We start from the raw sequence: 56,101 nt of genomic DNA on the forward strand, positions 1-56,101 counted from the left end.
GCATCGCCAAGTCGCGCACCGGTCGCGGCGATCACCGCCACGTGATGGGTCTCGGCGTGAGTGTCGACACCGGCGATGACATCGACTCGTTCACTGGTCATGATGGTGTTGCCTTCCTCCAGGGGACAGGCACACCGGCCAGGTGGGCAGACAAGACGTTGATGGGACTTTTGGTCGAGCTCCTATTAGGTCATGTCCACCTGGCCGGCATGCGTTACAGGCCCCGGCGAAGGCCGACGGATCATGTCGAAGACAACCCCCACAAAGAGGCGTCAGTCAGTGGCTGGGTCAGACCCCCGCTGAGGCCGTTACATCATCAACGTCAGAGGCGGGCACTAACCTGGACCGCGATCGACGATACCCGGGAGGACGGACGTGGCGGACACGCTCACCGCGCTCGGACCCGCGGACGTGCGCCGCTGGTTCGAGCAGGGGCTGAGGTCCCTCCTCGCCGTCCGCCGGCAGGTCGACGTCCTCAACGTCTTCCCCGTCCCGGACGGGGACACCGGGACCAACCTCGTCCTCACCCTCGCCGCGGCCGCGCGCGCCGCCGGCCGCCTCGGTCCGGACGCCGGCCTCACCACGCTCACCGCCGCCGCGGCTCGCGGCGCCCTCGTCGGCGCCCGCGGCAACTCCGGGATCATCCTCAGCCAGGCGATGCGCGGCCTCGCCCGCTCGGTCGCCGGGCGGGACGCCCTCGACGGCCCGGCCGCGGCAGCCGCGCTCACCGCCGCCGCCCAGGACGCCCGGCAGGCCGTGGCGCGCCCCGTCGAGGGCACGGTCCTCACGGTGGCCACCGCCGCCGCGCGCGCCGCGGAGGAGGCGACCGACCGGAGCCTCAGCGGGGTCGTCACCGCCGCCGTGCAGGGTGCCGCCCGCGCGCTCACCGACACCCGCAGCCAGCTCCCCGTCCTCGCCGAGCGCGGCGTCGTCGACGCCGGCGCGGCGGGCTACACCATCCTGCTCGAGGCGCTCGCGGCCGTGGTCGACGGCGGGGCCCCGGCCACCGCCCGCGCCCGGGAGGCGCTCGCGAGCCTCCCCGCGCCCCGCCCGGCCGCCGGGCAGGCGGCCTGCGCGCTCGGCGCGGGCGTCGTCGGCGCCGAGGGCAGCGGCGTCGGGGACCTCGAGGTCATGTACGTGCTGCACACGACGGCGCGGGAGGCGGCCGCCCTGCGCGCCCGCCTCGACGCCGCGGGGGAGTCGGTCGCCGTGGTCGGCGGCAGCGAGGGGGCCGAAGAACGCGGGCTGTGGCAGGTCCACGTCCACACCGCCGACCCCACCGCCGTCCTGGCCGACGGCGCCGAGCAGGTGTGCGTCCGCTCGCTCACCGCCCCGGCCTCCGGCGTCGTCGCCTGCACCCGCCTGCCGGGGCTCGTCGCGCCGCTCGCCGCCACCGGCGCCGTCGTCGTCCTCCACCCCGACCCCGCGGGTCTGGAGCGCGGCGTGGTCGACGCCGGCGCGCGGGAGGTCCTGCTCCTGCCCTGCGACGAGGAGTCGGCCGCCCTCGCCGCCCGCGTCCTCGGTGACGGGCCGCTGCTCCCGCAGCGGGTGGCCGTCGCCGCCACCCGCTCCGAGCCCGGCGTCCTCGCCGTGGCCGCCGAGCAGCACCCCGGGCCGCCGGCCACCGAGCGGCTCGCCGCGGCCGACGACGTCGCGGGCCGGGTCCGCACGGCCACCTGCGCCGTCGCCGGTCTCGAGGAGACGGTCGCCCGGCTCGTGCGGCCGGCGGACGAGCTCGTCACCGCCGTCGTCGGCACCGGCACCACGGACGTCGCCGACCGGCTGCGCACCGCCGTCCTCGCCGTCGCGCCGGACGCCGAGGTCCTCGTCCTCGGCGCCGGCGTCCACGAGCCCGAGCTGCTCCTGGGGGTCCAGTGACCGCCCTGACCACCCCGCTGCCCCGCCTCGTCGGGGACCGCACCGCCAAGGCGCTGGCCAAGCTCGGCATCGAGACGGCCTGGGACCTGCTGCGGCACTACCCGCGCCGCTACGGGGAGCCGGGCAGGCTCACCGACTTCACCGACCTGCCCGTGGGGGACCACGTCACGGTCAACGCCATGGTCGTGCGCACCTCGATGCGCTCCACCCGCAACCCCCGCACGGCGATGCTCGACGTCACGGTCAGTGACGAGCGCCGCGAGCTGCTGCTGCGCTTCTTCGGGGGGCGCGGCCTGCTCGCCAGCCGGGAGAAGCAGCTGCGCGGCGGCCGGGTGGGGCTGTTCACCGGCACCGTCGAGGAGTTCGGCGGGCGGCGGATGCTCAAGAACCCCGACTTCCGCTTCGTCGACGACGAGGAGGACACCGAGGCGGCGGCGCTGGAGCAGTCGCGGCCCATCCCCTTCTACCCGGCGAGCGCGGCGCTGCCCACGTGGCGGATCCGCGGCGCGGTCCAGACCGTGCTCGAGCCGCTCCACGAGGCCGACGTCCCGGACCCGGTCCCGTTCAGCATCCTGCAGCGCGAGAAGCTGCCCACGCTCCTGGAGGCGCTGCGCCTGGTCCACGCCCCCGGCTCGGAGGAGGACTGGCGCCGCGGCCGCGAGCGGCTGCGCTACGAGGAGGCCTTCGTGCTCCAGACCGCGCTCGCGGTGCGGCGCGCCGAGGCCGAGGCCACCGCCGCCACCGCCCGCCCCGCGCGGGCGGGCGGCATCCGCGAGGCCTTCGAGGCGCGGCTGCCCTTCACCCTCACCCAGGGCCAGCAGGAGGTCGTCGCCGAGCTGTCCACCGAGCTCGCCCGGCCCTGGCCGATGCAGCGGCTGCTCCAGGGCGAGGTGGGCTCGGGCAAGACCGTCGTCGCGCTCCTCGCCATGCTCCAGGTCGTCGACGCCGGGGGACAGGCCGCTCTGCTCGCCCCCACCGAGGTGCTCGCCGCCCAGCACGCCCGCTCGATCACCGGCCTGCTCGGCCCGCTCGCCGAGGCCGGGATGCTCGGCGGCGCGGAGGACGGCACCCGCGTCACGCTGCTCACCGGCGCCATGCCGGCCGCCGCACGCAAGGCGGCGCTCCTCGCGGCCGCCTCCGGGGAGGCCGGGATCGTCATCGGCACCCACGCCCTGCTCTCGGAGAACGTCCAGTTCGCCGAGCTCGGCCTCGTCGTCGTCGACGAGCAGCACCGCTTCGGCGTCGAGCAGCGCGACGCCCTGCGCGCGAAGGCCGCCACCGCCCCGCACCTGCTCGTCATGACGGCCACCCCCATCCCGCGCACCGTCGCGATGACCGTCTTCGGGGACCTCGAGACCTCCACGCTCCGGGAGATCCCGGCCGGCCGCTCACCCATCCGCACCTTCCTCGCCCCGGCCACGAACGCGCGGTGGACCGAGCGCACGTGGCAGCTGGCCCGCGAGGAGATCGACGACGGCGGACGCGTGTACGTCGTGTGCCCCCGGATCACCTCCCAGGACGACGACGTCGAGGCGGACCTCCTCGCCGATACCCCCGACCCCGCCGACAGCGCACTTACCGCCGACAGCGCACGTACCGCCGACAGTGCACGTACCGCTGACAGCGCACGTACCGCCGACAGCGCACGTGCCGCCGGCGGAGGGCGCGGTGGCGCCACGCCCGCCCGGCCGCTCGCCGCCGTCGACGAGGTCGCCGCGCTGCTGCGCGAGCATCCCGTCCTCGACGGCGTCGCCGTGGGGGAGCTGCACGGGCGGATGTCGCCGGAGGACAAGGAGGCCACCATGGCCGCCTTCGCCTCGGGGCAGGTGCCGCTTCTCGTGACGACCACCGTCGTCGAGGTCGGTGTCGACGTCCCCGAGGCCTCGGTCATGGTCATCATGGACGCCGACCGCTTCGGCATCTCCCAGCTCCACCAGCTGCGGGGCCGGATCGGCCGTGGCGCCCGCCCGGGCACCTGCCTCGCGTGGACCACGGCTCAGGAGGGCACGCCGGCGATGACCCGCCTGCGGGCCTTCGAGGGCACGACCGACGGCTTCGAGCTCGCCCAGGTGGACCTCGAGCAGCGCCGCGAGGGCGACATCCTCGGCGCCGCCCAGTCCGGCCGCGGCAGCTCGCTGCGGCTGCTGCGGGTGCTCACCGACACGACGACCATCGAGAAGGCCCGCTGGGACGCGCGCGCGCTCGTCGACCGCGACCGCATGCTCCTGGACCACCCGGCGCTGCTGGCGGCGATCACCGAGCAGCTCGACCCCGAGCGCGCCGAGTTCCTCGACCGGGCGTGAGGCGGGCCGTGGACGCGACCTCCCGCGAGCGGGACCTGCTCGAGCGTGCCGGCCTCGTCGTGACGGCGCACCGGGCCGACGTCCGGTTCACGTGCACGGTCGACCGGTGGCCGGGCGTCGAGCTCACCGCCGCGGTCGACCCTCGCCACGTCGACGCCTTCGTCGCCGGCGCGGCCACCGACGTCGCCGACCTGTGGCCCTCGCGGGACACCGGGGACGGCGCCATCTCGCTGCTCGCCACCCACCTCGAGGCCGAGCTGGCGAAGGCGGACGTCCCGCCCGGTCACGTGGCCCTGTCGAGCCGAGGGACATGGCTGCTCGGGCCACGGGACGCCGACGGCGGCGGACCGCCCGGCCGTTAGGCTCGCCCCCATGCCCGACGAGCCGTTCCTTCGCGCCCGGTCCCTGAGCGTCGGCTACGGCGAGGACCCGGTCTGCGCGCCCGTCGACCTCGAGGTCCGCCCCGGCGACGGGATCGCCGTCATCGGCGCCAACGGCACCGGGAAGTCGACCTTCCTCCGCACCGCCCTCGGGCTGCAGGAGCCGCTCGGCGGTGAGGTGACACTGCTCGGCAGCGCTCCCGACCCGCGTACCGGCGAGGTCCGCGCCGCGGTGGCTAGCGTGCTCGGTGACGACGCCTTCTTCCCCGCGCTCACCGTGACCGAGCACCTGCTCCTCACGGCCGTCGGGCACCGCGTGCCCGAGGCCCGCGAGGTCGTGGCCGACCTCCTCGAGGAGTTCGGGCTCACCGACCGCGCCGACGCGCTGCCCTCGGCCCTGTCCTCCGGCCAGCGCCGCCGGGTGCTGCTCGCCGCGGCCTTCGCCCGCCCGCGCTCCCTGCTCGTCCTCGACGAGCCGGAGCAGCGCCTGGACGCCGGCATGCGCAACCGGCTGGCGGAGATGCTCGTCCAGGAGCGCGAGGACGGCGGCGCCGTCCTCGTCGCCTCCCACGACCCCGTGCTCGTCGAGCGGGCGGCCACACGCGTCGTCCTCCTCCACGACGACGGCGTCCGCGTCCTCGACCCGGCCGCGGGCGCCGCGGCGATCGCCGCCCTGTGAACACGTCGGGCGCCGAGGGCTACCCGAGCGGTGGCGCCATGCGCCGCTGGACCCGGCTCGTGCTGCGCGCCCGCAGCAGCACGAGCGTGGGGGAGCTGCTCTCCGACGTCTACACGATCCTCCTCACGCTGGCCGTCACGGTCGCGATGGTCGCCGCGCTCGCCCGCAGCCAGGGCCTGCTGCGTGCGGGCGCCCCGCCGTCCACCGCGCTCGACACCGCCTGGATCACCGTCCTCCTCGCCGTCGCCGTCCTCGGGGTGACCACCGGCCTGCTCGCGCGTACCGGCCCCGTGTCGCTGGGCGGTGCGCAGACGGCGTGGTGGCTGCCGCTGCCGGGGGAGCGCGGCTCCCTCCTGCGGCCCTCCCTGGTCGCGCCGACCGTCGCCTCGGCGACCACGGGCGCCGTCACCGGCCTCCTCCTCGTCCTCGCGCTCGACCCCGCCGTCACCGCCGGGCACGCCGCCGCCGCGGCCCTCGCCGGGCTCGGGCTGGGCGCGGCCCTCGCCCTCGCGCTCGTGCCCCTCGAGGCGGCCGGCCGACGGCGGGTGGCCGGCACCGCCGGCGACCTCCTGCTCGCGCTCGTGCCCGTCGCCGCCCTCGTGCTCGCGCTCGCCCCGCCGGGCCCGCTCACCGTGAGTGGCGCGTGGTGGCCGGCCGCCGCGGCCGCCGGGCTGGCCGTGCTCGCCGGCGTCGCCGCCCTGCGCTCGCTGCCGCGGGTCCACGACACCGAGCTGCGCGAGCGGGGCGCCGCCACGGTGGAGCTGCGCGGCGCCTCGCTGACGATGGACACCCGCGCGCTGGGCCGCGCCCTGGACACCGACCCCCGGCGGGGCCGGCGCCGCCGCTCGGCGCGGCTGCGGGCCGTGCCGGTCCTTGTCCGCGCCCTCGGGCCGGGTGTCGTCCTGGCCGTGGCCGACGCGCGCCTGCTCCTGCGCGCGCCGCGGCGGCTGGTCCAGCTCGGCTGCGGCGCGGCCCTCGCGCTCCTCGCCCCGTTCGTGCCGTCCCTGCCGGCGCTCCTCACCGCCCTGCTCGTCGTCGCCGGGGCGTGGGTCGCCGCGCTCACCACCGCCCAGGGCGCCCGGGACGCGGAGGCGGTGCCCGCCGTCGACGCCCTCCTGCCCGTCTCCCAGCGCACGGTGCGCCTGTGGCGGCTCGCCGTCCCGGCGGCGGCCATGCTCGGGTGGACCGTCCCCGTCTTCGCGGTCCTCGGCCGGAACTACGACGACGTCGCCGGCTGGCTCGCGCTCGGCCTGCTCGCCGCGCCGGTGTGGGCCGGGGGAGCGGTCCGCTCGGCCTACCGGCCGCAGGCCGACTTCTCCGGCCCGCTCATCGTCACGCCCATGGGCGTCTTCCCGCCCGGGATGGCGACGATCGCCAACACCGGCCCCGACGTCGTCGTGCTCGGGTCGATCCCGCTGCTCGTCGCCGTCCTCGTCGGAGCGGTGACGCCGGTGCTCCTCGGACTGCAGGTCGCGCTCACGGCGCTCGCCGTCGTCCTCGCCGTCCGGCCGGCTCGCCGCCGGGAGCGGTCGTGAAGCCCGGTCTGCCGCGCTGGGTGGCGTGGGCGGTGGCCGTCGTCGTCGCCGCCATGGTCGTCGTCGCGGTGCTGCTCGTCGCCGCCGTCGTCAGCCTGGCGGGCGACGTCGGCGTCGCGGCGTAGGGTCGGTGCCGTGACGAGGATCGTGTCCGGGGCAGCGGGCGGGCGCACGCTCACCGTCCCCAAGGGGCCCACGCGCCCGACGAGCGAGCGGGTGCGCGAGGCGCTGTTCTCGCGGCTGGAGCACCAGGGCGTCGTCGACGGCGCCCGCGTGCTGGACCTGTACGCCGGCTCCGGCGCGCTGGGGCTGGAGGCCGCCAGCCGGGGCGCCGTGAGCGTCACGCTCGTGGACTCCGCCAAGCCCGCCGCCGCCGCGTGCCGGCGCAACGTCGCGGTGCTCGGGCTGCAGGACAGCGTGGTCGTCGTCGGCGGCACCGCCCGCGGCCACCTCATGGGCGCGCCGAGCACCGCCTACGACCTCGTCCTCGTCGACCCGCCCTACGACGTCACCGAGACCGACCTGGGGGACGTGCTCGCCGCCCTCACGGCGTGGCTGGCGCCCGACGCCGTCGTCGTCGTCGAGCGCTCGCGCCGCAGCCCCGAGCCCACGTGGCCGCCGGAGCTCGAGCGCACCGACGAGCGCCGCTACGGCGACACGACACTGTGGTTCGCCTCCACCGTGCCCGGCGAGGAGGCGGTTACCGTGACCGACATGGGCGAGCGGGCGGGGGAGCAGCGATGAGCCTGGCCGTCTGCCCCGGCTCCTTCGACCCCGTCACCCTCGGGCACCTGGACGTCGTGCGCCGTGCCCGGGGGATGTTCGACGAGGTCGTCCTCGCCGTCGCGCACAACTCCCGCAAGAGCTACCTCTTCGCGCTCGAGCAGCGCGTCGCGCTCGCCCGCGAGGCCGTCGAGGGCATGGACGTGCGCGTCGACGTCGTCGACGGTCTGCTCGCCGACTACTGCCGCCGCGTGGGTGCCGCCGCCGTCGTCAAGGGCCTGCGCGGCGGGGCCGACTTCGACGCCGAGCAGCCCATGGCCCTGATGAACCGGCACCTGTCCGGGATCGAGACGGTCTTCCTCGTCGGTGACGGCGCGCTCGCGCACGTCGCGTCCTCCCTCGTCAAGGACGTCGCCCGCCACGGCGGGGACGTCTCCGACCTCGTCCCACCCGCCGTCGCGCACGCGCTGCGCGAGGCCTTCCCCCACCCTGGAGGACCGCAATGACCGCCCCCGCCGAGGACCACGACGGCGCCTCGCTCATCGCCATCCTCGACGAGCTCGCCTCGCTCGTCACCGAGGCCCGGCAGATGCCGATGTCCGCGTCCGTGCTGGTCAACCGCGCCGAGGCGCTCGACCTCATCGCCGCGGCCAAGGCCGTGGTCCCGGGCGAGATCCAGGCCGCGGACGACGTCCTCACGGGCGCGGAGGACGTCCTCGCCGACGCCCGCGAGCGAGCGGCGCGCATCCTCCAGGAGGCGGAGGAGCAGGCCGAGCGACTCGTGGGGCAGGAGAGCGTCGTCGAGATGGCCCGCCAGCGCGCCGAGCAGGTCATCACCGCGGCCGAGGAGCGGGCCGCCCAGCTGGCCCGCGACGCCAACGACTACTGCGACCGCCAGCTCGCCCAGTTCGAGATCGACCTCGGCGCCATCACCAAGCAGGTCCGCGCCGGCCGCGACCGCCTCGCGACCCAGGACCCCACCCCGGAACCCTGACCCGCCCCGCCCGCCCCTTGCCCCGTCCCGCAACGTCGCAGCTGGTGGGTCCGACGACGCCGGCAAGCGCTTGCCGTGTCGGGCAGGTCACCAGTTGCGATGATGAGGGGTGGGGTAACGTGGAGCGGCCGCGGGCTGGCCGGTTGCCCGCAGGCCCGCCGTCTCACCAGGAGTGACCATGGACCCCCGATCACCGTTCGTGATCAGCACCCACGACCTCGCGCGCCAGCCCGGGACGCTGCGGACGGTGGAGCGCGCGGTCCCCGCCCCCAAGGACTTCGGCACCGCCGTCATGTGGGTCGTGCCCGGCTCGGACATCCGCCTGGACCTGCGGCTCGAGGCCGTCATGGAGGGCGTGCTCGTCTCCGGTGACGCCGGCGTCGAGCTCCAGGGCGAGTGCTCCCGCTGCCTGCGCGAGATCACCGAGTCGCGCGCCGTCGACGTCAACGAGCTCTTCTTCTACCCCGGCGCCCGGAAGGCCGCCCTCGCCGACGGCGACGAGGAGGCCGAGGACATGCTCGAGCTCGAGGGTGAGCTGCTCGACCTCGAGCCCGTCGTGCGCGACGCCGTCGTCACCGCGATGCCCTTCCGCCCGCTGTGCGAGGAGGGCTGCCGCGGCCTGTGCGCCGGTTGCGGCGAGCGGCTCGACGACCTGCCCGCCGACCACGAGCACGTGGACGTCGACCCCCGCTGGGCGGCGCTCGCGGGCCTGGCAGCGGGCGGGGACGACGACGCCGCGGACGGGACCGACGGCGAGGACCGCTGATGGGCCGGAAGGTGAGCGCCGGCCCGGCCCGTGACGACGTCGACGTGCTCCTCGAGCGCCTCGGCATCCACATCGATCCCGAGCTCCTCGTCCTCGCGCTCACCCACCGCTCCTTCGCCCACGAGGCCGGCGGCATCCCCACCAACGAGCGCCTGGAGTTCCTCGGGGACACGGTGCTCGGCCTCGTCGTCACCGAGCGGCTCTACCGCGTCAACGCCGAGACCGCCGAGGGCGACCTCGCCCGCATGCGGGCCGCGACCGTGAGCCAGCGGGCGCTGGCCGGGGTGGCGCGCGAGCTCGGGCTGGGTGACTTCATCCTCCTCGGGCGCGGTGAGCTCGTCACCGGCGGGCGGGAGAAGGACTCGATCCTCTCCGACACCGTGGAGGCCCTCATCGGGGCGGCCTACCTGTGCAACGGGCTCGAGCCCACCCGCGCGATGATCGAGCGGCTGGTCGCCGGCCTCCTCGCGCAGGCCGCCACGCTCGGCGCGGGGCTGGACTGGAAGACGAGCCTCCAGGAGCTGGTCGCCTCCCGCGGGCTGCCCGCCCCGACCTACGAGGTCGTGGGGACCGGGCCCGACCACGCGCGCAGCTTCACCGCGACCGTCATCGTCGCCGGGGAGGCCTGGGGCACCGGCGCCGGGACGGCGAAGAAGGTGGCCGAGCAGCAGGCCGCGGAGGACGCCTACACCCGGCTCCTCGCGCAGGGTGCCTGAGAGCGCCGATGCCTGAGCTGCCCGAGGTCGAGACCGTCCGCGACGGGCTGGCCCGGCACGTGCTCGGCCGGCGGGTGGAGGACGTCGTCGTCCACCATCCCCGTGCGGTGCGCCGGCACGCGGGTGGGGCGCTCGACCTGCCCGGCCGGCTCGCCGGGCGCACGCTGTCCGCCGCGGTGCGCCGCGGCAAGTACCTGTGGCTCGTCCTCGACGACGACGCCGAGGAGGCGCTCCTCGTCCACCTCGGCATGAGCGGTCAGCTCCTCGTGCGCCGCGAGGACACCGCTCTCACCCTGCCCCCGCCCGAGCACCTCGTCCACCCCCCAACCCCGCCCCCGCTCCCGCTCCCCGCCGCCGCCCCAGGAGCATCCGCCGACAGCGCACTTACCGCCGACAGCGCACTTACCGCCGAGAGCGCACTTACCGCCGAGGGCGCACTTACCGCCGAGGGCGCACTTACCGCCGAGAGCGCACCTACCGCCGAGAGCGCGCTTACCGCCGCGCCCGGCGTCCCCTCGGACCCCGAGCGGCACCTGCGCGTCGCCCTGCGGCTCGACGACGGCGCCCGGCTGTGGTTCGTCGACCAGCGCACCTTCGGCCACCTGCTCGTCGCCGACCTCGTCCCGACGGCCGACGGCCGGCCCGGCGGGCAGGGCTCACCGGTCCCCGCGCTGCCCGAGCCCGCGGCCCACATCGCCCGCGACCCGCTCGACCCGGACCTCGACCGCGCGGCCTGGGCCCGCCGGCTTCGGCAGCGCCGCACCGAGGTCAAGCGTGCCCTGCTCGACCAGTCCCTGGTCTCGGGCATCGGCAACATCTACGCCGACGAGGCGCTGTGGCGCGCCCGCCTCCACCCGCGCCGCGCGACCGACCGCCTCACCCAGCGCGCGGCGCTCGAGCTGCTCGACGCGTCCGAGGCCGTCATGCGCGAGGCCCTGGCCGCCGGCGGCACGTCCTTCGACGCGCTCTACGTCGACGTCGAGGGCGCCAGCGGCTACTTCGCGCGCTCGCTGGACGCCTACGGCCGGGCCGGTGAACCGTGCCGGCGCTGCGGCACGCCGATGCGCCGCGAGTCCTTCATGGGCCGGTCCTCGACCTTCTGCCCGCGCTGCCAGCGCCCCTCCCGCGGCTGACCCGACCTCAGAGCAGCCGCCGCGCCAGCGCTCGTCGCACGGCGGTGAAGGGCGGTCGGATCGCGCCGAGCGTGTCGGGCAGCAGCGGCTTGCGCACCACCGGCTTCGTGTGGCTGAAGGCCCGCACCGAGGCCTCACCGTGGTACGCGCCCGTCCCCGAGGCGCCGACGCCACCGAAGGGCAGGGACGGCATCGAGGCCTGGACGAGTGGCACGTCGAGACCCACCGCGCCCGACGACGTCTCCCGCAGCAGACGGGCCTGCACGTCCGCGTCGGCGGTGAACGCGTACAGCGCCAGCGGCTTGTCCCCGCTGCGGATGTGCGCGATCGCGGCGTCGAGGTCGGGCACCGCCACGATCGGCAGGACCGGCCCGAAGATCTCCTCGGCCATGACGGGGGAGTCGGGGGTGACGTCGGCGAGCACGGTCGGGGGGACGTACCTGCGGGCGACGTCCGCCTTCCCGCCGACGACGACGCGCGCGCCGGCCGCGACCGACTCGCTCACCATCTGGTCCAGCCGTGCGGCGTGCTCGGTGGTGACGATCCGCCCGTAGTCCGGGCTGGCGGCCGGGTCGGCGCCGTACATGGCGCGGATCTCCCGCGCGAGCAGCGGCTCCAGGGCCCGGGCCACGTCGGGCGGCGCGAGGAGGTAGTCCGGCGCGACGCAGGTCTGGCCGGCGTTGACGAGCTTCCCCCAGGCGATGCGCCGGGCCGCCGCGGGAAGGTCGGTGGTGGCGTCGACCCACGCGGGGGACTTCCCCCCGAGCTCGAGGGTGACGGGCGTGAGGTGCCGGGCCGCCGCCGTCATGACGATCCGTGCCACCCGGCCCCCGCCGGTGAAGACGATGTGGTCGAAGCGCTCCTCGAGCAGCTCGGTGGTCCGCTCCGGGCCGCCGGTGACGACCGCGACGCCGTCGAGGTAGCGGGGGACGAGCCGCTCGAGCACCTCGGCGGTGCGCGGCGCGAGCTCCGAGGGCTTGAGGACGGCGGTGTTGCCCGCCGCCAGCACCCCGACGAGCGGGCCGAGGAGGAGGAAGACCGGGTAGTTCCACGGCGCGATGACGAGCACGGCCCCGAGCGGTTCGAGCACGAGCGAGGCGCGCGCCGGCTGGTACTGCCACGGCACGCTCACCCGCTGCGGCGCGAGCCACCGGCGCAGGTGCCTGCGGGTGTGGCGGATCTCCTCGAGGAGCACACCGATCTCGGTGAGGTGCGTCTCGGTGGGGGACTTGTGCAGGTCCGCGCGCAGGGCGCGCTCGATCTCACCGGCGTTCTCGGTGAGCAGCGCGGCCAGCCGGTCCAGCTGCTCCAGGCGCCACGCCAGCGGCCGGGTCACTCCCGTGTCGAAGCGCTCGCGCACGCGCTGGACGACGACGGCGGTGGCGGAGGTCTGCGTGGGGGCGCTGGTCACCTCGCGAGGGTACGCGGGCAGCGCCGCCGCGCTCACGTCGTCCACCCGGCCCGCCCGGCGCACCAGGAAGCTGGTCCGGCCACCGCCCGCCGACCATGCGCCCGGTGGTGCGCCGTGCTCCCCGTCGACGGGGCGCACGGTGGTACCGGGGGTCGCAGGGTCGTGTCGCCAGGGCCGAGGACGGGCGCGGCGAAACGGGCGACACTGTCGAGCCACGCCCGTCCGCGCGGCCGGGCGCGCTAGGGTCGAGGCGTGAGCGAGCAGACCCTCTCCGGACAGCGCGACATCCGCGTGATGATCATCGACGACCACGAGGTGGTGCGACGCGGCATCGCCGAGATCGTCGACAGATCCGAGGGGCTGACCGTCGTCGCGGAGGGTGGCTCGGTCGCCGAGACGCTGCGCCGCGCACCGCTCGTGCGGCCCGAGATCCTCCTCGTCGACCTCCAGCTGCCCGACGGCACCGGCATCGACATCATCCGTGCCCTGGGTGAGACGGTTCCCGAGGCCCGCGCCGTCGTCCTCACGTCCTTCGACGACGACGACGCCCTTGCCGAGGCCCTCGAGGCCGGCGCCCGCGCCTACCTCCTCAAGACGGTGCGCGGCGCGGAGATCGCCGACGTCATCAAGGCCGTCGCCGCCGGGCGCACGCTCCTGGACGACCGCACCGTCACCCGCCGCCGCGCCGACCACGACGACCCGACGGCGGACCTCACCCCCTCCGAGCGCAAGGTCCTCGACCTCATCGGCGACGGTCTGTCCAACCGTGAGATCGGGGAGAAGCTCGGCGTCGCGGAGAAGACGGTGAAGAACCACATCACCTCGCTGCTGGCGAAGATGGGCCTCCAGCGCCGCACCCAGGTGGCCGCCTGGGTCGCCGGCCAGCGCGCCAAGGGCTGGCGCGCCTAGAGCGCCGCGCAGCGGCAGGCGCCTCCCTTCGCCGAGTACGCACACACGGTCACCAGCCCGCGCCTACGCGGCGCTCGGGGTGACCGTAGGTGCGTACTCGCGGGGAGGGTGGGGGCGTCTTTTCGCGGCTCGGCGGGTTCCGCTCAGGTGAGCGGGACCTGCCAGGACAGCAGCGTGCCGTCGCCGGAGTCGCTGCGGCCCAGGGAGAAGGTGCCGCCGTGGCGGCGGGCCCGCACGGCGAGGTTGTCCAGCCCCGAGCGGCGGGTGGAGGCGCGGTCCACGCCCACGCCGTCGTCCTCGACCTCGACCGCGACCCGCCCGTGGACGCCGGAGCCGCGGACGGTGACGCGCACCTGCACCGAGGACGCGCGCGCGTGGCGGGCCGCGTTGGCCAGCCCCTCGCGCACGACGGCGACGACGTCGTCGGCGATGTCGTCGTCCACGCGGGCGTCGAGCAGCTCGGCGGGGGAGGCGGCGAGGTCGAGGTCGTCGTCGCCGTCCCGCACGAGCCGTCCGTCGACGGCGATGAGGAGGGAGGGCGCGAAGCCGAGCCCGGTGCGCGCGAGGGAGGTCTCGCGCCGCAGCCGCTCGACCAGCCCGACGGCCTCGTCCGGCTCACGCAGGGAGTGGACGATGGACCGGATCTGGCGCACGCTCTCGTCGACGCTCGTGAGCGCGTCCTCCAGGCTCTCGGCGATCCACGCCGTGTCCGGGTTGCCGACGGCGGCCACCCGCACGGTCTCGAGCTGCATGCCGGTGGCGAAGAGCTGCTGGACGGCGAGGTCGTGGAGGTCGCGGGAGATGCGCTGGCGCTCCTCGAGGAGCGAGGAGACGTCCTCGGCGTGCCGGGCGGCCGCCAGCTCGAGCGCGACGGCGGCCTGCGTGGCGACGACCTCGGCGACCTCGAGCTCGGCGGGCGTGAACTCCGTCCCGCCCTGCAGCCGCAGGAGGATGAGCACGCCGCGGCCCACACCCTGGGACATCATCGGGGCGTAGAGCGCGGGGCCGTAGCGCGCGAGCTGCGGCACCCGCAGGGAGCGGGCGCGGGACATCGAGTCGACGATCATCCCCACGCCGTTGGCCAGCACCGTGCGGGCACGCCCCTCCGGGGGGAAGACGGCTCCGATGGCGTCATGGGCGCCCTCGCCGTCGGCGATCTCGCACATCCACGTGTCGCCCACGGAGGGCAGCACGATGAGGGCGGCGTCCGCGCGGGCCACCTCGCGGACCTTGGCGGCGATGAGCTCGAGCGCCTCCTCCTCCTCGGTGCCGGACAGGAGCCGGCTGGTGATCTCCTGGCTGACGGCCACCCAGCGCTCGCGGTCGCGGGCATCGGCGTAGCGCTGGGCGTTGACGACGGCGACGGCGGCCGCGGAGGCGAGCTGTTCCATGGCGCGGGCGTCGTCCTCGGTGAAGCCGCCGGGCTTGTCGGCGAGGTAGAGCCGCCCGAAGACCTGCTCGCGGATGCGCACCGGCACGCCGAGGAAGCCGTCCATGTGGGGGTGGGCGGCGGGCCAGCCACCGAAGGCGGGGTGGTCGGTGATCGAGTCGAGCAGGAGGTGGCCGTGGGTGGGGATCTCGGCGAAGATGCCGTGGCCGTGGGGGGCGTGGCCCAGGCGCCGCTCGGTCTCCTCGTCGACGCCGTGCTGGACGAAGGTGGCCGTGTCGCCGCGGTTGTCGAGGACGGCGAGGGCCGCGTAGCGCGCGCCGGTCAGGGTGCTCGCGCCGTCGACGAATCCCTTGAGGACGGTGTCGAGGTCGAGGCTCGAGGTGAGCCCGATGGCGGCGTCCAGCAGCCTCGCGCGTGCCTCCCGGTCCGGCATGACGATCCTCGCTCCCTGCGTGGGCGTGCTCACCGCGCCTCCTGCTCCACGGCCCACCGGTAGCGGGGCAGCGTCTGGAGGAGGTGCTCGTGAGTTCCTCTCGCGAGCACGGTAGCCGGTCCCTGCGACGCGCCGAGCACGACGACCTCGTCCGCGGCCGCCAGCGGCGCCAGGCGGTGGGTGACGAGGAGGACGCCGCGGCCCTGGTCGCGGGTGGCGAGGAGGTCACCGACGAGGCGGTCGGCGGTGGCCGGGTCCAGGTGCTCGCCCGGCTCGTCGAGGAGGAGCAGCGGGGCGCGGCTGGCGAGGGCACGGGCCAGGAGGAGGCGGCGGCGCTCACCGCCGGACAGGGAGGTCGCGTCGCTGTCGAGGAGGGTGTGGACGCCGTCGTGCAGGGCGGTGAGCCACTCGGCGAGCCCCGCGCGGCCCAGCAGCTCCACGGCCTCCGCCGGGCTCACGTCGCCGCGCGCGACCCGCAGGTTCTCGAGCACCGTCGTGCCGAACACGTGCGCGTCCTCGGCGGTGAGGACGACGGCGCCGCTCACGGTGCGCCGGTCCAGCTCGGCGACGGGGCCGGCGCCGATGCGGACCTCGCCGCGCCGCGGGGGGACCAGGCCGGCGAGGGTGAGCAGGAGGGTGGTCTTGCCGATCCCGCTGGGGCCGACGACGGCGACGCTGCGCCCCGGCCGCACCTCGAGGTCCAGGCCCTCGGCCACGATCCCGGTCCGCGGCCAGCCGACGGCGAGGTCCCGGGCCCGCAGCACGGGCGCGCCGCCGGCGGCGGGCGAGGCCTCGCCCGCCCCCGCGCGGGTCGCGCCTGCGCCGGTCGCGGCCCACGGCGCACCGGCGTCCGCGGCACCCGCGGCCTCCTCGACCCGACCGGCGGGGCCGCTCCCGGCGCTCGGCCCCGCCCCGGCGCCGTCGAGCAGCTCGGTGACCCGCACGGCCGCCTCGGCGGAGCGGACGAGCTGGACGGCGGCCGGCCCGAGCAGGGCGGTGCCCTCGAAGGCGGCGAGCGGCGTGAGCACGACGACCGCCAGCTCCACCGCCTCCATCGTCCCCGCCACCGTCGCGTGCACGCCGAGCACGAGGGCGGCGAGCACGGCGAGGCCCATGGCGAGGTGGTCGGTGCCGGCGGCCAGCGCGGCGGGCCGGGCCGCGGCGTCCTTCGTGCGGGCGAGGCGCTGCTCGGTCCCCGCGAGCGCGGCCCGGGCGCGGGGCAGCCCACCGGACACCGTGAGCTCGGCGGCGCCCTCGACCATCGCCATCGCCCCCGCGGTGAGCTCGGTGCGCGCCCGCGCCCGGGCGAGCTCGTCCAGGCGGGCCGCGCGCATGGTGAGCAGCGGCGCGGCCACGCCGGCGAGCAGCAGGCACGCGGCGAGCACCGCGCCGATCCCGAGGTGCAGCCAGGCGACGAGGATGACGGTGCCGGTCCCGACGACGGCGGCCACGGCGGCGGGCAGCAGGGCGCGCACGACGACGTCCCCGACGGCGTCGACGTCGGCGCCCGTGCGGGCGAGGACGTCGCCGCGCCGGAGCCCGGACACGACGTCGGTGGGGGCGTCGGCGAGGGTCGTGTAGACCCGCTCGCGGAGCGTCGCCATCCCGCGCAGGGCGACCTCGTGGGAGACCAGCCGCTCGACGTAGCGCATGAGGCCGCGCGCGATGCCGAAGGTCCGCACCGCCACGGAGGCGACACCGAGCTCGAGGACGGGCGGCATCTGGGAGGCGCGGGCGATGAGCCAGGCGGCCGTCGCGGACAGCCCGACGGCGCTGCCCAGCCCGGCCGTGCCGGCGAGCACGGCGAGGAGGAAGCGCCACCGGTCGAGGTCGAGGAGGTCGACGGCGCGGCGCAGCGCGCGCCGCTCGGCGGGGGACAGGGGCAGCAGGCTCATGCCGCACCTCCGGCGGCCGCCACAGCGGGCTCGCGCACCGAGCTGTGCACCTCGACGACGTCGTCGGCGATCGCCACGAGCCGCGGCCGGTGGGCGATGACGAGGACGGCGCGGCCCTGCTCGCGCAGCGCGGCGACGACGTCGAGCACGCGCTGCTCGGAGGCGGCGTCGAGGTGGGCGGAGGGCTCGTCCAGGACGACGAGCGGGGCCGGGTCGAGCAGCGCACGGGTGAGGGCCACGCGCTGCCGCTGGCCGAGGGACAGGCCCGTGCCGCCCTGGCCGAGGGGGGTGGCCCAGCCCTGCGGGAGCGCGGCGAGGACCTCGTCGAGGCCGCTGGCCCTCGCCGCGGCCTCCGCGCGCCCGTCCACCTCCCCGGACTCCCCGACGACGGCGTCGGCCACGGTCCCCGGCACGAGGACCGGCCGCTGGGGCACCCAGGTGACCTGCGCGTGCCAGGACTCCGGGTCGAGCCCCGCCAGGTCGACCGGCTCGCGCCCGCCGCCCGGCACGACGAGGACGCGGCCGCTGTCGGGGCGCAGCAGCCCCAGGACGAGCATCGCCGTCGTCGTCTTCCCGCCGCCGGACGGGCCGACGAGCGCGGTGACCCGCCCCGGCGCGACGTGCGCGGACAACCCGGCCGGAGCGACGACGTCGCGTCCGGGGGCGAGCACCCCGACGTCGTCGAGCACGAGCCCCCCGAAGGCGGGGGCGGGGCGGGTGCCGGCCGGCGGCAGCGGCTGCTCGAGCACGGCGAAGGCCTGCTCGGCGGCGGCAAGGCCGTCGGCGGAGGCGTGGAACTGGGCGCCGACCTCGCGGACCGGGCGGTAGGCCTCGGGGGCGAGCATGAGGACCGCCAGGGCCGTCGTGAGGTCGAGGTCCCCGTAGACGAGCCGCATGCCCACGGTCACCGCGACGAGGGCGACGGCGATCGAGGCGAGGAACTCGAGGACCGCGCCGGAGAGGAAGGCGACCTTGAGGGTGCTCATCGTCGTGCGGGTGTAGGCGCGGCCCAGCGCCCGGACCCGGGTGCCGGGACCGTGCTCGCGGCCGAGCGCCTTGAGGGTGGAGAGGCCCGCGAGGAGGTCGAGGAGCTGGGCGCCCAGCCGCTGCATCGCGACGAGCCGGTCCGCCGCGAAGCGCTGGGTGAGGACGCCGATGAGCCACATGAACACCGGGATGAGCGGGATCGTGCCGGCGATGATGGCCGCCGAGCCCAGGTCCAGGCCGGCGACGACGACGAGCGTGGCCGGGGTCAGCGTCGCCGCGAGGAGCAGCTGGGGCAGGTAGCGGACGAAGTAGGGCTCGAGGTCGTCCAGGCCGCGTGTCACGAGCGTGACGACCTCGCTCGGCTCGCGCGGCCCCCGCGGGCCGAGCGCGACGGAGCGGGCGAGCACGGTCGCGCGCAGCTCGGCGACGACGTCGGCCGCCGCCCGGTGGGCGAGCGACTCCTGCACCACCGTGACGAGCACCCGGGCGAGGGCGACGACGGCGAACCAGCCGACGAGGGGAGCGACCTGCGCCCAGCCCGCGTCCCCGTCGACGACCGGCGCGACCGCGTGAGCGACGAGGAGCGCCTGGGCGACGACGAGCCCGGCGGAGGCGAGGCCGAGGACCGTGGTGAGCGCGATGTAGCGGCGCGCCGCCCGCGCGTGGCGCAGCAGCCGCGGGTCGAGCGGCTTCACCTAGCGCCGACCCGTGCCCGGCCCGGCAGCCGTCCCGACACTGCGCTCCTCGGTGGGGTGCAGCCCCTCGTCACCGACGATGTCGCTCACCCACACCCGCTTGCGGAACACCCAGTACGTCCACCCCTGGTAACCGAGGACGACCGGCACGAAGACGAGCGCGACGATGCTCATGACGGTGAGCGTGGGCCCGGTGGCGGCGGCCTCGGTGATGGACAGCGAGAAGGCCGGGTCGATCGAGGAGGGCATGACGTTCGGGAACATCGTCGTGAAGATGAAGGCGACGGCGCCGACGATCCCGGCGGTGTGCAGGGCGAAGGCCCAGCCCTCACGGCCCCGGCGGGTGGCGGCGATGACGCCGATGAGACTGAGGGCGGCGACGGCGGCCGGGAGGAGCGTGAGGACGGTCGTCGAGTGCAGGACCTGCGCCCACAGCACCCACACGAGGGCGACGATCCCCGAGCCGATGGACAGGCGGTGGGCCAGGCGCGCGGCGCGCACGTGGATGGGCCCGGCGGTCTTGAGCGCGACGAAGATCGCGCCGTGGGTGAGGAACAGGCCCAGGGTGACGAGCCCGCCGAGCAGCGTGAAGGGCGTGAGGAGGGAGAAGAAGCCGCCGGTGAGCTGGTGGGTGCCGTCGACGAGCTCGATCTCCATGCCCTGGACGAGGTTGGCGAAGGCCACGCCCCACAGGATCGAGGGCAGCCACGAGCCGAAGGTCAGTGCCCAGTCCCAGCGGTCGCGCCACACCTGGTCGTTGATCTTCGCGCGCCACTCCAGCGCGCACACCCGGACGATGAGGGCGAGGAGGATGAGGAGCAGCGGCAGGTAGAAGCCGGAGAACATCGTCGCGTACCACTCGGGGAAGGCCGCGAAGGTCGCGCCGCCGGCGGTGAGCAGCCACACCTCGTTGCCGTCCCACACCGGCCCGATGGTGCGCAGCAGGACGCGACGCTCCCTCTCGTCCCGGGCGAAGGTGCGCAGGAGCATCCCGACGCCGAAGTCGAAGCCCTCGAGGGCGAGGTAGCCGGTCCACAGGACGGCGATGAGCACGAACCACAGCAGGGGCAGGTCCACGGTGGGGCTCCTCAGTACGCGAAGGACAGGGTCGGCTCGGGCTGCTCGTCCCGGTCGGGACCGGCCGGCTCGACGGGGGCGATGCCCTCCCGGACGTAGCGCCGGATGAGCCGGAACCACACGACACCGAGCGCCGCGTACAGCAGCGTGAACACGACGAGGGAGGTGAGGACGGTGCCGGGCGGCACGACGGTGGACACGCCGTCGGTGGTGAGCAGCATGACCTGGTCCACAGGGTTGGCCGGGTTGGGGTGGACCACCCAGGGCTGGCGGCCCATCTCGGTGAAGATCCACCCGAAGCTCGAGGCGAGGAAGGGCATGGGCAGGGCCACGAGGCACAGCCGCGAGAACCACACCGAGTCGGTGATCCGCCCCTTGCGCAGCAGCCAGAAGCCGGCCACGGCGAGGGCGGCGGAGCCTGCGGCCAGGCCGATCATGAGCCGGAAGCTCCAGAAGGAGATGAAGAGGTTGGGGTAGAGCTCGGTGTCCTCGTCCACGCTGTCGAGGTGGCCGTAGAGCTCCATCTGCTGGGCCTGGACGTCGGCGACCCCGGGCAGGTAGCTGTCGGGGCCGGTGAAGGCGCCGGTGCCGAGGAAGGAGGTGAGGAAGGGGATCTCCAGGACGTGGTGGATGTCCTCGCAGTCGTTGCTGCCGGGGATGCCGATCGACAGGAGCGAGAAGCCCACGCCCTCACCGCCCTGGCAGACCGCCTCGGCGGCGGCCATCTTCCCGGGCTGCTGCTCGTACATGAGCTTGCCCTGCACGTCACCGCTCGCGATGACGCCGAGGCCGGCGACGAGCGTCGCCACGAGGCCGAGGTAGGCGCCGGGACGCCACACCTGGCGGGCCTCGTCGGTGTCGCCCGACCGGGCGGCGCGCACCATCCACCAGCCGCAGATGCCGGCGACGAAGGTGCCCGCGACGAGGAAGGAGGCGGTGATGGTGTGGGCGTAGGCGGCGACGAGCGTGTTGTTCGTCATCACCTCGAGGAAGCCGCCGACGCCGTCGAGCTCGGCGCGGCCGGTGTCGGGGTTGTAGACCGCGCCGACGGGGTGCTGCATCCACGAGTTGGCCGCGAGGATCCAGTAGGCCGACAGCGAGGTGCCGACGGCGACCGCCCAGATGCACGCGTTGTGCAGCCACCTCGGCAGCTTGCCCTCACCGAAGATCCACAGCCCGAGGAAGGTCGACTCGAGGAAGAAGGCGGCCAGCGCCTCGATCGCGAGCGGCGCGCCGAAGATGTCCCCGACGAAGCGGGAGTACTCCGACCAGTTCATCCCGAACTGGAACTCCTGGACGATGCCGGTGGCCACGCCGAGGGCGAAGTTGATGAGGAGCACCTTGCCGAAGAACTTCGTCAGGCGGTGCCAGTGCGCCTTGCCGGTCCTCAGCCACGCCGTGTGCATGATCGCGACGAGGGGGGAGAGCCCGATCGTCAGCGGGACGAGGACGAAGTGGTAGACGGTCGTGATCCCGAACTGCCAGCGGGCCAGGTCCAGCGCTTCCACTGCGGCTCTCCTCGGTCGTGAAGGTGCCCCGACCGGGCACCTCCTTACCGTAGGAATCAGGAGAATTTCTCGACGGGACCAAGGTCCCGGGCCCCATGCCGGGTGTCCTCCGCGCTGCTCCGGGCGCCCTGTGCGATACTGCTCGTGGTCGAGGGACAGGTCCACACCCCGTTCAGCGGCCCGACGACGACGTAGGTACTCGCCTCGACTTCGCGCCGCCTCACCATCCGGGTGAGTGCGCTGCTTGCTGAAGCGGCGGGAGGCCTCGCCGGACGTCCTCCGGGACGGACGAGCGGCGCCTGCGAAGCCGTCGCCGTCCGAACGCGCCACCCGGCGTGGTGAGGGCGTGAACACATGACTTCCGTCATCGGCCCCCGCTGGTGACGACGACTAGGCCGCGGCGCTGGTGGTGTGGACGGCGACCGCGGCGAGGGAACAGTTCCATGACGACCACACCAGACGCCGGTTCCGCACAGCCCGCCGAGCAGCCCAAGCGACGCCGCGCCACCCGCGCCACCACGGCTCCCGCCCCCGAGCAGGCGCCCGCCGAGGCCCAGCCCGCCGCCGAGCCGCAGGCCGCGGCACCGCCGCGCAAGCGCGCTCCCCGCAAAACGGCAGCCAAGACGGCAGCCACGGACGCGGGTGCCGCGTCCGCCGACGCGAGCGCCTCCGCCGACGCAGGCCCCTCCACCGACGCGGCCGAGAGTGCCCCCGCCGCGCCGCGCAAGCGCGCCCCCCGGGCCCGCAAGGCGCCCGTTGCCGCCGACGACGCCGCGACCGGCACCGAGGACGCCGCGACCGCGACCAGCGACGACGCCGCTCCGGCGCCGGCCAAGCGCGCGCCCCGGGCCCGCAAGACGACGCCCAAGGCCGCCGCGGAGCCGGCAGACGCCACCGCGCCCGCCGGTGAGGCCGAGCCCGCGGCCGAGGCCGCGGCGCCCACCGCCGAGACCGCCGCCCCGGCCAAGCGCGCCCCGCGCCGCCGGACCGCCAAGACCGCCGAGCCGAAGGCCGTCGAGGCGCAGCCCGCGGCCGACGAGGCCGCGGCGCAGGCACCCGCCCCCGAGCCGACCGTCGGCGACGCGGACACCGCCGCGCCCGCCAAGGCGCCCCGCAAGGCCCGCGGCACGTCGTCCAGGTCCAAGACCGCCAAGGCGACCGACGCCGCTGCCGCGACGGAGACGACCACCGACGCCGCTGCCGCGACGGAGACCACCACCGACGCCGCTGCCGCGACGGAGACCACGACCGACGCCCCGACCGCCGCCGACGCGACCGACGCCCCCGCCGAGAAGAAGCCCGCCAGGGGCCGCGGCCGCCGCGCCGGCGCCGCCGCCGGCGCTCCCGCCGCCAGCGCACCCGCCGCCGAGTCCGGCTCGACCGAGGCGCCCGCGCGCAGCTCCCGCAAGGCCCGTCCGGCCAAGGACGTGGCCGCAGCCGAGCAGCCCGCCGAGGAGGCGGCGCAGCCCGCCGCCGACGAGGCCGCTGCCGAGCAGACCCCACCCGCACGGTCGCGCTCGCGCCGTCCCGCCCGCGACGCCGGCCAGAAGCTCGACGTCCTCGCCTCCTTCAGCGCCGCCGAGCAGGCAGCCGACGAGGAGACCGAGGAGGAGGAGTCGGAGGACGTCCGCCTGCCCGCGACGGCCCTGCTCTTCCAGGCTCCGGACCCGAGCCGCGCGCGCCGTCGTTCCCGCGCGGAGGGTGGCGCCCCGCGCCGCCGCACGGACACCGCCGAGGAGCCCGCGGCCACGCCCGAGGAGCCGGCGGCCGAGGCCGCTCCCGAGCAGCCCGCCGACACCGCCGCCGCGACCACCGAGGCCGCCGCGGAGACCACCGACGAGGCCACCGAGACCACGACCGAGTCCACCGACGCCGGCACCGGCGAGGGCAACGGCGAGGGGGGCAACGCGCGCCGTCGTCGTCGTCGCGGGGGCCGCGGCCGCCGCAACCGTGGTGGCAACGGCCGCGACGAGTCGACCGACGAGTCCGAGGACTCCGAGTCCACCGAGGACACCGAGGACCAGGCCGCCGCGGCGGCCGACACCGCGACCGTCGACGCGCAGGAGTCGGACGCCCAGGACGACTCGGACGACAGCGACGACCAGGCCGACGACGACGGCGAGGGCGCCAGCCGCCGTCGCCGCCGGCGCCGCCGCAGCCGCGGTGACGACGGCTCGGCGACCTCCCGCGAGGGCCGCGCGGCTCGTGACGAGATCACGGCCCTCAAGGGCTCCACCCGCCTGGAGGCCAAGCGTCAGCGCCGCCGCGACGGGCGTGACGCCGGTCGCCGCCGGACGACGATCACCGAGGCCGAGTTCCTCGCCCGCCGCGAGGCGGTCGACCGCGACATGGTCGTGCGCGAGCGCGACGGTCGCACCCAGATCGCGGTCCTCGAGGACGGCGTGCTCGTCGAGCACTACGTCGCCCAGCAGACGCAGACCTCGATGGTCGGCAACGTCTACCTGGGTCGGGTGCAGAACGTCCTGCCGAGCATGGAGGCCGCCTTCGTCGACCTCGGCAAGGGCCGCAACGCCGTGCTGTACGCCGGTGAGGTCAACTGGGACGCCATGGGCAAGGAGGGGCAGCCCCGCCGCATCGAGGCGGCGCTGTCCTCGGGGGACCCCGTCCTCGTCCAGGTCACCAAGGACCCGATCGGGCACAAGGGCGCCCGTCTCACCTCGCAGGTGACCCTCGCCGGTCGCTACCTCGTGCTCGTGCCCTCGGGCGCGATGACCGGGATCTCCCGCAAGCTGCCGGAGAACGAGCGGGCCCGCCTCAAGAAGCTCCTCAAGCAGATCGTCCCCGAGGGTGCGGGCGTCATCGTGCGCACCGCCGCGGAGGGCGCGAGCGAGGAGCAGCTTCGTGCCGACGTCGAGCGCCTCACCGCGCAGTGGGCGGAGATCGAGGCCGCCGCCTCCTCGGCGAAGTCCGCGCCGGTGCTCCTCAAGGGGGAGCCGGAGCTCGCCGTGCGCGTCGTCCGCGACGTCTTCAACGAGGACTTCCGCTCGCTCACCGTCTCGGGTGGGGGCGCGTGGGAGACCATCTCCACCTACGTCCGTCAGCTGTCCCCGGACCTCGCCGACCGGATGCACCACTGGACCGACTCGCGTGACGTCTTCGCCGAGCACCGCATCGATGAGCAGCTGGCCAAGGGCATGGACCGCAAGGTCTACCTGCCCTCCGGCGGCTCGCTCGTCATCGACCGCACCGAGGCGATGACGGTCGTCGACGTCAACACCGGCAAGTTCACCGGCTCGGGCGGCACGCTCGAGGAGACGGTGACGAAGAACAACCTCGAGGCCGCCGAGGAGATCGTCCGCCAGCTCCGGCTGCGCGACATCGGCGGCATCATCGTCATCGACTTCATCGACATGGTGCTCGAGTCCAACCGGGACCTCGTGCTGCGCCGGCTCGTGGAGTGCCTGGGCCGGGACCGCACCCGCCACCAGGTGGCGGAGGTGACCTCCCTCGGGCTGGTCCAGATGACCCGTAAGCGTGTGGGTCAGGGACTGGTCGAGGCCTTCAGCGAGCCCTGCGAGCACTGCGGCGGGCGTGGCTTCATCGTGCACGACCACCCCGTGGAGAAGGGCGCGACGCCCGTCGCCGCCGAGGGTGGCAACCGTCGTGGCAAGAAGCGTGGCGCCGCCCCCACCGGCGGTCGTCCCGCCGAGGTGGCCCCCGCCCCTGCCCCCGCGCCCGTCGCGGACGACCCCGAGGCCGTCGCGGCCCGCGAGGCCGTCAAGGCCACGCTGGCGACCATCGCCGCCGCGGCCGCCCAGGCGCACGCCGAGGAGGAGGACGGGACGGCGAGCGACGCCGCACCGGACGCCGCGCCCGTGCAGGAGAAGGCACCCGCGCAGGAGAAGGCGCCGCGCCGCGAGCGCGCCGCCGAGCCGGGCACGGTGCCGCTGCCCGCGGCCCGCTCCGCCGAGCCCGAGACCGACGCGCCCCGGTCCGCGGACGAGGTGCGCGCCTCGCTCGAGGCGCTCGCCGCCGCGCTTCCCGCCGGGCGCGAGGACGCCGGCGATCACGGGGAGGCGCAGGACGGCGCACCGGCCGAGGCCGTGACCGACCCGGCTGCCCGCCAGGCCGACGCGCCCGCCAAGGCACCCCGGGCCAGGGGCGGGCGGCGCCGGACCGCGTCCGCCACGGCCGCTGCTCCTGCGGAGGCCGCCTCCTCACCCGAGAAGGGTGCCGAGCCCGCGAAGGCGAGCGCATCCACGACGGACCCCGCGCCGGCGCCGGACGCCGGACCTGCGCCGGACGCCGGACCTGCGACGGGCGCGGCACCTGCCGCGGACGCGCCGGCAGCGGCGGCGGACGCCCCCGAGCAGTCCGGCACCCGCAAGCGCCGGTCGCGCCGGGTGACCTCCGGCGGTCCCGTCACCGCCTGACGTCAGCTCCCGCTCACCCGCCCCGTGCCCTCACGGGGCGGGTGAGCCGTTGAGGCCGGCCTGGGCACGGCGTACCGCCTCGTCCACCCGGGGGAGCAGGTGCATCGCGGCCTGGGCCGAGAGCTGCCCGTGCTCGCCGGCCCACTCCCGCAGCCCGGCCACCAGCCGCAGCTGCGCGCGGGCGTCGAGCGTGGCGGGCAGTAGCCACGCCGGGTGGCAGAAGCCCGGCAGCGCAGCGAGGACGACCTCGACGCCCGTCACCCGCACGACGGCGTCCTGCGGCTCGAGCTGGCGTTCGGCACCCACGAGGACGAGCTCGTCCGGGGTCAGCCACACCTCCGCCTCGGTGTCGAGGTAGGTGAGCAGGTGGGCGCGCACGCGCGGCACCCGGGCCCGCACGGACGGGTGCGTCGCGGTGGGCGCGGAGGCGAAGAAGGACGCGAGGAGCTGCGCCCCGGACAGGGGAACCCGTGCGTCGTCGTCCATGTGGTCAGCGTCCCACCGACCACCGACATCGCCAGGTTGTCCAGACGCCCGCCCGGTGCGAAGGTACGCAGATGGGGAGCGTGCTTGAACAAACAGCAGTCAGCGCGGAGGACGCTTCCGCGCGAACCACACTGAGCGGCTGGAGGGTGGTGCGGCACTTCCTGCGCACCACGTTGCGCACGGGGGCGATGCCCGTCGGCGCCAGGATCGTCGACCGGATCGTCGCCGTCGCCGAGGAGATGGACCACCACCCGGACCTCGACCTGCGGTACGCGTCGCTGCACGTCTTGGTCACCACGCACTCGCGGGGGACCCTGACAGAGGCGGACATCGTGCTCGCGGAGCGCATCACGGAGATCGCCGAGGAGCTCGGCGTCCCGCTCGACCCGCGTCGCGTCAACGACCTCGAGATCGGCATCACCGTGGCCAGCCCCGAGCGGGTCCGCGCCTTCTGGGCGGCGGTCCTGGGCTACGAGGAGGACGACGGCGAGCTGTCCGACCCCCACGGGCGCCTCCCGCACGTGTGGTTCCGGCGCGCCTCCGGCGAGGCGCCACGGGGGGAGCTCGACCTCGACGTCCACGTCCCGCACGACGTCGCCGAGTCACGCGTGCAGGCCGCGGTGGACGCCGGTGGGCGGCTCGTGTCCGACGCCGAGGCGCCGACACGCTGGGTGCTGGCGGATCCCGAGGGGGTCGAGGTCCGCGTGTGCACCTGGCGCGAGGGGCACTGAGCCCCCTCCCCGGACGGACGGGCGGCGTCGGGTCTGGCGTCGGTCGGCGTCGAGGTGTTCTACTTAGGTAATGCTTACCTCACCACAGGGCGCGACCACGGTCGCCGCGCACGACGTCCCCCGTGACGAGCGTCCCGCGTACCGGCCCTTCGCCGTCGAGGTCTCCGGCGTGCGGGTCCTCGGCCCGAGCTTCCGCCGGGTCACCCTCACCGGCCCCGACCTGCGGTGGTTCGGCACCCACGGCCACGACCAGCGGGTCAAGCTCCTGCTGCCGCTCGCGGACGGCCACCTCACCGACGTCGGCCAGGAGGACGAGGAGACCATCCTCGCCGGCACCTGGTACGAGCGCTGGCGCCAGACGCCGGAGGACCGGCGCGGCCCCTTCCGCACCTACACCGTGCGCGCCGTGCGGCCCGCCGACCGCGAGGTCGACATCGACATGGTCCTCCACGGCGACGTCGGCCCCGCCTCGCGCTGGCTCACCCGCGCCCAGGCGGGGGACCGTCTCGTCCTCGTCGGTCCTGACACCCGCTCCCGCGACCACACGATCGGCGCCGACTGGGCTCCCGGGACCGCCACCGAGCTCCTTCTCGCCGGTGACGAGACCGCCGCCCCGGCGATCTGCTCCATCCTCGAGAGCCTGCCGCCCGGCCGGCGCGCCACCGCCTTCGTCGAGGTCCCCGCGGCCGGGGACGTCCTCGACGTCGCCCTGCCGCCCGGCGCGGAGCTCACCTGGCTCGTCCGCGGCGACCGCGCCCACGGCGAGGAGCTCCTCCCGGCGGTCCGCACCTGGGTCGCCGGCCATGCCGCCGTCGTCGACGACGCCCGCGCCGTCGTCCGCCAGGCGCTGGAGGACGTCGACGTCGACACCCAGCTGCTCTGGGACTCCCCGGTCCTGCAGATCCAGCCGATCGACAGCTGTGGCCGCGGCGAGCGGTGCGGGTCGGACTTCTACGCCTGGTTCGCCGGTGAGGCCGCCGTCATCAAGGCGCTGCGCCGCCTGCTCGTCAGCGAGGCGGGGGTCTGCCGGCGCCGCGTCGCGTTCATGGGCTACTGGCGCCAGGGCCGCGCCGAGGCGCAGTGACCGGCCGCACCACCCGTCGATGACCCAGACCCTCACCCCGAGGCCCGAGCGACGACAACCGGACCTCACCCGGCGCCGGCTGCTCGCGCTCGCCGCAGCGACCGTCGTGCTCCTCGTCGTCCTCGCCGCCAGCCTGGCCCTCGGGGCCCGGGACATCCCCCTCGGCACCGTCGTGGAGGCGCTGACGGACCGGGTACCGAGCGACAACGACCACAACGTCGTCCTCGACCAGCGCCTGCCGCGCACCGTCACCGGGCTCCTCGTCGGTGCCGCGCTGGGACTGGCCGGCACCGTCATGCAGGGGGTCACGCGCAACCCGCTCGCCGACCCCGGGCTCCTCGGCATCAACGCGGGCGCCTCCCTCGCCGTCGTCCTGGCGATCACCGGCCTGGGGATCACCAGCCCCTCGGGCTACGTGTGGTTCGCCTTCGCGGGCGCCGCGGCCGCGATGGTCGTCGTCTACGGCATCGGGTCGACGGGCCGCTCCGGCACCACGCCGGTGAAGCTCGCCCTCGTCGGCACCGCGCTCACCGCGGGCATCACCTCGGTGCTCACCCTGCTGCTCCTCGGGAGCACGTCGGCGACCAACACCTACCGGTTCTGGGCCGTGGGCTCACTGGCCGGTCGGGGGAGCGGGACCGGCGCCGACGTCGTCCTCACCCTCCTGCCGTTCCTCGCGGTCGGCGCCGCCCTCGCCCTGCTGTCCGGCCGGGCGCTCAACCTGCTGTCCATGGGCGAGGACCTCGCCCGCGGTCTCGGTCTGCACATCCGCCGCTCCCGGCTGCTCGCCGTGCTCGCCGCCGTGCTCCTCGCCGGCGCGGCGACCGCCCTCGCCGGGCCCGTCGTCTTCATCGGGCTCGTCGTGCCGCACATCGTCCGCCCCCTCACCGGCCCGGACTACCGCTGGGTCCTCGCCTTCGCCGTCGTCGTCGGACCCGCGCTCCTCCTCATCGCCGACGTCATCGGGCGCCTGGTCGCCCGGCCCGGGGAGCTCGAGGTCGGTCTCGTCGTCGCCCTCGTCGGCGCGCCCGTCATGATCGCCATCGTCCGTCGCTCCCGGCTGGCCGGACTGTGACGACGACCCTCGCCCCCGTACCCGCGCACGAGGTCCTGCGCACCGTCCGCCACGCCCGACGACGACGCACCCTCACCGTCACGCTCCTCCTCACCACCGCGGTGCTCGGGCTCGCCTGGCTCAGCCTCGTGTGGGGCGGCCACACCGCCGAGACGCTCGACTACCTCGCCGGGCTGTTCGGCGGGGGAGAGGGGGGCGGTGAGTTCACCATCGGGCGACTGCGCCTGCCGCGCGTCGTGCTCGGCGTGCTCGTCGGGGTCGCCCTCGGGATCGCCGGCGGGATCTTCCAGTCGGTCCTCGGCAACCCGCTCGCCAGCCCCGACATCCTCGGCGTCAGCGGCGGGGCGAGCCTCGCCGCGGCGTTCGCGATCCTCGCCCTCGGGCTCAGCGGTGCCGTCGTCGGCCTGGCCGCCTTCCTCGGGGCCACCGCCGTGGCCGCCGCGATCTACCTGCTCGCCTGGCGTGACGGCGTCACCGGGTTCCGCTTCGTGCTCATCGGCGTCGCCGCGGCCTTCGTCGTCAACGGTGCGATCGGATACCTCCTCACCCGTGGTGAGGTCAACGACGTCCGGTCCGCGCTCGTGTGGATGGTCGGCAGCATCGGTACCCCCCGGTGGGGCGACGTCACCGTGCTCGCCGTCGTCGTCGCGGCGCTTACCCCGCTCGTCGTCGCGGTCGCCCGCCAGCTGCGTGCGCTCGGGCTCGGCGACGAGGCCGCCGGCGGCCTGGGCGTGCGGGTCGAGCGCACCCGGCTGCTCGCCCTCGCGCTCGCCGTCGCCCTCACCGCCTCGGCCACCGCTCTCGCCGGCCCGGTCGCGTTCGTCGCCTTCGTCTCCGCGCCCATCGCGCGGCGCCTCCTGCCGACCGGCGGGACGGTGCTCGGCCAGGCCGCCCTCGTCGGCGCCGTCGTCGTCCTCGCCGCCGAGATCGTCGCCCAGCACCTCATCCCCTCCCTGGAGGTCCCCGTGGGAATCGTCACCGGCGCCGTCGGGGCCGCGTACCTGCTGTGGCTGCTCGCCACCGCCGACCGTCGGGCAGGCACCCCGTGACCGCCGCCCACGAGCTGCGCGCCGCCGGGCTCTGCCTCGCCTACGACGGCCGGGAGGTCATCACCGGGCTCGACCTCGCGCTGCCGCCCGGCGCCGTCACCGCCGTCGTCGGCCCCAACGGCTGCGGCAAGTCGACCCTCCTCCGCGGCCTGGCACGGCTGCTGCGGCCGGCCGGCGGGAGCGTGCTCCTCGACGGCCGGCCCCTCCACTCCCTGCCCTCCCGGGAGGTCGCGCGCACGATCGGGATCCTCCCGCAGAGCCCGACCGCGCCGGAGGGCATCACCGTCGCCGACCTCGTGGGCCGCGGGCGCCACCCCCACCAGGGCTGGTTCCGTCAGTGGGACGCGGCGGACGACGGCGTCGTCGCCGCGGCACTCGACGCCACCGGAACGCTCGAGCTCGCCTCCCGGCGGGTCGACGAGCTGTCCGGAGGGCAGCGCCAGCGGGTGTGGATCGCGATGGCCCTGGCCCAGGACCCCGACATCCTGCTGCTCGACGAGCCGACGACCTTCCTCGACGTCACCCACCAGCTCGAGGTCCTCGACCTGCTCGCCGACCTCAACCGCCAGCGCGGCACGACCGTGGCCATGGTCCTTCACGACCTCAACCTCGCCGCGCGGTACGCCGACCACCTCGTCGTCATGTGCGAGGGCGAGATCACCGCCCTCGGACGGCCCGACGAGGTCCTCACCGCCGAGCTCGTGGCCGACGCGTTCGCTCTCCAGGCGCGCGTCGTGCCCGACCCGGTGACCGGTTCGCCCATGGTCGTGCCCATCGGCCGCTCCGGAGCCGTCAGGCGACCGGCGGCCGGGCTCGGCCTGCCCTGACCACCCGCCCCGACCCCCGCCCACACCCCTGAACAAGGAGACCTCAGTGTCCCGACGCTTCATCCCGGTGGCGCTCACCGCCACCGTGGCCCTCGCCCTGTCCGCGTGCGGCAGCTCGGAGGAGCCCGCCGACGACACCACCGACGAGCAGGCCCTCACCATCGAGCACGCCTTCGGCAGCACGGAGATCCCCGCCGACGCGACCGACGTCGTCACCCTCGGCTGGGGCTCCACCGAGGCCGCCCTCGCGCTCGGGGTGGTCCCTGTCGGGATCGAGGCCCAGACCTATGCCGTCGACGAGAACGGGCTGCTGCCGTGGGTCAACGAGGCGCTCGGCGAGGTCGAGGCCGAGCCGACGATCCTCCCGGCCACCGTCGAGGAGCCGGCCTACGAGGACATCGACGCGCTCGACCCCGACCTCATCCTCGCGCCCTACTCGGGCATCACCGAGGAGCAGTACGAGATCCTCGGCGAGATCGCCCCGACCGTCGTCTACCCCGAGGAGCCGTGGACCACGCCGTGGCGCGACGTCGTCTCGATCGTCGGGGAGTCCCTCGGCATGACGCAGGAGGCCGAGGAGCTCGTCACCGAGCTCGACGCCACCCTGGAGGAGACGGCCGCCGCCCACCCCGAGCTCAGCGGTGTCACCGTCGCCGCGATCTGGGACGTCGGCGGCACGTTCTACGTCTACAAGCCGGCCGACTCGCGCGTCGACTTCCTCCTCGACCTCGGCCTGGAGAGCGCCCCGTCCGTCGAGGAGCTCGACTCCGGCGGGGAGAGCTTCGTCTACTCGCTGTCCTACGAGCAGACCGACCAGCTCGAGGCCGACGTCGTCGTCAACTACGCCAGCACCGAGGAGGAGGTCGAGACCTTCCTGTCCCAGTCCTACGCCCAGGCGATCCCGGCCGTGCAGGACGGTGCGATCGCCAACATCACCGGCGACCAGCTCATCGCGGCGATGTCCCCGCCCACCGCGCTGTCCATCGACTGGGGCCTGGAGGACTACGTCGAGGCGATCAGCGCCGCCGTCGACCAGGTCGGCTGACCCGCCGCGGCCCGGGCCCCGCCCGGGCCGCGGCACCGGCGTAGGATGGTCCCGCGAGCCGGGCGTGGTGTGCGCGAAACCACACCGGATCCGCGGGCCTGGGGGGCCGCGGACATTTGCCCGACGGGGACGCGCCGCGTACCCTGGAACGTCGGTGCGTCTCAGACGCACCTCCCCTTGTGCGTCTCGTGCGCGCCGGTCGCCCGGCCGCTGCGCGAGGCCCCGTAACGACAGAGATGAGCAGCAACGTGGTGTACGCGATCGTCAAGGCCGGCGGCCGACAGGAGAAGGTGTCCGTCGGCGACGTCGTCGTCATGAACAAGGTTGACGGCAAGGCTGGTGAGACCGTCAACCTCACCCCGCTCATGCTCGTTGACGGCGACAAGGTGACCACCGGTGCGGACGACCTGGCCAAGGTCACCGTCACCGCCGAGATCGTGCGTGCCGAGCGCGGCAAGAAGATCACGATCATGAAGTTCAAGAACAAGACCGGCTACCGCAAGCGCCAGGGCCACCGCCAGGAGCTGACCCGCGTCAAGGTCACCGGCATCAACTGATCGTCGCGGCCCTCCCCGGGCCGTCCCCCTCGTTCGCACGACACGAAAGCAGGCCCAGAGATGGCACACAAGAAGGCCGGCAGCTCCTCCCGGAACGGCCGCGACTCGAACGCGCAGCGCCTCGGCGTCAAGCGCTTCGGCGGCCAGGTCGTCAACGCCGGTGAGATCATCGTCCGCCAGCGCGGCACCAAGTTCCACCCCGGCGACAACGTCGGCCGCGGCAAGGACGACACCCTGTTCGCCCTGGCCGCCGGCGCCGTCGAGTTCGGCACGCGCCGTGGCCGCAAGACGGTCAACATCGTCGCGGCCGAGGCCTGAGCGACAGCGCTTCACGCTTCCCGGCGGGGGCGGACGGCACGAGCCGTCCGCCCCCGCTGCTGTACCCGGCCCCAGTCCTAGGAGGAGAGATGGCCAGCTTCGTCGACCGTGTCGTGCTGCACGTGGCAGGCGGAAACGGTGGCAACGGTGTCGCCTCCATCCGCCGAGAGAAGTTCAAGCCCCTCGGCGGGCCCGACGGCGGCAACGGCGGCAGCGGTGGTGACGTCATCCTCGAGGTCGACCCGCAGACGACGACGCTGCTCGCCTACCACCACTCCCCGCACCGCCGGGCCACGAACGGCGCCCAGGGCGCGGGAGACATGCGCAACGGACGCAACGGAGAGGACCTCGTCCTGGCTGTGCCGGACGGCACCGTCGTCAAGACCGCCGACGGAGAGGTGCTGGCCGACCTCGTCGGTGCCGGTACGCGGCTCGTCGCGGCCGCCGGTGGACGTGGCGGGCTGGGCAACGCCGCCCTCGCCTCCCCGCGCCGTAAGGCCCCCGGCTTCGCCCTCCTCGGTGAGGAGGGGGAGACCGCCGACCTCGTCCTCGAGCTCAAGAGCGTCGCGGACGTCGCGCTCGTCGGCTTCCCCAGCGCGGGCAAGTCGAGCCTCATCGCGGCGCTGTCCGCGGCGCGGCCGAAGATCGCCGACTACCCGTTCACCACGCTCGTGCCCAACCTCGGCGTCGTCCAGGCCGGCGACGAGCGCTTCACCGTGGCCGACGTGCCCGGCCTCATCCCCGGCGCGAGCCAGGGCAAGGGCCTGGGGCTGGACTTCCTGCGCCACATCGAGCGCTGCGCCGTCATCGTCCACGTCCTGGACTGCGCCACCCTCGAGCCGGGCCGGGACCCGGTGAGCGACCTGGACACCATCGAGGCGGAGCTCTCGGCCTACGCCGAGGACCTCACGGTGAGCGGCCGGCTGCCGCTGGGGGAGCGGCCGCGCGTCGTCGTCCTCAACAAGATCGACGTGCCCGAGGCGCGTGAGCTCGCGGACATGGTGCGCGCCGAGCTCGAGGGACGCGGCCTGCCCGTCCACGAGGTGTCCGCCGCCAGCCACGAGGGCCTGCGCCCGCTGTCCTTCGCGCTGGCCAAGCTCGTCGCCCAGGCCCGGGCCGCCGCGCCGCCCGCCGAGCCGGCACGCGTCGTGCTGCGTCCCAGGGCCGTCGACGACGCAGGGTTCACCGTCACCCGGCGCAACCGCCACGAGGGCCACTTCTTCCAGGTCCGCGGCTCCAAGCCCGAGCGGTGGGTCCGCCAGACCGACTTCGCCAACGACGAGGCCGTCGGCTACCTCGCCGACCGACTTGCGCGTCTCGGCGTCGAGGAGGAGCTCTTCAAGGCCGGCGCACGGCCGGGCGACGAGGTCGTCATCGGCTCGGTCGAGGGCGGCGTGATCTTCGACTGGGAGCCCACGATGGCCACCGGGGCGGAGCTGCTCGGCCGGCGCGGCAGCGACCTGCGCGTCGAGGAGGCCGCCTACGCGCCCCGCACCACGCGTGCGGACAAGCGCCGGGAGTACCAGGAGCGGATGGACGCCAAGACCGCCGCCCGCGAGGAGCTGTGGACCGAGCGCGAGTCCGGACACTGGGCCACGCCCGAGCCCGAGGACCCGCCCACGGCACAATAGTGTCGTGACCCCGCCACTCCTCGACCGCTCCGCCATGGCCGACGCCGGGAGGGTCGTCGTCAAGATCGGCTCCTCGTCGCTGACCGCGCCGGGCGGCCGGCTGGACGTCGACCGGATCCACCGGCTCGTTGCCGTCGTCGCGGAGCGGCGGGCCGCCGGCCAGGAGGTCGTCCTCGTCTCCTCGGGGGCGATCGCGGCCGGCATCGCGCCGCTCGGTCTGCCGATGCGGCCCACCGACCTCGCCACCGCGCAGGCCACCGCGTCGGTGGGGCAGGGCCTCCTCGTCGCCCGGTACACCGAGGCCTTCGCCGAGCACGGCCGCCGCGTGGGGCAGGTGCTCCTCACCGCCGAGGACCTCATCCGCCGCCAGCACTACCGCAACGCCCAGCGGGCACTGGCCCGCCTGCTGGCGCTCGGCGTCGTGCCGATCGTCAACGAGAACGACACGGTCGCCACCGACGAGATCCGCTTCGGGGACAACGACCGGCTCGCGGCGCTCGTCGCGCACCTCGTCCGCGCCGACGCACTCGTCCTCCTCACCGACGTCGACGGTCTCTACGACGGCCCGCCCTCACGGGCCGGCGCCCGCCGCATCCCCGAGGTGCGCGGCCCGGAGGACCTCGACGGCGTCGAGGTGACCGGCCGCGGCACGTCGATCGGCACCGGCGGCATGGTGACGAAGCTCGAGGCCGCGTCGATCGCGACGAGCGCAGGGGTGCCCGTCGTCCTCACCGTCGCCGACAACGCCGAGCGGGCGCTGCTCGGGGAGCCGGTGGGCACGTGGTTCGCCGCCACCGGCCGGCGCAAGAGCGCCCGCCGGCTGTGGCTGGCCCACGCGGCGCGCACGAGCGGGCGGCTCGTCCTGGACGACGGCGCGATCCACGCCATCACCCACGGCAAGCGTTCGCTCCTCGCGGCCGGCATCACCGGCGTCGAGGGCGACTTCGAGCCCGGGGACCCCGTCGAGCTCGCCACCCCCCACGGCGTCGTCATCGCCCGCGGCCTGGTCGCCTACAGCGCCGGCGAGGTCCGTGAGATGCGCGGACGGACGACGGCGGAGCTCCAGGAGCAGGACGGGACCTCCCACCCGCGGCCGGTCGTCCACCGCGACGACCTCGTCATCGTCAGCCGCTACTAGGAGCCCTCGGGCCAGCTGTCCGGGGCCTCCTTGCCGCCCTCGACGACGTCCTCCTGGGCGCCGGGGAGCTCGGTCCAGTCGTCCTTGGGGCGGTAGCCCAGCTCGAGCATGGTGTTGGTGAGGTCCCACCGGCGGTTGGGGTTGTCGGAGACCGCGTAGTAGACGCCGTAGGGGACGTCGGCCTCGATGGCGCGGCGGACGACCTGCTCGCAGTCGTCGGGGCTCAGCCACATCGCCCGGAGCACGTCCTCGTCCGCGTCGAGCGGGTCGTCGGTGTACCAGCCGATGCGCAGGGCGACGAACTCCAGGCCGTGCTCGTCGTGGTAGAAGCGCCCGAGCGCCTCTCCGAAGACCTTCGACACCCCGTAGAGGGAGTCGGGTCGCGGCAGGTGGTGGGGGTAGACGGGCCACTCGCCGAGCCGGTCGTACATCCCCATCGCGTGGTTGGAGGAGGCGAAGACGACGCGGCGCACGCCGGCCTCCCGGGCGGCCTCGAGGACGTTGCGGGTGCCGACGATGTTCGCGGTGAGCACGGCGTCCCAGCCCGACTCCGGGGACGCGGCCCCGGCCATGTGCACGACGACCTCGACGCCGTCCATGAGGCCGAGGACCTCGTCGTAGTCGTCGAGGTCGGCGATGTTGAGCGTGTCCTCCTGCTCCTCGGTGGCCGGGTGGCGCCCGTGGGTCACGAGGTCGTAGTCCGTCCCGAGGCGCTCCTCGAGCAGTACTCCGATGCCGCCGGTCGCACCCGTGAGCAGCACCCTGGTCCGTCGCGTGTCAGAGGTCATGAACCCATCGTGCAGCGGGTGCACGGACCTCGCCTCCGCAGCCGGCGACGCCCCGCTGTCACACCCGTGCGCCCGGCGGTGTCCACGTTCTTGACCGCACAGGGATGGGGCTTCCGTACGGCCGCCCCACACACGTCAAGGAGCTCGCGATGTCTGCTTTTCCCCTCGTCCTCACCGTCCTCGTCGCCGTCTGGGTCGGGTTCTCGGCCGTCTCCCTCCTGCGGGGGGCGAGCTGGGTCGTCGACGCTCTCACCGAGTACGGCGTGCCCCGCGGGTGGTGGCCGTGGCTCGGGCTGGCCAAGCTCGCCGGCGCGGTCGGCCTGCTCGTCGGGCTGGCCGTCCCGGTCATCGGCGTCATCGCCGGCGTCGGCCTCGTCCTGTACTTCACCGGCGCCGTCGTCACCGTGGTCCGTGCCCGCTCCTACTCCCACATCCCGTACCCGCTGCTGTACCTCGTGCCCGTGGTCGGGACCCTGTCCGTCGGCAGCGTGGTCTGAGAGCGTGAGGTGATGGACGAGATGCTGTCCGAACGCTTCGAGGAGCACCGCCCGCACCTGCGGGCGGTCGCCTACCGGATGCTCGGCTCGGTGAGCGAGGCCGACGACGCCGTCCAGGACGCGTGGCTGCGGATCGCGCAGGCGGAGACGGACGACGTGGAGAACCTGCGCGCATGGCTGACGACGGTCGTGGCTCGGGTGTCCCTCAACATGCTCCGGTCGCGCCGACGACGGCGGGAGGAACCCTTCGACGCCCAGCTGACCAACCAGGCGAACGGCGGCCCGGACCCGGAGCACGAGGCGGTGCTGGCCGACTCGGTGGGGCTGGCGCTGCTCGTCGTCCTCGACAGCCTCACGCCGGCCGAGCGGTTGGCGTTCGTGCTCCACGACATGTTCGACCTGCCCTTCGAGGAGATCGGTACGAGCGTCGAGCGCTCACCGGCGGCGGCCCGCCAGCTCGCGAGCCGGGCTCGCCGGCGCGTCCGGGGCTCCGAGCCGCCGCCGGGAGACCCGGGTCGGCAGCGGCGGCTCGTCGACGCCTACCTCGCCGCGACCCGGACCGGGGACTTCGAGGCGCTGATCCGCATCCTCGACCCCGCCGTCGTGCTGCGGGCCGACTCGCACGCCGTGCCTGGCGGCCGGCCCGTCGTCCTGCGCGGTGCCGAGGCTGTCGCCCAGAGCGCGGTCGCCTCCGCGGCGCGGGCGCGGGTCACCGAGGTGGCGCTCGTCGACGGGACGGCGGCACTCGTCATGGCGCTGGCCGGCGACGTGTCGGTCGTGCTGACGTTCACCGTCCAGGGCGAGCGCATCAGCGGCATCGACGTCGTCGCGGACCCCGAGGGGCTCGCGCGCCTGCAGATCGAGGGGCTCGACGGCCGGCGGACGTGACCAGGGTCGGTTCAGCCGTCGGCGCCGGCCCGGGGCCCGGCGTCGTCCCTCGAGGTGTCGCTCGCAGGGACGTGACACACGCCGTCGACGCAGGTGCCGGCGTCGTCGTCGCCGACCATCGTCAAGCCCGCGGGCGGCGGGAACGCGGGCAGCACCGGCTCGCTCACCGTGCCGCCACCGTCTCGCTGCGGACCTGCTCGAGGGCCTGGGTGAAGACGGCCGGCTGCTGGGCGCCGGAGACGCCGTACCTGCCGCCGATGACGAAGAAGGGCACGCCCTGGATGCCGTAGGCGCGGGCCTGGGCGATGTCGGCGGCGACGGCGTCGGCGTGCGTCCCGTCCTCGAGGGCGGTCCGCAGGTCCTCGGCGTCGAGACCGGCCTCTGCCCCGAGCGCCACGAGCTCGTCGACCTTGCCGACGTGCCGGCCCTCGACGAAGTAGGCCGCGAACAGCCGCTCGACGAGCGCGAGCTGGAGCCCCTGCTCGCGCGCGTGATGGAGGGCCTGGTGGGCCAGGAGCGTCTTGGTCTGGTGCACGGAGCCGAGGTCGTAGTCCAGCCCCACCTCGGCAGCGATGGCCGTCACCCGCTGGAGCATCTGCTCGACCTGCTCGAGGGGCATGCCCTTGTGCTGGGAGAGGAAGTCCGCGGCGCTGCCCTCGAAGTCCACCGGGGTGTCGGGGGAGAGCTCGAAGGAGTGGTAGGTGACGGTGACGTCGCCGTCGAAGGCGGCGACGCCGGCCTCGAACTTCCGCTTGCCGATGTAGCACCAGGGGCAGGCGATGTCGGACCAGACGTCGACGTGAACAGGTGTGGTCATGACAGCGCCAACCACGGGCGCCACCGGCTTCTTCCCGACGGCGCCGGACTCCCGCTCAGGTGCGCGCGGTGTAGGTGAGGCAGTCGGCCTCCGAGCCGCCGGCACCCACCCGGATCTCCGTCGCGGTGCACTCGAGGTCGGCGTTGTGCACGCAGTCGGTGCGCTGGCAGGCGCCGACGTGGGCGAGCACCGTGTCGAGGCCGCCCTTGGTGCCGAGCGGGATGAAGGTGACGCAGGCGGCGTCGCCCCTCGCGCCGGCGATCGTCACCGCGGCGGCGTGACAGTCGTGGTCGTGGTTGAACCCGCAGCCGGTGACCGCGCAGTCGGTGACCGGGGGCAGCTCCGCCAGAGCGCTCATCGTCGTGCTCCTCGTCCTCGTGCCGCCCGTCGGGTCGCGCGGCGTCATGGTCACGAGAATAGACGGAAATGACCGCAAATGCAGCAGAAAAAGGAGAACAGAATAGGTGAGGAAAGCCTTACCTCAATAATTCCGATAAACGCAACGGGTGCGTGTCCTTAAACCTCAGGCGGTCTTCTTGCTCGCCGTCTTCTTGCGGGCGGTCGTGCCGGTCTTCTTCTTCGCTGCCGGCTTCTTCGCCTCGTCCTTCGACGAGGTCGTCGACTTCTTCGCGGACGAGGACGACGAGGCCTTCGAGCCGGAGCCGCCGGAGCCGGACGACGCCCCGGTCTTCTTCTCCTTGGCGGCGGACACGGAGCGGCGCAGGGCCTCCATGAGGTCGAGCACCTCGGCCTCCTCGCCCTCCTCGCGGTCGGTACCGAAGGTCTCCTCGGTGTCCACGGCCTCGCCCTGCTCGAGCTTGGCCTCGACGAGGGTGCGCAGCTGCGCCTGGTACTCGTCGGTGTACTCGGAGGGGTCGAAGTCGCCGGAGAAGTTCTCCACCAGCGCCTGGCTCATCTCCAGCTCCTTGGCGCTGATCCGCACGTCCTTGTCCACTCCGGCGAAGTCGGGCTCGCGCACCTCGTCGTCCCACAGCAGGGTCTGCAGGAGCATGACGTCCTCACGCACCCGCAGCGCCCCGAGCTGGGTGCGCTGGCGCAGGGTGAAGGAGACGATCGCCGTCCGGTCGGTCTCCTCCAGCGTGCGGCGCAGCAGCGCGTAGGACTTCGCCGAGGTCGAGCCCGGGGCCAGGTAGTAGGTCTTGGCCATCATGATCGGGTCGACCTGGTCGCTGGGCACGAACTGGAGGATCTCGATCTCACGCGACTTCTCGGTCGGCAGCTCGGAGAGCTCGTCGTCGGTGATGACGACGGTCCGGTCACCGTCGTCGAAGGCCTTGTTGATGTGGTCCCACTCGACAGGTTCGCCGCAGATCTCGCAGCGACGCTGGTAGCGGATGCGGCCGCCGTCGGCGTCGTGGACCTGGTGCAGGCGAAGGTCGTGGCTCTCTGTGGCGCTGTAGACCGAGATCGGGACGTTGACGAGCCCGAAGGTGATCGAGCCCTTCCAGATCGCGCGCATGGTGCCTCCTCGCCGGCGGGGCCGGCCCTCGTCCGTCGTCCCCAGTGAAGTGCCCGTACCGTACTCCCGCCAGCGGAGCCAGGGGGAGAGGCGACGCCAAAACCCGTACAGGACGGCACCTTCACCCCTACGGTGGACGCGGCGCAGGGACGCGCGAGAGGAGCGGGCATGGAGATCTGGCTGTGGGTGGCCACGGCGGTGGTGGCGGTCGTCTTCCTGGGGTCGGGGGTCTCGAAGGTCGTCAGCTCACGGCAGGCGCTCTACGACAGCGGGATGACCTACGTCCAGGACATCCACCCGGCGGCGCTCAAGGGCATCGGGCTGCTCGAGCTCGCCGGCGCCCTCGGGCTGGTCCTGCCGACCGTCCTCGAGCGCGCGGTCCACCTCGTCCCGATCGCCTCGGGGGCGCTCGCCGTCATGATGCTCGTCGCGACGGCGCTCCACCTGCGCCGTCGGGAACCCTTCGCCGTCCCGCTCGTCCTCGCGCTCGTCGCCGGGGCGCTCACCGCGCTGCGGCTCACCGAGTACCCCGTGTAGGTGCGGGGCCCACGCCCGCCGGGCAGCATGGCGCCATGGTGACGGACGGCGGACCCGTGGTGGTGCAGGTCGACGGCCACCGGCTGCGCCTGACCAACCTCGACAAGGTCCTCTACCCGGCCACTGGCACGACCAAGGCCGACGTCCTCGAGTACTACTCCCGGATCGCGCCCGTCATGCTGCCGCACTGCGCCGGCCGTCCCGCCACCCGCAAGCGCTGGCCGAACGGCACGGGCACGGGGCAGGACCCGGGGCAGGTCTTCTTCCAGAAGAACGTCGAGTCGAGCGCCCCGGACTGGGTCGAGCGGGCGGAGATCCAGCACAGCGACCACGTCAACACCTACCCGCTCGTCGACAGCGCCGCGACGCTCGCGTGGCTCGCCCAGGTCGCGGCGCTGGAGGTCCACGTCCCGCAGTGGCGGGTGGGCAGCGACGGGAAGCGCCGCAACCCCGACCGCCTCGTCCTCGACCTCGACCCGGGGGAGGGCGCCGGCCTGGCCGAGTGCGTCGAGGTCGCCGTGCTCGCCCGCGACATCCTCCAGGGCATGGGACTGGACCCGGTCCCGGTGACGAGCGGGTCCAAGGGCATCCACCTGTACTCCGCGCTGCCGGGCACGGCCACCTCCGAGGAGGTGAGCGAGGTGGCCAAGGAGCTGGCCCGCACGCTCGAGACCGACCACCCCGACCTCGTCGTGTCGAACATGAAGAAGGAGCTGCGCCGCGGGAAGGTGCTCGTCGACTGGTCGCAGAACAACGGGAACAAGACGACGATCGCCCCCTACTCGCTGCGCGGCCGCGAGCAGCCGATGGTCGCCGCCCCACGGACGTGGCGCGAGCTCACCCACCCGCGGCTGCGGCACCTGGACCTGCGGGAGGTCGTCGAGCGGGTCGAGCGGCGCGGGGACCCGATGGCCGCGCTGGCGGAGGCGGCCGACCAGGCGGGCGGGCAGCCCAAGCGGGACCGGCTCGAGGTCTACCGCGCCAAGCGCGACGCCGCGAGGACCCCGGAGCCCGTGCCGGCCGTCGTCGCCCCCGACGACGGCACCCTCGCGTTCGTCATCCAGGAGCACCACGCCAGCCGCCTGCACTGGGACCTGCGCCTCGCGCACGACGGCGTCCTCGTCAGCTGGGCGCTGCCCAAGTGCGTCCCGACCTCCCCGAGGAAGAACCACCTCGCGGTGCAGACCGAGGACCACCCGATGGAGTACCTCACCTTCTCCGGCACCATCCCCACGGGCGAGTACGGCGCCGGGGAGATGACGATCTGGGACACCGGCACCTACACCTTCGAGAAGTGGCGGGAGGGCAAGGAGGTCATCGTCACGCTCACCGGGCAGGAGGACGGCGGACTCGCCGGCCCCGACGGCCCGGGCCGCACGAGCCGCTTCGCGCTCATCCACACCGGCGGCCGGTCCGAGGGCGAGGACAACCACTGGCTCATCCACCTCATGTCGACTCCCGACGGTGCGGGCGGCAGCGGCAAGGAGCCGGCGGGGGAGGACGCCGACGACGGCGGTGGCCGGGCCCGCCGCGGCTCGCCCTCGACGGGGGAGGACACCGACGACGGCGGTGGCCGGGCCCGCCGCGGCTCGCCCTCGGAGGGGGAGAAGGACGACGACGGCGGTCGCGGCGCGGGCGGCACCCGGCCCGGACGGGAGCGCGCGGGCTCCGGCACCTCGGCGCCTGGCGCGCCACCCGAGTTCGTCGTCCCGATGCTCGCCACGCTCAGCGACGCCACGGTCCTGGACGCCTCGGCCGAGTGGGCGGTGGAGATGAAGTGGGACGGGGTGCGCGCCGTCGTCCTCGTCGAGGACGGGACCGTGCGGCTCGTGGGCCGCAGCGGCCGGGAGGTGACCGACACCTACCCCGAGCTCGCCGGCCTCGCCGAGTGCGTCGACGCGCGCACCGCGGTGCTCGACGGGGAGATCGTCGCGCTCACCGACACCGGCCGCCCCGACTTCGGCCTCCTCCAGCAGCGCATCCAGCTCACCGACGCACGCGCGATCACCCGCGCCGCGGGCGAGAACCCGGTGCGTCTCATGCTCTTCGACGCGCTCGCCGTCGACGGCACGAGCCTGCTGCGCCGCACCTACGACGAGCGGCGCGAGGCCCTCGAGGAGGTCGTCGACCCGAGCGGGTGCGCGCTCGTCGAGATCCCGCCCGCCTTCGACGGCGACCTCGAGGCGGCGGTCGCGGCCAGCCGCCAGTGGCGCCTCGAGGGCGTCGTCGCGAAGCGGCGCGACTCCGCGTACACCCCGGGACGGCGCAGCCGCTCCTGGCTGAAGATCAAGCACGCGAGCACCCAGGAGGCGGTCGTGGTCGGCTGGCGGCCCGGCCAGGGCACCCGCGCCGGCAAGGTAGGCTCCCTCCTCCTCGCGCTGCCCGACGACGGCGAGCTGCGCTACATCGGACGGGTCGGGACGGGATTCTCCGAGCGTGAGGCCGCGACGTGGGCGCGCGAGCTGGGGCGCGACGAGCGCACGACCGCCCCGCTCGAGGTGCCCCGGCCCGAGGCCCGCGACGCCCGCTGGGTGACGCCGCGCCGGGTCGCCGAGGTCGAGTTCGCCGAGTGGACCTCCACCGGGCGGCTGCGCCACCCGCGATGGCGTGGCTGGCGCCCGGACAAGGAGCCGGCCGACGTCGTCCGGGAGTCCTGAGCCCCCAGCCCGAGGACGTAGAGTGCGCTCGGACGAAAGGAGCTGGGATGGCGACTCACGCGGTCCTCCGTGCCGACGACCTGTGGGCGGGCTACCCCGGGACGCACGTGCTGCGTGGGGTGAACCTCGAGATCCGGTCCGGCGACGCTCCGCTCGGGATCGTGGGGCCCTCCGGCGCCGGGAAGACGACGCTCGTGCGCGCCCTGCACGGGCAGATCCGGCCGGTCCAGGGCACGGTCACCTTCAACGACCGCCCGGTCCACCGCCTGCCGCGCCGGGAGGGCAAGACCTTCAAGGCCTCGGTGCGCTTCACCTCCCAGGACTCCCTCACCGTCACCGACCCGCGGCTCACCGTCGCCCGCAGCCTCGGCCTCGCGCTGGGCGAGGCACGCAAGGCGGGGCGGACGCATGCGACCTCGATGGGCGACCTGCTCGACGCCGTCGGGCTCCCCGCGGGCTTCTCCACCCGCCGGCTCGTCACGCTCTCGGGCGGGGAGAAGCAGCGGGTGGCGCTGGCGGCCGCGCTCGCGACCCGGCCGGAGATCCTCGTCCTGGACGAGCCGCTCACCGCCGTCGACCCGCAGTCCCGCGTCAACCTGGCCCGGCGGCTGGCGGGCCTCCTCGCCGAGCTCGACACCGCCGTCGTCCTCGTCTCCCACGACCTCGAGCTCGTCGAGCGCACGTGCCGCGAGGTCCACGTCCTGTCCGAGGGCACCTTCGTCGCGACCGGGCCGCTCGGCGAGCTGCTCGGCGACGCGGAGCAGCACCCGACGGTCCGCGAGCTCGCCGAGGCCGCGCCCCTCGCTGCGCAGCGCTTCCGCTGACGCCCCTCGCCTCTCACGGCGACAGCCGGACCCCTCCGCGGAGGAGTCCGGCTGTCGGCGTGAGAGGGGGGGAGTGGGTCAGCCGGCGTCGCCGCTGGCGGCGCGGAACATCCAGGCCTGCTTCTCCAGACCGGTGGCGACCGTGACGAGGAGGTCGTGGCTCAGCGGGTCGCTCTCCTCGACGTCGTCGAGCGTGGACTTGATGCGGTCCGCGACCGACTGGAGGCGCTCCTCGAACTGGCGGATGACCTTGTCGTCGGGAAGGCGGCCGCCGGACAGCGACTCGACCCGCGTGGAGCTCGCCACGGTGGAGGCCCGGCCGTCCGGCTCGCCGCCGATCGCCACGAGCCGCTCCGCGACGTCGTCGGAGGCGAGGCGCACCTCGGCGGTGACCTCGTCGAGCTGGAGGTGGACGGAGCGGAAGTGGGACCCGTAGATGTTCCAGTGAGCCTGCTTGGCCTGCAGGGACAGGTCGATGAGGTCGACGAGGGTCTCCTGGAGGCTGGTGAGGACCTTCTCCGTGGGCTTGGCAGCCATCTGCTCTCTCCCTTCCGCGGCGCACGTCCTGTGCCCGCGACGACGATGACGAACGCTGCCGAGCATATGGCGGGGCCTGGTCCGCCGCCTCCCACAGCCGCTGCGGTAGAGTGGGGCGCATGTCGCGACGGGTCCTCCTTACGCAGCCGCGCTGACCACAGCGGGCGCCGACGGCGCCGCATCAGCGCGGCCCACCTCCCTGCGGGGAGGTTTTCTCATGCCAGGAGCGACCACCCCCACCGTGAGGATCAGATGAGCACCGACACCCCCGTCCCCGCGGAGCCCCGCTTCCGCTACACCGCCCGGCTGGCGAGCGAGATCGAGCAGGCCTGGCAGGACCGCTGGGAGGAGCTCGGCACCTTCCACGCGCCCAACCCGGTCGGCGACCTCGCCGGTGACACGACGGACTCGACCTTCTACGTGCTCGACATGTTCCCCTACCCCTCGGGCAAGGGGCTGCACGTCGGCCACCCGCTGGGCTACATCGCGACCGACGTCGTGGGCCGCTACCAGCGGATGAAGGGCAAGAACGTCCTCCACGCGCTGGCCTACGACGCCTTCGGCCTGCCCGCCGAGCAGTACGCCGTCCAGACCGGCCAGCACCCTCGGGTCACCACCGAGGAGAACATCGCCAACATGCGCCGCCAGCTGCGGCGCCTGGGCCTGGGCCACGACGAGCGTCGCTCCTTCGCGACGACGGACACCGACTACGTCCGCTGGACGCAGTGGATCTTCCTGCAGATGTACCACGCCTGGTACGACACGGACGCCGAGCGTCCCGGCGGTGGCCGTGGCGCGGCGCGCCCGATCAGCGAGCTGGAGGTCGCCTTCGCCGACGGCACCCGGCCCACGCCGTCGGGCCGGGCCTGGGCGGACATGGACGCGGACGAGCGCGCGGCCGCCCTGGACGCGCACCGCCTCGCCTACGTCTCCGACGCGCCGGTCAACTGGTGCCCCGGGCTGGGCACCGTCCTGGCGAACGAGGAGGTCACGGCCGACGGGCGCTCCGAGCGCGGCAACTATCCCGTCTTCAAGCGCAACCTGCGCCAGTGGATGATGCGGATCACCGCCTACGCCGACCGTCTGGTCGACGACCTCGACCACATCGACTGGCCCGAGAAGGTCAGGACGATGCAGCGCAACTGGATCGGCCGCTCCGAGGGCGCGATCGTCAGCTTCGCGCTGCCCTCCCGGGTGAGCGCGGGCGAGGCGCCCGGCGGCGCCGCGGACCTGGCGCTGGACGTCTTCACCACCCGGCCCGACACGCTCTTCGGTGCGACCTTCATGGTGCTCGCCCCCGAGCACCCGCTCCTCGACGACGCCGTGCCCGCCTCCTGGCCGGCAGGCACGCAGGAGTCGTGGACCGGTGGGCACGCGAGCCCGGCCGAGGCCGTCGCCGCCTACCGCGCGCAGGCCGCCGCGAAGACGGACGAGGAGCGGCAGGAGGAGGGGCGCACCAAGACCGGCGTGTTCACCGGCGCCTTCGCGACCAACCCCGTCAACGGCGCCCAGCTGCCCGTGTTCGTCGCCGACTACGTCCTCATGGGCTACGGCACCGGCGCGATCATGGCCGTGCCCGGCGGCGACGCGCGTGACTACGAGTTCGCCCAGACCTACGGGCTGGACGTCGTCCACACCGTGCAGCCGCCCGCCGAGCACGTCGAGGGCGCCTGGACGGGCGAGGGCGAGATCATCAACTCCGCCAACGACCAGATCTCGCTCAACGGCATGGGCGTGGCCGAGGCCAAGGCCGCGATCACCGAGTGGCTGCAGGCCCGCGGCCTCGGAGAGGCCCGCACGACCTACCGGCTGCGCGACTGGCTCTTCTCCCGCCAGCGCTACTGGGGCGAGCCCTTCCCCGTCGTCTACGACGAGGAGGGCCGCGTCCACGCGCTGCCCGAGGAGATGCTCCCGGTCGACCTGCCCGAGGTCCCGGACTACTCCCCGCGCACCTTCGACGCCGACGACGCCACCTCCTCCCCGGAGCCCCCGCTCGGGCGGGCCGAGGACTGGGTCAACGTCGAGCTCGACCTGGGTGACGGCGTGAGGACCTACCGGCGCGACACGAACACGATGCCCAACTGGGCCGGCTCGTGCTGGTACGAGCTGCGCTACCTGGACCCGGCCAACACCGAGCGGCTGGTCGACCCGGCCAACGAGCAGTACTGGATGGGCCCGACCGCCGAGAAGTCCTGCGGCGGGGCCGACCTGTACGTCGGCGGCGTCGAGCACGCCGTGCTGCACCTGCTCTACGCGCGCTTCTGGCAGAAGGTGCTCTTCGACCTCGGGCACGTGTCGAGCGTCGAGCCCTTCCACAAGCTCTTCAACCAGGGCTACATCCAGGCCTACGCCTTCGCCGACGCCCGCGGCCAGTACGTGCCCGCGGACGAGGTCGAGGAGGTCGCGGCCGAGGACGGCTCGGGCGAGGTGAGCTACCGCTGGCAGGGCCAGGTGGTCACCCGCGAGTACGGGAAGATGGGCAAGTCCCTCAAGAACATCGTCACGCCCGACGACATGTACGAGGCCTACGGCGCCGACACCTTCCGGCTGTACGAGATGTCGATGGGGCCGCTGGACCTGTCGCGGCCCTGGGACACGCGCGCCGTCGTCGGCTCCCAGCGCTTCCTGCAGCGGCTGTGGCGCAACGTCGTCGACGAGGAGACGGGGGACCTGGTCGTCACCGACGAGCCGGCCGACGAGGAGACCCGTCGCCTGGTGGCACGGACGATCACCGACGTCGAGACCGAGATGGCGGCGATGCGGATCAACACCGCGATCGCCCGCCTCATCGTGCTGAACAACCACCTCACCGGCCTGGCGGCGAGCCCGCGCGAGGCGGTCGAGCCGCTGCTGCTCATGCTCGCGCCGGTCGCGCCGCACATCGCCGAGGAGCTGTGGCGGCGGCTCGGGCACGAGGGTTCCCTGGCCCACGAGCCGTTCCCCGTGGCCGACCCGGCGCTGCTCGTCGAGGACACCGTGACCTGCGTGGTCCAGGTGGCCGGCAAGCTGCGGGACAAGCTCGAGGTGCCGGTCTCGATCGACGCGGCCGAGCTCGAGCGGCTGGCCCTCGAGACGCCGGGCGTCAAGCGGGCGCTGGGTGACCGGGGGATCCGCAAGGTCATCGTGCGGGCGCCCAAGCTCGTCAACGTGGTCCCGGCCTAGCCACCTCGCGGACGTGCCGAGAGCCGGACTCCTCGCGGAGTCCGGCTCTCGGCGTCTGGTCAGCCCTCCAGGCGGGGGAAGGCGCGGTCGAGGTAGACGAGCGGCCGCGTGCCCTCCTCGGTGTGGGCGAGGACCGCGCGCAGCGTGATGAGCAGGCTGTCGCCGACGGGTACCCGCTGCTCGACGATGCCCCGGACCCACGCCGTGGTGCCCGGGAGGACGGGCTCGCCGGTGGGCAGCGAGCAGTGCTCCAGACCGGCGAAGCGATCAGCGCCACGGGCGGCGAAGCGCCTGGCGAGGTCCTGCTGGTCCTCGCTGAGGAAGTTGACGACGACGCTCGGGGCGCTGTCGAGGATCCGGCGCGAGGTGGAGCCGGCGGCCACGGAGAAGGCCAGCATGGCGGGGTTCGCGGCGACGGAGATGACCGAGGTGGCGGTGAAGCCGGCGGGACCGTCGGGGGTGGCGCAGGTGATGACGGCGACGCCCGCGGGGTGGCGGCGGAAGACGGCCTTGAACTCCTCGCTGCCCACCGACTGGGGCAGGACGGCGGGCGTGGCGGGCTGCTCGGCGGTCATCAACGGTCCTTCACGGTCGGGTCGGGGTCCCGACCCATTGTCCGCCAGGCTGCGCCCGGGTGGGATGTGAGGTGCGTGTCTGCGGCAGCGCCCGCCGCGGGCTCAGAACGGTGGATCGGTGGTGTCCGTGCCGGTCCGCACCCAGGTGACTCGGCCGTGGTGGTCACGCTGGTAGACGTGCCCGCTCGGCGTGGTCCAGCGGAAGGTGCCGCCTCCCAGGTGCTCGAGGCGGAACTGGCCGAGCGTCTTGACCAGGTGGTCGGGCCGGCATCCCGCGCCGAGGTTGAAGGCGCTCGTGGGGCCCTCGGGGAAGGGGACGACGTGGTCGAGGTCGCAGCTGTGGGCCGGCGTGGAGCAGCCCGGGATGACGCAGCTTCGGTCGCGTGCCCGGACGAACTCGGCCAGGGCGGCGGGTGGGCGGTACCGGGTGCGGCCGACGTCGAGGACCTCGCCGCTCAGCGGGTCGGTGACGATCCGCTGCCAGGTGTCTGCGCTCATCGCCAGGGCGCGGGCGACGTCCGGGGTGATGGGGCCGTAGCCCTCGAGCTCGGCGACCTCTGCCAGCGGGAGAGGGGGGTCCTCGGCAGGTTCGTCGGCGGGGCTGCCCCCTGGAGGGTCGTGGGCAGGGCTCGCCCCTGCAGCCTCGTCGGCTTCTCCCGTGAGGTGGTCCAGGCACTCGCCGAAGGCGGGGAAGGCCCCCTGCGTCTCCGGCGGGAGGACGAGGACCGAGAGCGGCACGTCGACCCGGATGACGGCACGCTTGCCGCCGATGGTGCCGACGGGCATGTGCAGCATCCTGAGGTAGTCGCTGACGGGCTGCAGGTCCGTCGCCGCAGACGGGGCCGCGGGCACGCCGTCGTCGGCGTCGTCCACCTGAGCGTCCCCGCCGCCCGCCTCCGCGGCGGGCGCGGCGTCCGTGTCGCCCGCCTCCGGCAGCCCGACGTAGCCCTGCTCGAGCGCGGTGTGGCCCATGAGGGCGAGGACGTCGGCGCGGAGCTGGTCGATCGTGCGACCGTCCCCGGACGCCTTGGCGCTGCGCGCGGCCGCCTCCAGGGCGAGGTCGAGGCCGGCGGCGTCGGTGGCGGGAAGGAGGGCGTGGATCGAGGCCATACCGTCGGGGAGCGGGCGCGGGTGGTCCACCCGGCGCTGCGCGCGGGCGCTCTGGTGCCGCTGGATCGCCCGGCTCGGATCGATGGCGATGATCGCCTTCTCCACGGCCCGCCTGAGCTGGGTGGGAGTCTGGTGGACGGCATCGGGGAGGACCGCGCGCTGGACCTCCCAGGCGACGTCCGCCGGCTGGTCCGCCAGGTGGCGCGTGAGCACGGCGGCCTTGGCCGGGTCGAGGAGACCCCGCCGAAGGGCCTCGGCCGTCTGGTCGAGCTTGTCCCGGAAGAGCCGGGCATCACCCACCATGCGGCGTGCCGCGAAGCGGGTGAGCCCCAGCCGTGGGGCGAGCTCGGCGGCAGCGCAGTCCGCCGCGATCTTCCCACCCGGGAGAGGGTGGTGCGGGTTGATGCCGGGCCGCGCCGCCACGACCCCGCTGAGCTCGGTGGCCCGGGCCGTGGCCCAGGACGCCAGCCGCTGGTAGCCGGCCACCATCTCGACCAGCCCGTACAGGTCGACGGTGCGCGGGTCCAGAACCTCGAGCGCTGCCGCGAGAGCGGGCCCCGGGACCACGGAGGTGAGCAGGCGGCCCAGCTCTGCGCCGTCGTCGCCGTCGAGGAGGTCCGCGTCCCTGTGCCGGGCGGGGCGGCCGGCCAGCAGGAGCGGGTCGGGCGGAAGGGGAGGGAGCTCGGCGGGTCCGTCGTCCTCGACGGCGACCTCCTCGGTCCACAGCTCGTCCGGGCCGGCGCCCGGCGGGAGGGGGTCGGGCGGAAGGGGAGGGAGCTCGGTGGGGCCGTCGTCGAGCACGAGCCAGGGCGGGGGACCGGCGAGGTCAGCCGGGCTCGACCACTGACCCTCGGCCTGCGTCGCCGCCATCTCGCTCACCACCTCGGTGCCGTGAACCTGATGCCCTCACCGTATGACCGACCCCTGACATTCGACCGCGTGACAGTTGACACATGAAGTGAGGCCCCGCTAGCGTCTGCCCCAGGTTCAGAGCACCAGTGCGCACCTCGAGTGCGCTAAGCCCCGGCTTGCTGGTCGGCAACCCGCCACGTGCGGCGGGTGCCCCGGGTGATGACCTGGTCCCGTGACCGTCGGGACAACGGAGCGCACCGTGACGGTGCCAGCACGCGAAGGACGTACCAGGATGACCACGCACCTCAGCCCCCGGCAGATCACCAGCCGTTGCGGCAGCAGCATGTGCATGTGCGGTCGTCCGTGTATGTCGGTCTGAGACATACGGAAGCGACGCCCTCGGCGCGAGCCGCGCTGACGCGTCACCCCTGATCCAGCCCCCGAGCCGCCGGCGAGTGACACGCCAGGCGCCGGACCCGGCGTATCAGGTCTCACGTCCTTCCCTGCGCCCCAGGGCGCTGTGACCTCGATAGGTGCTGCCATGACTGCTGCGTTCCTGCCCACCCGTACCACCGCGACGAGCTCGACCACCGCGACCATCGCCCTCGACCTCTCCGGCCTCGGCGCCCCCGCGCACGACCGGGAGGCGGCCGCCGGCCTGCCCGCCGAGCAGGCCAACCTCGTCCGTCTCGCCTCCTACGCCCGCGCCGCCCACAAGGGCGGGGTCTCCTTCGTCACCCTCGGTGAGGACTTCCGCCTCCGCGCCGACGCCGCGCCGCGCGCCAACGCCTGGCTCGACCCGGTCATCGCCGCCCGCCGCATCAGCCCCAGCGCCGGGGGCACGGGCCTCGTGCCCACCGTCCAGCTCGGCCGCGCCGACTCGGCCGTGGCCGCCGAGCTCGCCCAGTTCAACCGCAAGAGCGGCTCGTGGGCCGGCCTGCAGGTGGCGCGCGGCGAGCAGGCGCCGGTGGCCGCGCTGCCCCAGCTCGGGGACCTGCTGGAGGAGCTCGTCCGCAGCACCGCCGCCCGCTCGAGCCAGCGGCCCACCGTCGTCGTCCCGCTCGAGGAGGAGGCCGACCTCGCCGCCGCCGGCGAGCTCGCCGACGTCGTCCGGCTCCGTGAGGCCGACCTGAGCTGGGCCCGCGAGCTGCGCTTCGCCGTCCGCTCCGCCGCGCGCGCCGCCGGCCGGGGCCCCGTCCGCGTGCTCGTCGACCTGCGCACCGTCATCGCCTCCGACTACGAGTCCGCCCGCGCCCGCGCCGACCTCCTCACCGACATCGCCGGAAGCGACGCCGGGTGGGCGGGCGCGCTCGAGGCCGTCGGCACCGTCGGGGACGTCGTCGCGACGATCGAGCGCTGGATCGAGGCCGGTGCCGCGGACGGGTTCGTCGTCCTGCCCGGGTCCATCCCCGCCGACGTCCAGCGCCTGCTGCGCGGGATCATCCCCGCCCTGCAGGCTCGCGGTCTGGTGTCGGTGGCCGGGGCGACCACGGAGGCGCAGGCGGTCCCGGCGTGAGCCGACACGGCGGCCCGACCGCCTAGGTGTGGAGTCCTGGTCCTCCAGGGTCCAGGACTCCACACCTAGGACGGTGGGGCGGTGGGCCGCGCCTCATCGGGACCGTCGAGCCAGGTGAGGATGCGGCCGGCCGCCTCATGAGGAGCGAGGTCGCGGTTGTCGAGCCGCAGGTGCCGGTGCTGAGCCAGGAGACGGGCAGCTGGCAGGGGCGGCTCGCCGTCGGTCCAGGAGCCGGTGGTCATGACGAACCGCTCCATCTCGCGGACGTTGGCGTCGGACCACTCCACGTCCCTCTTGGACCGCTTCTCGGCGAGCCGCAGCTCGGTGCGGTTCCGCTCCAGGCGCGTGTCGAGATCGGCCGCCAGCTCGACGAACGACACCCCAGCGCCCGCCTCGACATAGGGACGGACGTGCCGGGTCAGCTCATCGAGGTCCGACTGCAGGTCCAGGCCCCAGACGTAGGTGAGCAGCAGGTCGGTGCCCGCCCTGGCTGCCTCCTCGACGACCCGGACGCGCCACTCGGTGAGGAGCCGGGTGAACGGGGGCGTGCCGTACTCGAACACCTCGAGCAGCGGCTCGATGAGAGCGTGGTTGTGGAACAGGCGGAAGGTGCTGCGACGGGCGATCTCACGCCCCACCGTCATCTTGCCCACGGCGGGTGGGCCGAAGATGACGAGCAGACGCATGCGGAGACTCTGCCACAGCGCGAGTGCGATGATGGGCCGATGCCTGGCGTCGTGGTCCTCACCGACTCCACGGCCTCGGTGTCGCCGGAGACGGCGCAGCACCTGGGTGTCCGGGTCGTGCCGCTGCGCGTGCTGCTCGACGGCGCCGACCACCCCGACGACGCCCTCAGTCGCGAGGAGCTCGCCGCCCATCTCCGGGCGGGCGGGACGGCGACGACGTCCGGGCCCTCCCGGCAGACGCTCGCCGACGCGATGGAGGCGGCCGTCGACGACGGTGCCACCGCCGTCGTGTGCGTGCACCTGTCGGCCGAGCTGTCGGGAACGGTCGGGCACGCGCGCCTCGCGGCCGAGGAGGTCACCCGGCGTCGCGGGATCCCCGTGCACGTCGTCGACACTCGGACGGTCGGTGGCGGGACGGGCTTCGCGGCGCTCGCCGCTGCCGAGCGCGCGGCACGCGGGGACGGCCCCGACAGCGTCCTCGCCGCTGCCCGGGAGACGGCCGCCCGCAGCAGCGTCCTGTTCGCCGTGCCGGACCTTCACCACCTCGCCCGGGGCGGACGCATCGGACCCGCGCGCGCCTTCCTCGGTTCCGCCCTGGGCGTGCGTCCGATCCTCGCCCTGCGAGGCGGACGCCTGGCCGTCGCCGAGACGGCGCGCGGCGCGGCTCGCACGCGGCGCCGCATCGTCGAGCTCGCCGTCCGGGCCGCCGGCGGTCCCGGTGCCGCGACTCCCCGCGGGGACGGCGGACCGGTCCGGGTGGCCGTCCACCACTTCACCGACACCGACGCCGCCGACGCGCTCACCGCGGCGCTCGAGGAGCGACTGGCTGAGACCGGCGCGCAGGTGGCGAGCATCGTCCGCAGCGAGGTCACCGCCGTGGTCGGGGCGCACACGGGACCAGGCGTCGTGGGCGTCGCCCTCGCCCCGGCCGGTTGCTAGCCGACCTGGACCTGCTCACCCGCCCGCACGCAGTTGGAGACGTGGCCCGGCCCGAGCGTCACGGTCGGCACGTGGCGGGCGCACTCCTCGACCGCGAGCGGGCAGCGAGTCCGGAAGACGCAGCCCGACGGCGGGTCGACGGGGGAGGGGATGTCTCCCTCGAGGAGGATCCGGCGGCGCTGCCGTTCGGCGATCGGGTCGTCCTTGGGGATCGCCGACATGAGCGCCTGCGTGTACGGGTGCCCCGGCTCGGCGTAGATCTGCTCCCGTCCGGCGAGCTCCATGAGCCGGCCGAGGTACATCACCTGCACCCGGTGGCTCATGTGCTCGACGGCCGCGAGGTCGTGGGAGATGAAGAGGTAGGCCAGCCCGAGCTCGTCCTGCAGCCGGCGGAGCAGATTCATGATCTGGGCCTGCACGGACACGTCGAGCGACGCGGTCGCCTCGTCCAGCACGACGAGGGACGGCTCGCCCGCCAGCGCCCGCGCGATGCTCACGCGCTGGCGCTGCCCGCCGGACAGCTCGTGCGGGTAGTGGTCGAGGAAGCGCTCGGGCAGCCCGACGAGGTCCATGAGCTCGGTGATCCGCCGACGGCGGGCAGCCCCGCGGTGGAGGCGGTGGATCTCCAGGGGCTCTCGCACCGTCTCGGCGACCGTGCACCGGGGGTCGAGGGAGGCGAGCGGGTCCTGAAAGACCATCGCCGTCCGGCGTCGCAACGACCGGAGTCGCGCGCCGCGTGCCGAGAGGACGTCCTCACCGTCGAGCAGCACCTGACCGCCGGTGGGCGTCACGAGCCGCAGCAACGCGTTCCCGATCGTCGACTTCCCGCTGCCGGACTCACCGACGAGGCCGAGCGTCTCGCCGCGGTCGAGTGTGAAGGAGACGTCCTCGACGGCGCGGACCCACTGCCTGCCGAGGCCGCGGGTGGCGGGGACGGGGAAACGGACCTGGAGGTCGCGCACCTCGAGCAGGGGCACGGTCATCTCGCCTCCCGGGACGTCGTGTAGAAGGAGCGCACGAGGTGGCCCGGGCCGACCTGGCGGAGCTCGGGGCGCTGGGTCGCGCAGCGCTCGTCGGCCCGGACGGTGCACCGGTCCCAGAACACGCACCCCTCCGGCAGCGCCCGCGGGTCCGGTGGACTGCCCGGGATCGTCACGAGCTCCTCGTCGCGCGAGCCGAGCCGCGGCCGGGCGGCGAACAGGCCCTCGGTGTAGGGGTGGGCGCGCTCCCGGAAGAGGGTGAGGACGTCGGCCTGCTCGAGCACCTGCCCGCCGTACATGACGGCCACGTGGTCGGCGAGGCCGCCGACGACGGCGAGGTCGTGGCTGATCCACACCGTCGCCGTCCCGAGGCGCTCCTGGAGGCCGCGCACCGCGTCGAGGATCTGGGCCTGGATGGTGACGTCCAGCGCCGTCGTCGCCTCGTCGGCGATGAGCACCTTCGGCTCGCAGGCGAGCGCGATCGCGATCATCACTCGCTGCCGCATCCCGCCGGACAGCTCGTGCGGGAAGGACCGCAGCCGGCGCTCGGGGTCGGGGATGCCGACGAGCTCGAGCAGCTCGACGGCGCGGGTGGTCGCGGCCCGGCGGGTCATGCCGAGGTGCTCCTCCAGTCCCTCGGTGAGCTGCCGCTCGACCGAGAGGACCGGGTTGAGCGAGGTCGCCGGGTCCTGGAAGACGAAGCCGATGCCCCGCCCGCGCACCCGGCGCAGGGCCTCCGGGGACAGGGAGAGGAGGTCGCGGGGCGGGCGGCCGTCGTCGTCGGCGAGGAGCACCTGCCCGGTGACCCGCGCCGTCGGCGCCCCGACGAGTCCGGTGGCGGCGAGGACGCTCATCGACTTGCCCGAGCCGGACTCACCGACGATCCCGAGGGTCTGACCCTGCTCCACCGACCAGCTCACCCCGCCGACGATCCGGGCGGAGCCGATCTGGACACGCAGGTCACGGACCTCGAGGACGGGGCTCACTTCTTGCCTCCGGTGTCGGCGCGGACGTCCAGGACGTCACGCAGGGCGTCGCCCACAAGGTTGCACGCGAGCACGGTGACGAAGACGGCGACACCGGGGAAGATGCTCATCCACCACGCCTGGTCGAGGAAGCCGCGCGCGTCGAAGAGCATGCGCCCCCACGAGGGCTCCGGCGGCTGCACACCGAGCCCGAGGAAGGACAGCGAGGCCTCGGAGAGGATCGCGAAGGCGAGGGAGAGCGAGGTCTGGACGATGATCGGCGCTGCGACGTTGGGCAGCACGTGCCTGCCGATGATGCGCCCGGGCCGCGCTCCGAGGGAGACGGCGGCCCGCACGTAGGGCTCGGTCCGCACGCTCAGCACGCTGGCCCGCGTGACGCGCGCGAAGATCGGGACGTAGACGACGCCGATCGCCACCATCGCCGTCGTGAGACCAGGACCGAGGATCGCGACGATCGCCATCGCGAGCAGCATGACCGGGAAGGCGAACAGGACGTCGGCGCTGCGCATGATGACGGTGTCGA

51 protein-coding genes and 1 riboswitch (1 of these 52 cut by a window edge) are annotated in these 56,101 nt (G+C 74.5%); of the genes, 32 read left to right on the plus strand and 19 right to left on the minus strand.

The genetic code is table 11. The features are described from left to right. The first annotated feature begins 375 nt into the window (after positions 1-375). From DSZ44_RS00005 to mutM, 12 genes are all read left to right on the plus strand, one after another. Entirely contained in the window at positions 376-1,878 is a 1,503-nt protein-coding gene (locus DSZ44_RS00005) for a DAK2 domain-containing protein (RefSeq protein ID WP_110850558.1), read from the plus strand. Beyond that, the gene (locus DSZ44_RS00010) at positions 1,875-4,181 is read left to right on the plus strand and encodes an ATP-dependent DNA helicase RecG (protein WP_110850559.1); all 2,307 of its coding nucleotides are present in this window, start codon (positions 1,875-1,877) and stop codon (positions 4,179-4,181) included. The genes DSZ44_RS00005 and DSZ44_RS00010 overlap by 4 nt, the downstream gene beginning before the upstream one ends. An 8-nt stretch (positions 4,182-4,189) precedes the next feature. Beyond that, positions 4,190-4,543 (plus strand): hypothetical protein, encoded by a 354-nt coding sequence (locus DSZ44_RS00015; protein ID WP_110850560.1) that lies wholly within the window; start codon positions 4,190-4,192, stop codon positions 4,541-4,543. 10 nt (positions 4,544-4,553) lie between these two features. After that, positions 4,554-5,240 (plus strand): ABC transporter ATP-binding protein, encoded by a 687-nt coding sequence (locus DSZ44_RS00020; RefSeq protein WP_110850561.1) that lies wholly within the window; start codon positions 4,554-4,556, stop codon positions 5,238-5,240. After that, positions 5,237-6,775, plus strand: a complete 1,539-nt coding sequence (locus DSZ44_RS00025; RefSeq protein WP_110850562.1) for a DUF6297 family protein — start codon at positions 5,237-5,239, stop codon at positions 6,773-6,775. The genes DSZ44_RS00020 and DSZ44_RS00025 overlap by 4 nt, the downstream gene beginning before the upstream one ends. Next, positions 6,772-6,900: a hypothetical protein gene (locus DSZ44_RS18650; RefSeq protein ID WP_258369114.1), complete on the plus strand. Its 129-nt coding sequence runs from the start codon at positions 6,772-6,774 to the stop codon at positions 6,898-6,900. The genes DSZ44_RS00025 and DSZ44_RS18650 overlap by 4 nt, the downstream gene beginning before the upstream one ends. Positions 6,901-6,910: 10 nt before the next feature. Continuing rightward, positions 6,911-7,519 carry a 16S rRNA (guanine(966)-N(2))-methyltransferase RsmD gene (gene rsmD / locus DSZ44_RS00030; RefSeq protein ID WP_110850563.1) on the plus strand — a complete coding sequence of 203 codons (609 nt, stop codon included), beginning with the start codon at positions 6,911-6,913 and terminating at the stop codon, positions 7,517-7,519. Next, the gene (gene coaD, locus DSZ44_RS00035) at positions 7,516-8,004 is read left to right on the plus strand and encodes a pantetheine-phosphate adenylyltransferase (protein ID WP_110850564.1); all 489 of its coding nucleotides are present in this window, start codon (positions 7,516-7,518) and stop codon (positions 8,002-8,004) included. Before rsmD ends, coaD begins: the two co-directional genes overlap by 4 nt. Then, the gene (locus tag DSZ44_RS00040) at positions 8,001-8,492 is read left to right on the plus strand and encodes a hypothetical protein (RefSeq protein ID WP_110850565.1); all 492 of its coding nucleotides are present in this window, start codon (positions 8,001-8,003) and stop codon (positions 8,490-8,492) included. The genes coaD and DSZ44_RS00040 overlap by 4 nt, the downstream gene beginning before the upstream one ends. A 178-nt stretch (positions 8,493-8,670) precedes the next feature. After that, the gene (locus tag DSZ44_RS00045; RefSeq protein ID WP_110850566.1) at positions 8,671-9,258 is read left to right on the plus strand and encodes a YceD family protein; all 588 of its coding nucleotides are present in this window, start codon (positions 8,671-8,673) and stop codon (positions 9,256-9,258) included. Beyond that, positions 9,258-9,974, plus strand: coding sequence for a ribonuclease III (rnc, locus tag DSZ44_RS00050; protein WP_110850567.1), 717 nt, complete (start codon positions 9,258-9,260; stop codon positions 9,972-9,974). The genes DSZ44_RS00045 and rnc overlap by 1 nt, the downstream gene beginning before the upstream one ends. An 8-nt stretch (positions 9,975-9,982) precedes the next feature. Beyond that, positions 9,983-11,107 carry a bifunctional DNA-formamidopyrimidine glycosylase/DNA-(apurinic or apyrimidinic site) lyase gene (mutM, locus tag DSZ44_RS00055; RefSeq protein ID WP_110850568.1) on the plus strand — a complete coding sequence of 375 codons (1,125 nt, stop codon included), beginning with the start codon at positions 9,983-9,985 and terminating at the stop codon, positions 11,105-11,107. Positions 11,108-11,114: 7 nt separating this feature from the next. Here the strand turns inward: mutM and DSZ44_RS00060 are convergent, their stop codons facing one another. Next, positions 11,115-12,518, minus strand: coding sequence for an aldehyde dehydrogenase family protein (locus DSZ44_RS00060; protein WP_220035045.1), 1,404 nt, complete (start codon positions 12,516-12,518; stop codon positions 11,115-11,117). Between the two features lie 294 nt (positions 12,519-12,812). Here DSZ44_RS00060 and DSZ44_RS00065 point away from each other — a divergent pair, with 294 nt between their 5' ends. After that, positions 12,813-13,427 (plus strand): response regulator, encoded by a 615-nt coding sequence (locus DSZ44_RS00065; protein ID WP_110851262.1) that lies wholly within the window; start codon positions 12,813-12,815, stop codon positions 13,425-13,427. Between the two features lie 143 nt (positions 13,428-13,570). Here the strand turns inward: DSZ44_RS00065 and DSZ44_RS00070 are convergent, their stop codons facing one another. The 5 genes from DSZ44_RS00070 to DSZ44_RS00090 are packed head-to-tail and all read right to left on the minus strand — an operon-like array spanning position 13,571 to position 21,412. Next, on the minus strand, positions 13,571-15,283 hold the full coding sequence (locus DSZ44_RS00070) for a sensor histidine kinase (protein WP_220035046.1): 1,713 nt from the start codon (positions 15,281-15,283) through the stop codon (positions 13,571-13,573). Then, positions 15,280-17,145 carry a thiol reductant ABC exporter subunit CydC gene (gene cydC / locus DSZ44_RS00075; protein ID WP_110850569.1) on the minus strand — a complete coding sequence of 622 codons (1,866 nt, stop codon included), beginning with the start codon at positions 17,143-17,145 and terminating at the stop codon, positions 15,280-15,282. The genes DSZ44_RS00070 and cydC overlap by 4 nt, the downstream gene beginning before the upstream one ends. Then, positions 17,142-18,827: a thiol reductant ABC exporter subunit CydD gene (cydD, locus tag DSZ44_RS00080; RefSeq protein ID WP_110850570.1), complete on the minus strand. Its 1,686-nt coding sequence runs from the start codon at positions 18,825-18,827 to the stop codon at positions 17,142-17,144. Before cydD ends, cydC begins: the two co-directional genes overlap by 4 nt. Next, complete coding sequence (cydB, locus tag DSZ44_RS00085; protein WP_110850571.1) at positions 18,828-19,904, minus strand: cytochrome d ubiquinol oxidase subunit II; 1,077 nt, start codon at positions 19,902-19,904, stop codon at positions 18,828-18,830. Positions 19,905-19,915: 11 nt separating this feature from the next. Further along, positions 19,916-21,412, minus strand: a complete 1,497-nt coding sequence (locus DSZ44_RS00090) for a cytochrome ubiquinol oxidase subunit I (RefSeq protein WP_110850572.1) — start codon at positions 21,410-21,412, stop codon at positions 19,916-19,918. A gap of 443 nt (positions 21,413-21,855) precedes the next feature. Here DSZ44_RS00090 and DSZ44_RS00095 point away from each other — a divergent pair, with 443 nt between their 5' ends. Beyond that, positions 21,856-25,806, plus strand: coding sequence for an Rne/Rng family ribonuclease (locus tag DSZ44_RS00095; RefSeq protein WP_110850573.1), 3,951 nt, complete (start codon positions 21,856-21,858; stop codon positions 25,804-25,806). A 30-nt stretch (positions 25,807-25,836) separates the two neighbouring features. Here DSZ44_RS00095 and DSZ44_RS00100 read toward each other — a convergent pair whose 3' ends face one another. Further along, the gene (locus DSZ44_RS00100) at positions 25,837-26,292 is read right to left on the minus strand and encodes a hypothetical protein (protein ID WP_110850574.1); all 456 of its coding nucleotides are present in this window, start codon (positions 26,290-26,292) and stop codon (positions 25,837-25,839) included. A 71-nt stretch (positions 26,293-26,363) separates the two neighbouring features. On the opposite strand from DSZ44_RS00100, the gene DSZ44_RS00105 reads away from it, so the two are divergent. From DSZ44_RS00105 to proB, 10 genes are all read left to right on the plus strand, one after another. Next, positions 26,364-27,023, plus strand: coding sequence for a 4a-hydroxytetrahydrobiopterin dehydratase (locus DSZ44_RS00105; RefSeq protein ID WP_110850575.1), 660 nt, complete (start codon positions 26,364-26,366; stop codon positions 27,021-27,023). Positions 27,024-27,093: 70 nt separating this feature from the next. Beyond that, entirely contained in the window at positions 27,094-28,107 is a 1,014-nt protein-coding gene (locus DSZ44_RS00110; RefSeq protein ID WP_110850576.1) for a siderophore-interacting protein, read from the plus strand. A gap of 19 nt (positions 28,108-28,126) precedes the next feature. Next, on the plus strand, positions 28,127-29,182 hold the full coding sequence (locus tag DSZ44_RS00115) for a FecCD family ABC transporter permease (RefSeq protein ID WP_110850577.1): 1,056 nt from the start codon (positions 28,127-28,129) through the stop codon (positions 29,180-29,182). Beyond that, complete coding sequence (locus DSZ44_RS00120) at positions 29,179-30,231, plus strand: FecCD family ABC transporter permease (RefSeq protein WP_220035047.1); 1,053 nt, start codon at positions 29,179-29,181, stop codon at positions 30,229-30,231. Before DSZ44_RS00115 ends, DSZ44_RS00120 begins: the two co-directional genes overlap by 4 nt. Further along, positions 30,228-31,058, plus strand: a complete 831-nt coding sequence (locus tag DSZ44_RS00125) for an ABC transporter ATP-binding protein (protein WP_110850578.1) — start codon at positions 30,228-30,230, stop codon at positions 31,056-31,058. Before DSZ44_RS00120 ends, DSZ44_RS00125 begins: the two co-directional genes overlap by 4 nt. A gap of 46 nt (positions 31,059-31,104) precedes the next feature. Continuing rightward, positions 31,105-32,103 carry an iron-siderophore ABC transporter substrate-binding protein gene (locus DSZ44_RS00130; protein ID WP_110850579.1) on the plus strand — a complete coding sequence of 333 codons (999 nt, stop codon included), beginning with the start codon at positions 31,105-31,107 and terminating at the stop codon, positions 32,101-32,103. Positions 32,104-32,351: 248 nt separating this feature from the next. Next, positions 32,352-32,660: a 50S ribosomal protein L21 gene (gene rplU, locus DSZ44_RS00135; RefSeq protein ID WP_181424526.1), complete on the plus strand. Its 309-nt coding sequence runs from the start codon at positions 32,352-32,354 to the stop codon at positions 32,658-32,660. Between the two features lie 60 nt (positions 32,661-32,720). Continuing rightward, entirely contained in the window at positions 32,721-32,978 is a 258-nt protein-coding gene (rpmA, locus tag DSZ44_RS00140; protein WP_110850581.1) for a 50S ribosomal protein L27, read from the plus strand. Positions 32,979-33,067: 89 nt separating this feature from the next. Then, complete coding sequence (gene obgE / locus DSZ44_RS00145) at positions 33,068-34,609, plus strand: GTPase ObgE (protein WP_110850582.1); 1,542 nt, start codon at positions 33,068-33,070, stop codon at positions 34,607-34,609. A 34-nt stretch (positions 34,610-34,643) separates the two neighbouring features. After that, a complete protein-coding gene (proB, locus tag DSZ44_RS00150) occupies positions 34,644-35,747 on the plus strand; it encodes a glutamate 5-kinase (protein ID WP_110851265.1) in 1,104 nt (367 codons plus the stop codon). Here the strand turns inward: proB and DSZ44_RS00155 are convergent. Continuing rightward, positions 35,744-36,535 carry an NAD-dependent epimerase/dehydratase family protein gene (locus tag DSZ44_RS00155; RefSeq protein WP_110850583.1) on the minus strand — a complete coding sequence of 264 codons (792 nt, stop codon included), beginning with the start codon at positions 36,533-36,535 and terminating at the stop codon, positions 35,744-35,746. The two genes, proB and DSZ44_RS00155, sit on opposite strands and share 4 nt — an antisense overlap. Positions 36,536-36,684: 149 nt before the next feature. Between DSZ44_RS00155 and DSZ44_RS00160 the strand changes: the two genes are divergently transcribed. Both DSZ44_RS00160 and DSZ44_RS00165 read left to right on the plus strand, forming a co-directional pair. After that, on the plus strand, positions 36,685-37,032 hold the full coding sequence (locus DSZ44_RS00160; RefSeq protein WP_110850584.1) for a DoxX family protein: 348 nt from the start codon (positions 36,685-36,687) through the stop codon (positions 37,030-37,032). A 12-nt stretch (positions 37,033-37,044) separates the two neighbouring features. Beyond that, positions 37,045-37,920 carry a sigma-70 family RNA polymerase sigma factor gene (locus DSZ44_RS00165; protein ID WP_110850585.1) on the plus strand — a complete coding sequence of 292 codons (876 nt, stop codon included), beginning with the start codon at positions 37,045-37,047 and terminating at the stop codon, positions 37,918-37,920. Between the two features lie 11 nt (positions 37,921-37,931). Here DSZ44_RS00165 and DSZ44_RS18125 read toward each other — a convergent pair whose 3' ends face one another. The 4 genes from DSZ44_RS18125 to ku all read right to left on the minus strand — a co-directional run bounded on the left by DSZ44_RS18125 (position 37,932) and on the right by ku (position 40,217). Continuing rightward, the gene (locus DSZ44_RS18125; protein WP_181424486.1) at positions 37,932-38,087 is read right to left on the minus strand and encodes a hypothetical protein; all 156 of its coding nucleotides are present in this window, start codon (positions 38,085-38,087) and stop codon (positions 37,932-37,934) included. Beyond that, positions 38,084-38,737, minus strand: a complete 654-nt coding sequence (locus tag DSZ44_RS00170; protein ID WP_110850586.1) for a DsbA family oxidoreductase — start codon at positions 38,735-38,737, stop codon at positions 38,084-38,086. Before DSZ44_RS00170 ends, DSZ44_RS18125 begins: the two co-directional genes overlap by 4 nt. Positions 38,738-38,792: 55 nt before the next feature. After that, positions 38,793-39,095 carry a DUF1540 domain-containing protein gene (locus tag DSZ44_RS00175; protein ID WP_110850587.1) on the minus strand — a complete coding sequence of 101 codons (303 nt, stop codon included), beginning with the start codon at positions 39,093-39,095 and terminating at the stop codon, positions 38,793-38,795. Between the two features lie 165 nt (positions 39,096-39,260). Continuing rightward, the gene (gene ku, locus DSZ44_RS00180; protein ID WP_110850588.1) at positions 39,261-40,217 is read right to left on the minus strand and encodes a non-homologous end joining protein Ku; all 957 of its coding nucleotides are present in this window, start codon (positions 40,215-40,217) and stop codon (positions 39,261-39,263) included. A gap of 168 nt (positions 40,218-40,385) precedes the next feature. Here ku and DSZ44_RS00185 point away from each other — a divergent pair, with 168 nt between their 5' ends. Genes DSZ44_RS00185 through DSZ44_RS00195 form a run of 3 tightly spaced genes read left to right on the plus strand, consistent with a single transcriptional unit; the run spans position 40,386 to position 44,235 of the window. Beyond that, entirely contained in the window at positions 40,386-40,754 is a 369-nt protein-coding gene (locus tag DSZ44_RS00185; RefSeq protein ID WP_110850589.1) for a DoxX family protein, read from the plus strand. A gap of 35 nt (positions 40,755-40,789) precedes the next feature. Beyond that, positions 40,790-43,411 carry an ATP-dependent DNA ligase gene (locus tag DSZ44_RS00190; RefSeq protein WP_110850590.1) on the plus strand — a complete coding sequence of 874 codons (2,622 nt, stop codon included), beginning with the start codon at positions 40,790-40,792 and terminating at the stop codon, positions 43,409-43,411. Between the two features lie 47 nt (positions 43,412-43,458). Next, positions 43,459-44,235 (plus strand): ABC transporter ATP-binding protein, encoded by a 777-nt coding sequence (locus tag DSZ44_RS00195; RefSeq protein WP_110850591.1) that lies wholly within the window; start codon positions 43,459-43,461, stop codon positions 44,233-44,235. Positions 44,236-44,313: 78 nt separating this feature from the next. Here the strand turns inward: DSZ44_RS00195 and DSZ44_RS00200 are convergent, their stop codons facing one another. Then, the gene (locus DSZ44_RS00200) at positions 44,314-44,772 is read right to left on the minus strand and encodes a Dps family protein (RefSeq protein WP_110850592.1); all 459 of its coding nucleotides are present in this window, start codon (positions 44,770-44,772) and stop codon (positions 44,314-44,316) included. Positions 44,773-45,024: 252 nt separating this feature from the next. Here DSZ44_RS00200 and leuS point away from each other — a divergent pair, with 252 nt between their 5' ends. Next, positions 45,025-47,934, plus strand: a complete 2,910-nt coding sequence (gene leuS, locus DSZ44_RS00205; protein ID WP_110850593.1) for a leucine--tRNA ligase — start codon at positions 45,025-45,027, stop codon at positions 47,932-47,934. 59 nt (positions 47,935-47,993) lie between these two features. On the opposite strand, the gene DSZ44_RS00210 is transcribed toward leuS, so the two are convergent. Together DSZ44_RS00210 and DSZ44_RS18495 are read right to left on the minus strand one after the other, a co-directional pair. Next, complete coding sequence (locus tag DSZ44_RS00210; RefSeq protein ID WP_110850594.1) at positions 47,994-48,509, minus strand: flavin reductase family protein; 516 nt, start codon at positions 48,507-48,509, stop codon at positions 47,994-47,996. Between the two features lie 102 nt (positions 48,510-48,611). Beyond that, positions 48,612-50,489 (minus strand): HNH endonuclease signature motif containing protein, encoded by a 1,878-nt coding sequence (locus DSZ44_RS18495; RefSeq protein WP_110850595.1) that lies wholly within the window; start codon positions 50,487-50,489, stop codon positions 48,612-48,614. 114 nt (positions 50,490-50,603) lie between these two features. After that, positions 50,604-50,728, plus strand: a riboswitch (SAM riboswitch). Positions 50,729-51,012: 284 nt separating this feature from the next. Here DSZ44_RS18495 and DSZ44_RS00220 point away from each other — a divergent pair. After that, entirely contained in the window at positions 51,013-51,987 is a 975-nt protein-coding gene (locus DSZ44_RS00220) for an LLM class oxidoreductase (protein WP_110850596.1), read from the plus strand. Positions 51,988-52,052: 65 nt separating this feature from the next. Here DSZ44_RS00220 and DSZ44_RS00225 read toward each other — a convergent pair whose 3' ends face one another. Continuing rightward, positions 52,053-52,673 carry a P-loop nucleotide/nucleoside kinase family protein gene (locus DSZ44_RS00225; protein WP_110850597.1) on the minus strand — a complete coding sequence of 207 codons (621 nt, stop codon included), beginning with the start codon at positions 52,671-52,673 and terminating at the stop codon, positions 52,053-52,055. Positions 52,674-52,712: 39 nt separating this feature from the next. Between DSZ44_RS00225 and DSZ44_RS00230 the strand changes: the two genes are divergently transcribed. After that, entirely contained in the window at positions 52,713-53,612 is a 900-nt protein-coding gene (locus tag DSZ44_RS00230) for a DegV family protein (RefSeq protein WP_110850598.1), read from the plus strand. On the opposite strand, the gene DSZ44_RS00235 is transcribed toward DSZ44_RS00230, so the two are convergent. The 3 genes in view from DSZ44_RS00235 to DSZ44_RS00245 are tightly spaced (each overlapping or abutting the next) and all read right to left on the minus strand, a layout consistent with a single transcriptional unit that may run on beyond the window. Then, positions 53,609-54,595: an ABC transporter ATP-binding protein gene (locus DSZ44_RS00235; protein WP_110850599.1), complete on the minus strand. Its 987-nt coding sequence runs from the start codon at positions 54,593-54,595 to the stop codon at positions 53,609-53,611. The genes DSZ44_RS00230 and DSZ44_RS00235 overlap by 4 nt on opposite strands. Then, the gene (locus DSZ44_RS00240; RefSeq protein WP_220035048.1) at positions 54,592-55,578 is read right to left on the minus strand and encodes an ABC transporter ATP-binding protein; all 987 of its coding nucleotides are present in this window, start codon (positions 55,576-55,578) and stop codon (positions 54,592-54,594) included. Before DSZ44_RS00240 ends, DSZ44_RS00235 begins: the two co-directional genes overlap by 4 nt. Further along, positions 55,575-56,101, minus strand: the 3' portion of a protein-coding gene (locus DSZ44_RS00245; protein WP_110850600.1) for an ABC transporter permease. The gene runs 376 nt beyond the window's last position; only the last 527 of its 903 coding nucleotides appear in the window; its start codon lies beyond the right edge, outside the window — the gene reads right to left on this strand; its stop codon occupies positions 55,575-55,577. The genes DSZ44_RS00240 and DSZ44_RS00245 overlap by 4 nt, the downstream gene beginning before the upstream one ends.

The sequence above is a fragment of the Georgenia satyanarayanai genome (genome assembly GCF_900116375.1).
In the GTDB taxonomy this organism is placed as follows: Bacteria; Actinomycetota; Actinomycetes; order Actinomycetales; family Actinomycetaceae; genus Oceanitalea; species Oceanitalea nanhaiensis.

What these genes read in the sequence shown, in the direction of transcription:
- DSZ44_RS00020 (WP_110850561.1), top strand. Translation starts at nt 4,554, where the DNA reads ATGCCCGACGAGCCGTTCCTTCGCGCCCGGTCCCTGAGCGTCGGCTAC.
- coaD (WP_110850564.1), top strand. Translation starts at nt 7,516, where the DNA reads ATGAGCCTGGCCGTCTGCCCCGGCTCCTTCGACCCCGTCACCCTCGGG.
- DSZ44_RS00040 (WP_110850565.1), top strand. Translation starts at nt 8,001, where the DNA reads ATGACCGCCCCCGCCGAGGACCACGACGGCGCCTCGCTCATCGCCATC.
- DSZ44_RS00045 (WP_110850566.1), top strand. Translation starts at nt 8,671, where the DNA reads ATGGACCCCCGATCACCGTTCGTGATCAGCACCCACGACCTCGCGCGC.
- rnc (WP_110850567.1), top strand. Translation starts at nt 9,258, where the DNA reads ATGGGCCGGAAGGTGAGCGCCGGCCCGGCCCGTGACGACGTCGACGTG.
- mutM (WP_110850568.1), top strand. Translation starts at nt 9,983, where the DNA reads ATGCCTGAGCTGCCCGAGGTCGAGACCGTCCGCGACGGGCTGGCCCGG.
- DSZ44_RS00065 (WP_110851262.1), top strand. Translation starts at nt 12,813, where the DNA reads ATGATCATCGACGACCACGAGGTGGTGCGACGCGGCATCGCCGAGATC.
- cydC (WP_110850569.1), bottom strand. Translation starts at nt 17,145, where the DNA reads ATGAGCCTGCTGCCCCTGTCCCCCGCCGAGCGGCGCGCGCTGCGCCGC.
- DSZ44_RS00095 (WP_110850573.1), top strand. Translation starts at nt 21,856, where the DNA reads ATGACGACCACACCAGACGCCGGTTCCGCACAGCCCGCCGAGCAGCCC.
- DSZ44_RS00100 (WP_110850574.1), bottom strand. Translation starts at nt 26,292, where the DNA reads ATGGACGACGACGCACGGGTTCCCCTGTCCGGGGCGCAGCTCCTCGCG.
- DSZ44_RS00105 (WP_110850575.1), top strand. Translation starts at nt 26,364, where the DNA reads ATGGGGAGCGTGCTTGAACAAACAGCAGTCAGCGCGGAGGACGCTTCC.
- DSZ44_RS00110 (WP_110850576.1), top strand. Translation starts at nt 27,094, where the DNA reads ATGCTTACCTCACCACAGGGCGCGACCACGGTCGCCGCGCACGACGTC.
- DSZ44_RS00115 (WP_110850577.1), top strand. Translation starts at nt 28,127, where the DNA reads ATGACCCAGACCCTCACCCCGAGGCCCGAGCGACGACAACCGGACCTC.
- rpmA (WP_110850581.1), top strand. Translation starts at nt 32,721, where the DNA reads ATGGCACACAAGAAGGCCGGCAGCTCCTCCCGGAACGGCCGCGACTCG.
- obgE (WP_110850582.1), top strand. Translation starts at nt 33,068, where the DNA reads ATGGCCAGCTTCGTCGACCGTGTCGTGCTGCACGTGGCAGGCGGAAAC.
- proB (WP_110851265.1), top strand. Translation starts at nt 34,644, where the DNA reads ATGGCCGACGCCGGGAGGGTCGTCGTCAAGATCGGCTCCTCGTCGCTG.
- DSZ44_RS00155 (WP_110850583.1), bottom strand. Translation starts at nt 36,535, where the DNA reads ATGACCTCTGACACGCGACGGACCAGGGTGCTGCTCACGGGTGCGACC.
- DSZ44_RS00160 (WP_110850584.1), top strand. Translation starts at nt 36,685, where the DNA reads ATGTCTGCTTTTCCCCTCGTCCTCACCGTCCTCGTCGCCGTCTGGGTC.
- DSZ44_RS00165 (WP_110850585.1), top strand. Translation starts at nt 37,045, where the DNA reads ATGGACGAGATGCTGTCCGAACGCTTCGAGGAGCACCGCCCGCACCTG.
- DSZ44_RS00170 (WP_110850586.1), bottom strand. Translation starts at nt 38,737, where the DNA reads ATGACCACACCTGTTCACGTCGACGTCTGGTCCGACATCGCCTGCCCC.
- DSZ44_RS00175 (WP_110850587.1), bottom strand. Translation starts at nt 39,095, where the DNA reads ATGAGCGCTCTGGCGGAGCTGCCCCCGGTCACCGACTGCGCGGTCACC.
- ku (WP_110850588.1), bottom strand. Translation starts at nt 40,217, where the DNA reads ATGCGCGCGATCTGGAAGGGCTCGATCACCTTCGGGCTCGTCAACGTC.
- DSZ44_RS00185 (WP_110850589.1), top strand. Translation starts at nt 40,386, where the DNA reads ATGGAGATCTGGCTGTGGGTGGCCACGGCGGTGGTGGCGGTCGTCTTC.
- DSZ44_RS00190 (WP_110850590.1), top strand. Translation starts at nt 40,790, where the DNA reads ATGGTGACGGACGGCGGACCCGTGGTGGTGCAGGTCGACGGCCACCGG.
- DSZ44_RS00195 (WP_110850591.1), top strand. Translation starts at nt 43,459, where the DNA reads ATGGCGACTCACGCGGTCCTCCGTGCCGACGACCTGTGGGCGGGCTAC.
- DSZ44_RS00200 (WP_110850592.1), bottom strand. Translation starts at nt 44,772, where the DNA reads ATGGCTGCCAAGCCCACGGAGAAGGTCCTCACCAGCCTCCAGGAGACC.
- leuS (WP_110850593.1), top strand. Translation starts at nt 45,025, where the DNA reads ATGAGCACCGACACCCCCGTCCCCGCGGAGCCCCGCTTCCGCTACACC.
- DSZ44_RS00210 (WP_110850594.1), bottom strand. Translation starts at nt 48,509, where the DNA reads ATGACCGCCGAGCAGCCCGCCACGCCCGCCGTCCTGCCCCAGTCGGTG.
- DSZ44_RS18495 (WP_110850595.1), bottom strand. Translation starts at nt 50,489, where the DNA reads ATGGCGGCGACGCAGGCCGAGGGTCAGTGGTCGAGCCCGGCTGACCTC.
- DSZ44_RS00220 (WP_110850596.1), top strand. Translation starts at nt 51,013, where the DNA reads ATGACTGCTGCGTTCCTGCCCACCCGTACCACCGCGACGAGCTCGACC.
- DSZ44_RS00225 (WP_110850597.1), bottom strand. Translation starts at nt 52,673, where the DNA reads ATGCGTCTGCTCGTCATCTTCGGCCCACCCGCCGTGGGCAAGATGACG.
- DSZ44_RS00230 (WP_110850598.1), top strand. Translation starts at nt 52,713, where the DNA reads ATGCCTGGCGTCGTGGTCCTCACCGACTCCACGGCCTCGGTGTCGCCG.
- DSZ44_RS00235 (WP_110850599.1), bottom strand. Translation starts at nt 54,595, where the DNA reads ATGACCGTGCCCCTGCTCGAGGTGCGCGACCTCCAGGTCCGTTTCCCC.